We start from the raw sequence: 55,259 nt of genomic DNA, 5'->3' as shown, positions 1-55,259 counted from the left end.
CGCTCCTCCCCGGACTTCCGTGCGGCGAGTTCGCGGTACACGCGGGCCTCGGCGCGTTCGTCGGAGAGATAGGAGGCCCAGCGTCGCCGATCCCTCGGGGTGGCGTCGGGCAGCGGGGTCGCGTTCGTCGTGCTCATGTCCCCTTCACGGTAGTCACCGCGTCCGGCCGGGACCGCGCCGAAGCCGGAACTGCCAGCATTTCGGGGATCCGAAGGGGTCAGGAGTGGACGCGCCGTCGGAGGACGTCGATGCGCGCCTGCAGCTGCGCGACGGTCGCGCGCGCGACCTCGGGTCCCCCGCACACGCGACGCAGTTCGGCGTGCACGGCGCCGTGAGGTTCGCCGCTCTGCCGCGCGTAGAGCCCGACGAGGCTGTTGAGCAGCTGTCGCTGCTCGCGGAGGGTACGGTGCAACGCCGGCGGCAGGGTGTTCTCCGGCTCTCCCGTCTCCTCGCCGCGCGCCTTCTCCTGGGCTTCGCGGGCGTGACGGTGACGCGACTGCCGCGACTGCCGCTGCATGAGGAGTTCGTGCACGTGCTCGGGCTCCAGCAGGCCCGGGATGCCGAGGAACTCCTCCTCCTCGAGAGTGCCGGGGACGGCCAGCTGCCCGAACTCCTTGCCGTCGTAGAGCACCCGGTCGAAGTGCGCGGTCGAGCCGAGAGCCTGGTAGCTGCCCTCCTCGAGCAGCGAGTCCGACGCCTTGTCCTCGCGCTCGGCCTCCTCCAGCAGCGAGTCCTCGAGACCGTCGTCGTCCGTCTCCTCGCGGTCGAGGGCGTGGTCGCGCTCGCGCTCCATCTCGTTCGCGAGGGCGAGCAGCTGCGGCACGTTGGGGAGGAAGACGGATGCCGCTTCGCCGCGGCGCCGGGCCCGCACGAAGCGTCCGATGGCCTGAGCGAAGAAGAGCGGGGTCGAGGCGCTCGTCGCGTAGACGCCGACGGCGAGACGGGGGACGTCGACCCCCTCCGACACCATCCGCACCGCGACCATCCACCGCGTCGTGGACTGCGAGAAGGTCTCGATCCGCCCCGACGCGGCCTTGTCGTCGGAGAGGACGACCGTCGTCGGCTCCCCCGTGATGTCGCGGAGGATCGCGGCGTAGGCGCGGGCGGCCGTCTGATCGGTCGCGATGACGAGACCCCCGGCATCCGGGACGTCCTGGCGGACCTCGCTCAATCGGCGGTCCGCGGAGCGCAGCACGGCGGAGATCCACTCGCCCTCGGGGTTCAGCGCCGTCCGCCACGCCTGCGCGTTGATGTCCTTCGTGTTGTCCTGACCGAGGTGCGCCTCGTACTCGTCACCGGCCTTGGTGCGCCACTTCATCTGGCCCGCGTACACGTGGAAGAGCACCGGACGGACGACGCCGTCGGCGAGCGCGCGGCCGTAACCGTAGTTGTAGTCGGTCCGCGAGATGCGGATGCCCTTGTCGTTGGGGTGGTACTCGACGAACGGGATCGGTGCCGTGTCGCTGCGGAACGGCGTGCCCGACAGCAGCAGCCGTCGGGTCGCCCGCCCGTAGGCCTCGCGCAGCGCGTCGCCCCAGCTGAGGGCGTCGCCGCCGTGGTGGACCTCGTCGAGGATGACGAGGGCGCGCGAGTCGAGGACGAGACGCTCGTGCACGGCGGCCTTCACCGCGACCTGCGCGTAGGTGACGGCGACGCCGTGGTAGTGCCGCGCCGGTGAGTAGTGCTTGTTGCTGAACCGCGGGTCGAGCCGGATCGAGACGCGCGCCGCGGCATCCGCCCACTGCGTCTTCAGGTGCTCAGTCGGCGCCACCACGATGATGCGATCGATCACCCCGCGCCGCAGCAGCTCGCTCGCGAGCCGGAGCGCGAAGGTCGTCTTGCCGGCGCCGGGGGTGGCGGCGGCGAGGAAGTCGCGGGGTCCCCGTCCGACGCCGTCGGGCCCGTCGGCCTCGAAGTACTGCTCGAGGGCCTCGGCCTGCCAGGCACGCAGGTTCTGGGCCGTTCCCCACGGGGCGCGCTGCGGGAACGCGGGCGAGAGGTGCTCGGCGGCGAAACTCCCGAAGTGGGGCTCCTGCGAAGCCGCCCCCTCTTCGTTCATCGTCTCGCTCGTCACGTCGATCCACCCTAATCGTCCGGTCCGACACCGGGCGCCCCGGGTCGCTGCGCGCGGACGGGTAGCCTCGAGGCGGAGGTGCCATGCACGACATCGACTCCGGGCCCGACGAGAACCGTTCGCCCTACGTCCCCAACTCGACCGCCCACCCGTGGCGACGGATGGTGTCGATCGGTGACTCGTTCACCGAGGGGATCGGCGACCCCTACCCCGACCGCCGGGGTGAGCACCGCGGCTGGGCCGACCGCGTCGCTGCCGTGCTCTCGTCCCAGGTGGAGGACTTCGCCTACGCGAACCTCGCGATCCGGGGCAAACTCATCCGCCAGATCGTGGACGGGCAGGTCGAACCCGCGCTCGCGCTGAAGCCCGACCTCATCACGCTCTCCGCCGGCGGCAACGACGTCATCCGCCCGCAGGGTGATCCGGATGCGGTCGCCGAACTCTTCGAGGACGCCGTCGCCCGGTTGTCGTCGCAGGGCGCGACGCTGCTCGTGTTCACGGCCGTCGACACCGAGTTCACCCCGGTGTTCCGCGGCATCCGCGGGCGCGTGGCGATCTACAACGAGAACATCCGAGCCATCGCGGATCGGTACGACTGCATCGTCGCCGATCAGTGGGCGCTGAAGTCGGTGCAGGACATGCGCTTCTTCGACGACGACCGGCTGCACTACAACGCGCTCGGGCACCACGAGGTCGCACGGATGGTGCTGCGCGCCCTGAACGTGCCGAATGACCTGCAGCCGATGGCTCCCGAGGCGCTGCCGCCGACCACGTGGCGCGCCGCGCGCGCGAACGACCTCGTCTGGGCGCGGGAGCACTTCGTGCCCTGGGTCCTGCGGCGCCTGCGGCACCAGTCCTCGGGAGACAACGTCACCGCCAAGCGCCCCGAAGCGCTGCCGTTCTCGACCGACGCACCGCAGGGCTGATCCGACTCAGCGCAACGCCCAGAGCGCGACCGCGGCGGCCGACGCGACGTTGAGGGAGTCGACCCCGCCCGCCATCGGGATCGTGACGATCGTGTCGGCGGCGGCGAGGGCGGCGTCCGACAGCCCCTCGCCCTCAGACCCCATGAGCACGGCGAGCCGCTCCGGTCGCGCTGCGGCGAACGCGTCCAGGGGCACCGCGTCCTCGGCCAGCGCGAGAGCCGCCAGGTGGATGCCGGCGGCCGCGAACAGCGGCGACGCGGCATCCCATCCGGGCAACCGCGTCCACGGCACCTGGAAGACGGTGCCCATGCTCACCCGCACGCTCCGGCGGTACAGCGGATCGCCGCAGCGCGGGCTGACGAGCACGGCGTCCGCGCCGAGGGCGGCGGCGGCGCGGAACGCGGCCCCCACGTTCGTGTGGTCGACGATGTCCTCGAGGACCACGACCGTGCGCGCACCCTCGAGGAGCGCGGCGGGATCCGGGAGCGCGGGGCGATGCATGGCGGCGAGCGCACCCCGGTGGACGGCGAAGCCCGTGACCTGCTCGGCGACGGTGTCCGGCACGACGTAGACGGGGGCGTCGCCGGCGAGCGGGAGCGCGTCGTCGAGCCACTTCTCCTGCACGAGCAGGGAGCGGGGACGGTGCCCCGCCGCGACCGCACGGGAGATGACCTTCGCCGATTCGGCGATGTAGAGGCCCCCGGCGGGTTCGGCGACGCGCCGCAGCGCCGTGTCGGTGAGGTCGCGGTAGTCCGACAGGCGCGGATCGGCGGGATCGTCGATCCGGGTCGTCGTCATGCACCCATGCTGTCACGGGCGCCGCGGCGTGATCTGCGCGAAACCGCGACGGCGTAGGCTCGGAAACCGAGGAGGGCCATGAGCGTGCTGGACCTGGATGCCGCGACGAGCGCCGCCGTGGAACGCGCGGTCGACGCGCTCGCCGGGCGCCGCGTCGCCGTCCTCACCGGCGCCGGGGTCTCGACCGATTCGGGCATCCCCGATTACCGCGGCAAGGGCGCCCCCGTCCGCACCCCCATGACGGCGCAGGAGTTCCTCGCCGACGACGCCTCCCGGCGGCGGTACTGGGTGGGCAGTCACCTCGGCTGGCGCACCTTCGCCGCCGCCGCCCCCAACGACGGGCACCGCGCGCTCGCCGACCTCGAGCGGTCCGGGGTCGCGACCGGCGTCATCACGCAGAACGTCGACGGGCTCCACCTGCGCGCCGGCAGCCGCCGGGTCGTCGAGCTGCACGGCACGATGCGGCGGGTGAGCTGCCTGCACTGCGGTCAGGTCTTCGACCGGCGCGACCTCGCCGAGCGCATCGAACGCGACAACCCGTGGATCACCGTGCCCGACAGCGTCGAGCTCGGTCCCGACGGGGACGTCCTGCCGGGTCGCAGCGACGGCTTCGTCGTCCCGGACTGCTCGGTGTGCGGCGGGATGCTGAAGCCCGAAGTCGTCTTCTTCGGCGAGTACATCCCGCTGGAGAAGTTCCGCGAGGCCGAGCAGCTCGTGCGCGCCAGCACCGCCCTGCTGATCGCCGGCTCGTCGCTCGTCGTGAACTCCGGCATCCGGCTGCTCGACCGGGCGCGGCGCCGCAAGCTCCCGGTCGTCATCGTCAACCGCGGGCAGACCCGCGGTGACGCGCGGGCGACGGTGAAGATCGACGCCGGCACTTCCGAGGTGCTGACGGCGCTGAGCCGGGCCCTCTCGGCGGGCTGACACCGCGCCCCGCGTAGGCTCGTGGGGTGACGATCCTCACCCTCGTACGCCACGGCGAGACCGACTGGAACCGCGCCCGCCGCATCCAGGGCTCGACGGACATCCCGCTCAACGACACCGGCCGGATCCAGGCACGTGCCGCCGCCCATGACCTCGCCGAGCGCGTGACGCGCGCGAGCACGACCGTCGTGGTCTCGAGCGACTTGTCCCGCGCGCATGAGACCGCCCGCATCATCGCCGCGGAGCTGGGCTTGCCGGAGCCGACCACCCACATCGGCCTGCGGGAGCGCTCGTACGGCGAGGCCGAGGGCGTCACCGACGTGGAGTTCGCCGAGCGCTGGGGACCCTGGGACACGGCCGTCGTGCCAGGCGCCGAATCCCGCGATGCCGTGGCGGTCCGCGCGCTCGCCGCACTACAGGAGGTCGTCGAGCGCGCCCGGCGCGAGAACGATCCGCACGCCCCCGACCTCATCGTCGTCGCCCACGGCGCGCTCATCCGCGCCGTCATGGAGCACGTGACCGACGGCGTGCACCCCGGCCGAGGCCACAAGATCCTCAACGGGTCGGCTCACAGCTTCCGCGTCGAGCCGGAGGGTCTCATCCTGCTCGAGACCTCCGCCGTCCCCGTCTGACGATCAGGCGAGCCCGAGCGATCGGGCGATCAGGAGCAGCTGCACCTCGGTCGTCCCCTCCCCCACTTCGAGGATCTTCGAGTCGCGGAAGTGCCGGGCGACGGGGTACTCGTTCATGAACCCGTTGCCGCCGAAGATCTGCGTCGCATCGCGTGCGTTGTCCATCGCGGCGTCGCTCGAGGTGAGCTTGGCGATGGCGGCCTCGGTCTTGAACGGCAGGCCGGCGTCGCGCAGACGCGCCGCGTGCAGCCAGGCCAGCCGCGACACGTGCCCGCGCTGCTGCATGCGGGCCAGCATGAACTGGATCGCCTGCCTGCTGCCCAGCGACTCCCCGAACACGACACGGCTCTTCGCGTAGTCGACGGCCGCCTCGAGGCATCCCTCCGCGGCACCGGTGGCGAGCGCCGCAATCGCGATCCGACCCTCGTCGAGGATGTGCAGGAAGTTCGCGAAACCGCGGCCGCGCTCCCCCAGGAGGTTCCCCTCCGGGACGCGCGCGCCCGTGAAGACGAGCGGATGCGTGTCGCTCGCATGCCAGCCGACCTTGTCGTACGCCGGGCCGACCGTGAACCCCGGGGTGCCGCTCGGGACGATGATCGTCGAGATCTCCCGCGTCGCGGAACCCGGCTCCCCCGTGACGGCGGTGACGGTGACGAAGCGCGTGATCGGGGTGCCCGAGTTGGTGATGAACTGCTTGGCCCCGTCGATCACCCATTCGCCGCCGTCGAGACGCGCGGTCGTGCGGGTGGCCCCGGCATCCGATCCCGCCTCCGGCTCGGTCAGACCGAACCCGGCGAGCGCACGACCCGCCAGCAGGTCGGGCAGGTGCTCCTCGCGCTGCGCGTCGGTCCCGAAGCGGAAGATCGGCATCGCCCCGAGGCTGACACCGGCCTCCAGCGTGATGGCGATGGACTGATCGACGCGCGCGAGCGCCTCGATGGCGAGTCCGAGCGTGACGTAGTCGCCGCCCTGCCCGCCGACCTCCTCGGGGAACGGGAGGCCGAACAGTCCCATGTCGCCCATCTGGGCGACGACGTCCATCGGCAGGGTCTTCGTGCGATCCGCCTCGTACGACACCGGCGCGACCACCTCGTCGGCGAACGAGCGCACGAGACCGGCGAGCTCGACCTGTTCCTCGCTGAGACCGTATCCCGACATCGACAGGCTCATGCGAACACCATCGCCCGGGCCGGGTCGCGCAGGACGTCACCCACGTCGGTGAGGAACCGAGCCGCCTCGGCGCCGTCGACCAGCCGGTGGTCGAACGACAGGCTCAGCGTCATGACGTCGCGCAGCGCGACGCCGCCCTCGTGCTCCCAGGGCCGGCGCTGCACCGCTCCGAGACCGAGGATGCCGGCCTCCCCCGGCACGAGGATGGGTGTGCCGGCGTCGACGCCGAACACCCCGTAGTTGGTGATCGAGAAGGTGCCGCCCGACAGGTCCGCCGGAGTGGCCTTGCCCGCCCGTGCCGTGTCCGCGAGGGCGCGGATCGCGTCGGAGAGCTCGAGGAGCGGCATCCCGCCGGCATCCTTCACCGAAGGAACGACGAGTCCGCGCTCGGTCGCCGCGGCGATGCCGAGGTTGACCTTCGCGAAGCGGACGATCTCGCCCGCCGCGTCGTCCCACGTCGCGTTCAACTCCGGCGTGCGGCGCAGCGCGAGGCAGACCGCCTTCGCGGCGACCGCCAGGATCCCGACCCGGCGCTCCGCGTAGCGGGCGTCGGCCCGCAGACCCGCCACGAAGGCGACGGATGCCGTCACGTCGACGGTGAGGAAGGTCGCCGCGTGCGGGGCGGTGAACGCGGAGCGCACCATCGCGTCGGCCGTGTGCTTGCGCACCCCGCGGATCGGGATGCGCTCGTCGTCGGCCGCGCCGGCGACGGGTGCCGCGGTCGGCGGCACGGGCCCGCGCGGAGCCTCGGGGGTCGCCGGGGCCGTGCGGGCGGCGTAAGCCTCGACGTCGTCGCGCGTGATGAGACCGTCCACCCCGCTCGCGGCCACGAGGTCGAGGTCGACCCCGAGGTCGCGGGCCAGCTTGCGCACCGGCGGCGTGGACCGGGGGCGCTCGCGCGGCTCGCGCTCGGGGGCGCTCGGCGCGATCGCGTCGTGCGGCGCGGCCTCGCGGACGGCCAGGTCCACGGCGTCGCCCGCCGCCCCCGCCCGAGCCCGCCGCTGCGGGCGGGCGGTGCTGCGGGGCGCCGCCCCGTAGCCGACCAGGTTGGGCTCGCGCTTCTCCGCGGTCTCGGGGACCAGGGCATCCGATCCTTCGACGTCGAACGAGATGAGCACCTCGCCGACGGGGACGACGTCGCCCTCGGCGTGACGGATCGCCGAGACGGTGCCGGCGAAGGGGGACGGAAGTTCGACGACGGCCTTGGCCGTCTCGACCTCGGCGATCGTCTGATTCAGCGTGACCTCGTCACCCGCGGCGACGTGCCACTGCACGATTTCGGCCTCGACGAGGCCCTCCCCCAAGTCGGGAAGGCGGAAGTCGGTGATCACGCGGTCACCTCCGGCATCCCGGCACGCCCCATGACGCGGTCGACGGCGTCGAGGATCCGATCCAGGTCGGGCAGGTGGTGCTGCTCGAGCTTCGCCGGCGGGTACGGCACATCGTGCCCGGTCACCCGCAGCGGCGGCGCTTCGAGGTAGTGGAAGCACTTCTCCGTGATGCTCGCGATCACCTCGGCGGCGACGCCGGCCTCACGGGACGCCTCGTGCGTGACCACGACGCGACCCGTGCGCCGGACGGAGGCCGCCACGGTCCCGTAGTCGACCGGGGACAGCGACCGCAGGTCGATCACCTCGAGCGAGAGTCCCTCGTCCTCGGCGGCGAGCGCGGCATCCATCGCCGTCGTCACCTGCGAGCCGTAAGTGACGATCGTCACGTCGGTGCCCTCCCGGACGACGCGCGCGAGGCCGAGGGGCGGCGCGTCGGCGATGTCGCCGTCGAGATCGACCTCGCCCTTGGCGTGGTACAGCCGTTTCGGCTCGAAGAAGACGACCGGGTCGTCGCTCGCGATCGCCTGGCGGAGCATCGTGTACGCGTCCTGCGGATTCGACACGGCCACCACGCGCAGACCCGCGGTGTGGACGAAGTACGCCTCGGGCGATTCGGAGTGGTGCTCGGCGGCCCCCACGCCGCCGGCCCAGGGGATGCGGATCGTGATCGGCATCTTCACGCGTCCCTGCGTGCGGTAGTGCAGCTTCGCGACCTGACTGACGATCTGGTCGAAGGCGGGGTAGACGAACCCGTCGAACTGGATCTCGACGATCGGCCGGAAGCCCCGGAAGGCGAGACCGACGGCGGTGCCGACGATGCCGGACTCCGCGAGCGGGGTGTCGACCACACGGCGGGGTCCGAACTCGGCCTGCAGACCGTCGGTGATGCGGAACACGCCGCCGAGGCGTCCGATGTCCTCCCCCATCACGAGCACGCGGTCGTCATCGGTCATGGCGCGACGCATGGCGGCGGTGAGGGCCTTGCCCATCGTGAGCTCGGTCATCGCGCCCCTCCTTCGGCGAAGCCGTCGAGGTAGGCGGCGAACCCGGCGCGCTGCTCGTCGAGCCCGCTGTGGGGCTCCGCGTACACGTGGTCGAACACGCGCAGCGGCTCGGGGGCGGCGGCCCCCACGACGGCGCTGCGCATCGCCGCCGTGAAGCGGTCGGCATCCGCCGTCAACGCCTCGGCGAAGGCGTCGTCGAACGCACCGAGGGACCGCAGGTACGCCTCGACCCGGGCGAGGGGGTCGCGCGCCCGCCAATACGCCACCTCGTCCGCGTCGCGGTAGCGGGTGGGGTCGTCCGAGGTGGTGTGCGGTCCGACGCGGTAGGTGACGGCCTCGAGGTACGCGGGACCTCGGCCGCTGCGGGCGTGGTCGGCCGCCCAGCGCATCGCCGCGATGCACGCGAGGACGTCGTTGCCGTCGACGCGCAGGCTCGGGATGCCGAAGCCCGGCGCGCGGCCGGCGATCGGTGTCCGCGACTGAAGTCCGACGGGTTCGGAGATCGCCCACTGGTTGTTGGAGCAGACGAACACGACGGGCACCGCGAAGGCCGAGCCGAAGACCATCGCCTCGTTGACGTCGCCCTGGCTGGTCGCGCCGTCGCCGAAGTAGGCGACCGCGACCTGGTCGCCGCCGTCGCGCTGGATGCCCATGGCGTACCCGACGGCGTGGAGGCTCTGCGCGCCGATGATGATCTGCGGGTTCGCGACGTGGACGTCGGCGGGGTCCCAGCTGGCGTGCTCGGCGCCGTGCCACACCATGACGAAGTCGCGGGGCTTCACGCCGCGGACGACCTCGATGCCGATCTCGCGGTAGCTGGGGAAGAGGAAGTCGTCGTCGTGGCAGGCCCAGGCGGTGCCGACCTGCACGGCCTCCTGACCCTGCGCCGGCGCCCAGAGGCCCAAGTGGCCCTGGCGCTGCAGCGCGACGCCCTCGGCATCGAGGCGGCGGGTCAGGAACATGTCGCGGTAGACCTGTCGGAGCATCGCGGCGTCGACGTCGGCGGCCCACGGGTCGAGCCGCTCGTCGCGGACGCGGCGGCCCTCGTGGTCGAGAAGACGGGCCACGTCCTCGGTGTCGCTCGCCACCGACGCGGCGGGGGTCAGAGTATCGGTCATCATCGTCCCTCTCTGATCGCGGACACGCGTCTTGTGGACGGGTGACCGGCGCAGAACACCGGCTTCGTCGCCGGATGCTGCGAGAGTATGCCGACATCGCACCTCGCTCAAGCATCACGCGCAACATTGAGCAGGATGCGTAAGCGGCGCCGCGACCCCCCTGCTATGGTGTGGCACTATGAGCGCCCTCGACCACGTGGATCTCGAGCTTATGAACGCCCTCGCCGAGGACCACCGTGCCACCGTGGTCGCGCTCGCCGAGCGACTCGGGCTCTCCCGCAACACCGTCCAGGCCCGCATGGCCAAGCTCGAGCGATCGGGGGTCTTCCTCTCGTTCGAGCGCGCGATGTCGCCCGCCGCGCTGGGCTATGCGATCGACGCGATCCTGCACGTCCAGGTGCGCCAGGCGGATCTGCCGCGGATCACCGACGAACTGCAGGAGATCCCCGAAGTGGTCCAGTGCCACGGACTGAGCGGACCCGTCGACCTGCTCGTGCGGGTCGCGGCGCGCGACACGCAGCACCTGTTCGACATCGACGCGCGCATCCTCGCGATCGACGGCGTCGAGCGCACCGAGACCTCCCTCGCCATGGGCGAGGTCATCGGTTACCGGGTCCGACCTCTCCTGGCAGCGGCTCGGCGGGGGAACTGACATCGGCGGGCGCGCGTTCCTCGACACGGACGAGGACCACGCCCACCAGGATGAGCGCGCCACCCACGAACTGGACCGGCGCAGGCGCCTCCCCCAGCAGCAGCCACGCGAAGCTCAGCGCGAACAGCACCTCGGACAGCCCGACGAACGAGGCCAGCCGCGACCCGATCCTCGGGACCGCCATGACGCCGAACGCGTACCCCATCGCCGTGCAGAGCCCGACGAGCAGCAGCGGGACCAGCGGCGCAGCACTCATCCCGAGGAGCTCGACCGGCGCGCCCGACACGGTGAGTGGCAGGATGCCGACACCCGCCAGGGCCAGGATCGTCACCGTCCCGACGAGCAACCCTCCGGCCGCCAGGGCGAGCGGCGGCAGGTCGTCCCCGGTGCGCTCGCTCATGACGAAGTACACGCACGCGCACACCGCCGCCAGGAGGGCGAACGCCGTGCCGAGCAGATCGAAGCGCGCACCGGCGATGTCGACGACGAGGACGAGGCCGGCCATGGCGACGACCGACCCGATGAGGACGGTGCGCGACGGCGCGCGGCGCGTCCTCGCCCAGACGAAGAGGACGAGCATGACCGGCGCGAGGTACTGGATGAGCAGGGCGACGCCCACCGGCATCCGCTGCAGGGCCGAGAAGTAGAAGACCTGGCATCCCACCACCGGGATGAGCCCGAAGGCGACGAGCGAGAGCCAGTGCACCCGCAGGAAGTCCGGGCGGCGGCGGAGCGTGCGCACGAGCGCGGGCGAGAGGACGAGGCCCGCGACACCCATCCGGATCGCCAGCACGGCCGCGAGCGACCAGCCGCCCTCGAGGAGCGGCTTGGCGATCGGGCCGCTGATCGAGAACGTCAGCGCGCTCGTGACCGCCAGCAGCAGTCCGCTCGAGGGCGTGCGCCGCACGACGGGGGCGGGGTCGGCGGCGAGCCGGACGGGCGCGGTGTGCGTCATCGATCGTCCTCGGGGGTGCGGTCCGTGAGTCATGACCTAAGCGTCATTACACTGGTGACAGTAGCGATCCCCCGCGTCAGGAGTCAAGACCATGTTCATCCATGACACCGAGATCTCGCTGCGTGCCGCGACGGCGCTTGTGAACTCCCTCCCCGAGATCGACGGCGAGGGCGTCGACAGGCTGGCGACCCTCGACGACCTGAGCGCGTTCCTGCAGGAGTTCCCCTACAGCGGCGTGATCCGCCGGGACGACGTCGAACTGTCCGAGCTGCGTGCCGCACGCACGCGACTGCGGATGCTGTGGGCCGGCGACCGGGTGGCGGCGGTGCCCATCGTCAACGCGATGCTGCGCGAGGGGAAGGCGCTTCCCCAGCTCGTCATCCACGACTCCTACGACTGGCACATCCACGCGACCGACGACGCGGCGCCGCTCGCGACGCGCATCACCGTGGAGGTCGCGATGGCGTTCGTCGACGTCATCCGCTCGGACGAGTTCGACCGCGTGCGGGTATGCTCGGCCGACGACTGCGAGGCCGTCTACATCGACTATTCGAAGAACGGCTCGAAGCGCTACTGCGACACCGGCAACTGCGGCAACCGTATGAACGTCATGGCGTATCGGCGCCGGAAGGCCGAAGAAAGCGCGTGACGGCGGATGCCGCAGCCTGCGGCGTCTCGTAGTGGATGAGGTGCCCCACACCGGGGATCACGACGAGCTCCGCGTGCGGGAACAACTTCTGCAGCGCGTACTGCGCCGACAGCGGCGTGATGTCGTCGTTCTCCGCGGCGATGAGCAGCGTCGGCACCGCGATGTCGGGGGCCGCGGCCCGGACGTCGTTCGACACCGAGGTGACGAACGCCTCGGAGAGGGTGTCCCGATCGGCGAAGCGCGAGAAGTAGGTGTCGTGTTGGTCGTGGATGAACGCGCGGAGGTCCTTGTCGCGCGTCTTGGCCATTGCGATGCTCATGACCCGCACGATGAGCGGGTTCCGCAGCAGCGCGTCGCCCAGGCGGCGCGGCAGGCGCGCTCCGGCCCGGTAGTAGAAGATCGCGAGACGGGTGAGGATGCCGCGGGGCCCCTCGAGCGCCGGTGCGCCGATGGGGTTCACGAGGATCAGCCGCGGCGTCGGGAGCCCGCGGGCCACAGCGGCCGCCGAGACGATCGACCCGAACGAGTGCCCCAGGACGACGGCTCCCGGCGCCGCCGTGGCGGCGAAGGCCGTGAGCCAGTCGGCGTAGCCGGCCAGATCGTGCCGGCCGGGCAGCGCGGGGGTCTCGCCGAACCCCGGCAGGTCGGGTGAGACGACGCGCACGTCGTCGAGGAAGGCGACGACCGGCTCGAGGCCGTGGTGCTCCCCCCGGAATCCGTGGACGGCGAGGATCGTCGTGGCCGCGTCATCCGGTCCGTAGACCCAGTAGGCCGTCGGTACATCCGCGACGGTCACCTCGTGGCGCTGAACAGAGATCGCGCGCAAGCGGTCGGCGTACGGGCTGGCGACGGTCACTCCACGAGTCTACGAGCGCGGCGCGCCGCCCGAGGGATGTCGGAGGCTCGTCCTACGGTCGGAGCGTGGTGAGTTGGCAGTCGATCCCCCTGTGGGACGACGACGCGTGGGACGGGGACAACGGCCCCGACCACGACTCCGCGCCCGGGCTTGTCGCCGATGACCCGCCGGGCGTCGGCGCCCTCGGGGTGTTCGACCTCGAGACGACGGGGATCGACGTCCGCGAGGACCGCATCGTCACCGCGCACGTCGGGGTGCTGGACGCGAGCGGACGCGTCGTCTCCGCTCGGAACTGGCTCGCCGACCCGGGCGTCGAGATCCCGGCCGGCGCGACCGCCGTGCACGGGATCACGACGGACCACGCACGCGCTGCCGGCCGTTCTGCCGCGGAGGTCGTCGCCGAGGTGACGGCTGCCCTGCGCGAGCTCTTCGACCGCGGAATCCCGGTCGTCGCCTACAACGCGCCCTTCGACTTCTCGATGCTCAAGTACGAGGCGCTGCGCCACTCCGTGGAACCTATCGCCGCCCCGTCACCTGTCATCGACCCCCTCGTGGTGGACAAGACCTACGACCGCTATCGCCGCGGCAAGCGCACGCTCGAGGTTGTCGCAGCCCACTACGCGGTCCCGCTTGAGGGCGCTCACGACGCCGCGGCCGACGCCGTGGCGGCGGGCCGGGTCGCACAGGCCATCGCCGCCCGGTACGGGCTCGAGCTGGGGTCTGTCGAACTCCACACGCAGCAGGTGTCCTGGGCCAGGGCGCAGGCCGAGAGCCTCACGGAGTACTTCATCAGCATCGGCCGCCTCGACCCCGAGGACGCCCTCGACGGCAGCTGGCCGATCCGCTGATCGCACCGGGGTACGACGAAGGCCCCGCCGGAGCGGGGCCTTCGGTGACGGCTGCTTACTTGCTGCCGAAGTTCTTGAAGCGCTGGTTGAACTTCTCGACGCGGCCGGCCGAGTCCATGATGCGCTGCTTGCCCGTGTAGAACGGGTGCGAGGCGGACGAGATCTCGACGTCGATGACGGGGTAGGTCTCGCCGTCCAGCTCGATCGTCTTGTCGCTCGAGACCGTCGAACGGGTCAGGAAGGTCTCGCCGGAGCCGAGGTCGCGGAACACGACGGCGCGGTACTCGGGGTGGATGTCAGTCTTCATTGGGTTCCTCACGAAGTGCCCTGGATTTTGCCAGATGCGGGTGGAAGTCTGCGGCGCGAGCGCGCCAACGCAAGATTCTATCAGGATGCCGCGCGAGCGGCGAACCGGCCGTCCTCGGCCGTCAGCGTGATGGGCAGACCGAAGGTGGCCGTGAGGTTCTCCGCCGTCAGGGTCTCGGCGATCGGCCCCTGCGCGACCGCGGCTCCCTCGCGCAGCAGGAGGACGTGCGTGAAGCCGACGGGGATCTCCTCGACGTGGTGGGTGACCATGATCATGGCCGGCGTCGACTCCTCCCGGGCGTACCCGCCGAGGAGGGACAGCAGCTCCTCGCGGGCGCCGAGGTCGAGGCTGGCGGTCGGCTCGTCCAGCAGCAGCAGCTCGGGGTCGGTCATGACGGCACGGGCGATCTGCACCCGCTTCTGCTCACCGTCGGAGAGCGTCCCGAAGGTGCGGTCGGCGAGGTCCGCAAGACCCCACTCCCCCAGCACGCGACGCGCACGGCGCTCATCGATCGCCTCGTAGTCCTCGCGCCACCGGCCCAGGACCGAGTAGGCCGCCGTGAGGACGACGTCGAGCACCGTCTCGTCCTGGGGCACGCGCTTGGCCATCGCCGACGACGCGAAGCCGATCCGCGGGCGCAGGTCGAAGACGTCGGTGCGTCCGAGCCGCTCGTCGAGGACGGTGACGGCGCCGGAGGTGGGGTGGACGAGTGTCGCCGCGAGCTGCAGCACCGTCGTCTTGCCGGCGCCGTTGGGGCCGAGCACCACCCAGCGCTGGTCGGACTCGACCGTCCAGTCGATCCCGTCGACGATGTTGCGGGCGTTGCGGCGGACGACGACATCGGCGAGTTCGAGCACCTGAGGCATGGCCCCAGCCTATCGAGCGCCGGAGCCCTCCCGAGCGGCCGCGACGACCTCCCGGTAGAGCGCGGCGGTCTCGTCGGCGATCGCCTCCCAGCTGAAAGCGGATGCCGCGCGCTCCCGGCCCGCCCTGCCGTAGGCCCGTGCCCGCTCCGGGTCGGAGACGACCTCGGTCAGGGTCGCGGCGAGGTCGGCGACGAACTTCTCCGGATCGACGGGTGTCCCGGTGCCGTCCTCAACCTGTTCGATCTCGACGAGGCGACCGGTGACACCGTCGATGACGACTTCGGGGATGCCGCCGGTCGCCGTGCCGACGACGGCCGCGCCGCACGCCATCGCCTCGAGGTTGACGATGCCGAGCGGCTCGTAGACGGACGGGCAGACGAACGTCGTCGCGGAGGAGAGGATCGCGCACAGGTCCGGGCGCGGCAGGAACTCCTCGATCCAGACGACTCCCTCCCTGCTGCGCTGGAGCTGCTGGACGAGCCCCTGGACCTCGGCCATGATCTCCGGCGTGTCGGGGGCCCCGGCGCACAGGATGAGCTGCACCTCGGGCGGCAGGAGCTCGGCGGCGCGCAGGAAGTACGGCAGACCCTTCTGGCGGGTGATGCGCCCCACGAAGACGACCGACGGCCGGGACGGGTCGATGCCCCACCGCGACAGGAGCTCCGGGTCCTCGCGGGGCTGCCAGGCGTCGACGTCGATGCCGTTGTAGATGACCCGCACCTTGGCGGGGTCGAGGGCCGGATAGCTCCGGAGGATGTCGCGCCGCATCCCGTCGCTGACGGCGACCACCGCGGCGGCGTTCTCGTAGGCGGTCTTCTCGACGTAGCTCGAGAGCGCGTAGCCGCCGCCGAGCTGTTCGGCCTTCCACGGACGCAGCGGCTCGAGGGAGTGCGCGGTCACGACGTGCGGCACACCGTGGAGCATCGAGGCGAGGAACCCGGCGTAGTTGGCGTACCAGGTGTGACTGTGCACGACGTCCGCGCCTGCGACGTCGCCCACGATCTCGAGGTCGGTCCCGAGGGTCTGCAGCGCGGGGTTCGACGCCGACAGGCCGGCAGGGACGGCATAGGACGTGGTGTCGGCCTCGTCGCGCTCGGCGCCGAAGGCACGGACCTGGACCTCCATGCGGGAGCGGAGCGCCTTCACCAATTCGGTCACATGGACACCGGCCCCGCCGTAGATCTCGGGCGGGTATTCCTTCGTGACGATGTCGACGCGCATGGACCGAACTCTAGGGCACCGGGACACGGCGTTACAGTCCTAGTCGGACCCTCGGAAAGACACATAGTGTGAGCACATGCCAGCATCCCCGAAGGTTCTCGGTATCGTCCTCGCCGGCGGCGAGGGCAAGCGACTCATGCCGCTCACCCAGGACCGCGCGAAACCCGCCGTCCCCTTCGGCGGGCAGTACCGGTTGATCGACTTCGCGATCTCGAACCTCATCAACTCCGAGCTCCGCCAAATCGTCGTCCTGACGCAGTACAAGTCGCACAGCCTCGACCGTCACGTGTCGCAGACGTGGCGCATGTCGGCTCTGCTCGGGGCCTACGTCACCTCCGTGCCCGCACAGCAGCGGCTCGGCAAACGATGGTTCTCGGGGTCGGCCGACGCGATCCTCCAGTCCCTCAACCTGATCCACGACGAGAAGCCCGACATCGTCGCGGTCATCGGCGCCGATCACGTGTACCGCATGGACTTCCAGCAGATGATCGAGGCGCACATCGCCTCGGGCGCGCGCGCCTCGGTGGCCGGCATCCGTCAGCCCATCGGGCTGGCCAACCAGTTCGGCGTGATCGACGTGGACCCCGCCGACGGCGTCACGATCCGGGACTTCCTCGAGAAGCCGCAGAACCCCACCGGGCTGCCCGACAGCCCCGGCGAGGTGCTCGCCTCGATGGGCAACTACGTCTTCGACACCGACGCGCTGATCGAGGCCGTCGAGGCCGACGGTGAGCTGCCGACCTCGAACCACGACATGGGCGGCGACATCATCCCCTACTTCGTCTCCCGGGGCGAGGCCGCAGTCTACGACTTCAAGCGCAACGACGTGCCCGGCTCCACCGACCGCGACCGCGACTACTGGCGCGACGTGGGGACGATCGACTCGTTCTTCGACGCGCACATGGACCTCATCTCCGCGCTGCCGGTCTTCAACCTCTACAACATGGACTGGCCCATCCGGTCGCAGTCGGTGAACTCCCCGCCCGCGAAGTTCGTCCGCGACGGGATGGGGCGGATCGGGAACGCGATCGACTCGATCGTGTCGCTGGGCTGCGTGCTCTCGGGCACGCATCTCGAGCGGAGCGTGCTGGGTCCGTGGACGCTCTCGGGCGGCGGTGCGACCATCACCGACTCGGTCCTCTTCGATCACGTGAGCGTCGGTGCCGGCGCACGTGTGCACCGCGCGATCCTCGACAAGAACGTCGTGATCGACCCCGGTGCCACCGTGGGCGTCGACCGCGAGCTCGATCTGTCGCGCGGGTTCACCGTCACCGACAGCGGACTCACCGTCGTGGGGAAGAACATCCGCATCACCTCCTGAGCGCGGGGCCCGGCGATGGAGCCGCTAGCGTGGTCGGGTGCCTGACGCCCGATTCCTCGTCGTGTTCGACGCCGATTCCACGATCATCCGCAACGAGGTCATCGAGCTCATCGCCGATGAGGCCGGCCGCGGTGCGGAGGTCGCCGCCGCGACCGAGGCGGCGATGCGCGGTGAGGTCGATTTCGCGACGAGTCTGCGCTCCCGGGTGCAGCAGCTGACCGGCGTCCCGGTCGCCTCCTTCGCACGGGTGCTGTCGCGCGTCGAGCCGACGCCGGGCGTACACGAGCTGATCGCCGCGATCCACGACCGGGGCGGCGTCGCGGCCGTCGTGTCGGGGGGCTTCCACGAGATCCTCGACACCGTCGCCCCCTCGCTCGGCGTCGACGTCTGGCGAGCCAACCGGCTGGCGGTCTCGAGCGGCGCGCTCACCGGCGTCGTCGACGGTCCGATCGTCGATGCGGCCGGCAAAGCCGAGGCGCTGCGCGAGTGGGCGCAGACCTACGGGTTGGCGCCGGCGGCGACCATCGCGGTCGGCGACGGGGCGAACGACCTCCTGATGATGGATGCCGCCGGCCTGGGTGTCGCGTTCAACGCGAAACCCGCCGTCCGCCGTCGTGCCGACCTCGTCGTCGGTCCGGTCGATCTCGCCGCCCTCATCCCCCTCCTCCCCTGATCCGATACCGGGGTACCGCCGGATGTCGGCGACCGCGGGTAGCGTCGCCGCCATGGACATCATCCTCATCCCCGGACTCTGGTTGACGGCCGCGTCATGGGACGACGTCGTCCCCGCACTGCGCGACGCGGGCCACTCCCCGCATCCGCTCACGATGCCGGGCGTGGGCGCCCCGGCATCCGAGGTCCGTCTCACGGACTGGGTCGACGCGGTCGTCGACGAGATCGACCGCATCGACGGTCCGGTCGTGCTCGTCGGTCACAGCGGCGGCGGGAACGTCGCGTGGGGCGCCGCCGAACGCCGCGCCGACCGGGTGACGCGGGTGGTGTTCGTCGACACGACGCCTCCGCCTCCCGGCGCCGACATCTCGGAGTTCCCCCTCGTCGACGGCGTCGTCCCGTTCCCCGGCTGGGAGTTCTTCGATGCCGAGGACGTCGATGACCTCGACGACGCGACCCGTCGGCGGACGGCGCCGCTCACGGCATCCGTTCCCGGGCACGTCCCGACCGATCCGCTGTTGCTCGAGGGCACCGACCGTCACCGCGTCCCCGTCACCCTCCTCATGGGGTCCCTGGACGAGGCGGCGTTCCGAGAGGCGGTGACGGCCTGGGGCGCGTTCGCCGCGGAATTCGCCGCGATCGCGGAAGCCGAGGTGGTCCGGCTGGGGACCGGTCACTGGCCCCAGTTCTCTGCGCCGGACGAGCTGGCGCGGCGGATTATCGAAGCGGTGCGCTGATACCCGTCAGTGGCCCATGCCGAGGCCGCCGTCGACCGGGATGACGGCGCCCGAGATGTAAGCGGCGTCGTCGGAGGCGAGCCAGACGACGGCGGCGGCGACCTCGTCGGCTGCGCCGAAACGCGCCGCAGGGATGTTCTTCTTGTACTCCGCCTGCGTGTCCTCGGGAAGGGCTGCGGTCATGTCGGTCTCGATGAAACCGGGAGCGACGACGTTGGCCGTAATCCCCCGCGACCCGAGCTCGCGGGTCAGCGAGCGGGCGAAGCCGACGAGCGCACTCTTGGAGGACGAGTAGTTGATCTGCCCGGCCGAGCCGTAGAGGCCGACGACCGAGGAGATGAGGATGACGCGGCCCCACTTGGCCCGCAGCATCCCCTTGGCGGCGCGCTTGACGACGCGGAAGGCGCCGCCGAGGTTCGTCGAGACGACCGAGTCGAAGTCCTCCTCCGTCATGCGCAGCAGCAGCGTGTCCTTCGTGATCCCGGCGTTCGCGACGACCACCCCGACGGGGCCGAGCTGCTGCTCGACCTCGGTGTACGCGGCATCGAGGGAGGCGGCGTCGGTGACGTCGGCTCGGACCGTCAGCGTCCCCTCGGGACCCTCGCCCGATCGAGCGGTCACGGCGACCGTGTAGCCCTCCGAGACGAATCGCTCGGCGATCGCGCGGCCGATGCCGCGGTTGCCTCCGGTGACGAGGACGACGCGCTCGTGGGACATGTTTCTCCTTGCTCCGAGCCGGGTGAACCGCACCAGCCTAGCGGCGCGCACGGCGGGTAGGCTGGGGGTCACCTCGCCTGAAGGAGACGGACGTGACCGACGCCACGAACACCCCGCCGCAGCCCTCCGACGTGCCGCCGGCCCCGCCCGCCGCGGGCGCCGCGTACCCGCCCGCCCCGCCGTACGCGCCGCCCTCCGCGCAGGGACAGCCCGCCTACGGCGAGCAGCAGACCGGCACGCCGCAGCCCTACGCGCAGCCGACCTACGGCCAGCAGCCGTACGCCCAGCCCGCCTACGGGCAGCAGCCCTACGGACAGCCCGCCTACGGCTACGCCCCGCCCCGGCCCAACAACGTCCTCGCGATCATCTCGCTCGTCGCCTCGATCGCCGGAGTGACGTTCATCCCCCTCATCGGTTCGATCGCCGGTGTCATCACGGGCCACATGTCACTCAAGCAGCTCAAGACCTCCGGTGAGAACGGCCGCGGTATGGCCGTCGCCGGCACCATCATCGGCTGGATCGGCACGGGCTTCTGGCTGCTGCTGATCCTCATCTGGGTGATCGCGGCCATCGCGATCGCCGCCTCGATCCCGTCCATGGGCCAGATCTCCTAGGAGCCCTCCCACGTCCCGCCGCACCAAGTACGACTCGACACCGTCCGCGACCTCGCTCGCCACGGCGCCGGAGGTCGACGCACGCTCGCGCACCCGTCGCTACGTCATCATGATGACCGTCCGCGTGGTCTGCTTCATCCTGATGGTCACCGTCACTCCCTACGGCTGGCAGACCTGGATCTTCGCGGCCGGCGCTGCGGTCCTGCCCTACCTCGCCGTGGTCGTGGCCAACGTCGGCAACGGCGACGAGGTCGTCGTGGCCGATCGCCCGTCGCGCGAGATCGACGCGGCACCGACGGCATCCGCTCCCCCGCCGAAACCGGACGAGAACGTGATCAGGATCCAAGAGACCCGGCCCCGGGAGGAGCGATGACCAGCCCGCAGTGCTCGCGCGCGGGGTGCCACGCCGACGCGCAGTGGCAGGTCGTGTGGCGGAATCCCCGCATCCACTCGGCCGACCGGCGCAAGGTGTGGACCGCCTGCCCCGACCACGTCGGGTTCCTCCGCGACTACCTCGCGTCGCGGAGCTTCCCCGTCGAGGTCCTCGCGCTCGACACCGCACCCGCCTCGTGAACCGCGACACGGCGCTGCGCTGGAGCGGATACGTCGCCATGGCGATCGTGTTCGCGATCGCCTGCGCGTTCCTGTCCAACTGGCAGTTCTCGCGCAACGCGGAACGGGATGCCGAGCTCGCACTCGTCGCCGACAACTATTCGCGCGAGCCCGTCGCCCTGCGCGACCTCATCCCCGCCGGGCAGGACCTCGTCGCGAGCGACGAGTGGCGTCCCGTCGAGATCCGCGGTGAGTACCTCACGGAGCAGACGCTGCTCGTGCGCAACCGGCCTCACGGCGGCACGAGCGCGTTCGAGGTGCTCGTGCCGTTCCGGACGGACGACGGTCGCGTCGTCGTGATCGATCGGGGCTGGGTCCCGCCCGGCGACGACCAGCCGGAGCCCGACCGCGTCCCCGCGCCGCCGACGGGCGAGGTCACCGTCGTCGGCCGCCTGCAGCCCGGCGAGCCGCCAGTGCGCGAGGGTCGCTCCGCCCCCGAGGGGCAGGTCGCCAGGATCGATCTCACCCTCATCGCGCCGATGACGGGCCAGGCGGGCGACATGATCGACTCCGCCTACGTCCTGATGACCGAGGAGACTCCCGCGCCGGCGGAACGCCCGCAGCAGCTGGAGGATCCGTCGGCCGACCCCGGCCCGTACCTCTCGTACGCGATCCAGTGGATCCTCTTCGCCGTCATGGGCTTCGCCTTCATCTGGTACATGATCCGGACCGAGATCCGACACCGGCGCGAGGACGAGGAGGACGGCGGGCGCACGCGACCTTCCCGGCCGCAGCGACGACGCGACCGCGACATGGAGGCCGAGGACGAGCTCCTCGACGCCCGCTGACCGCCGCCGGCGGGCGTCCGTCAGGCCAGGGTGATGAGGTCGATGTAGTCGCGACCCCAGATGTCCTCGACCCCGTCGGGCAGGATCAGCACACGCTCGGGGTTCAGGGCCTCCACGGCGCCCTCGTCGTGCGAGACGAGCACGACCGCGCCCTCGTAGTGCGCGAGCGCCCCGAGGATCTCCTCACGGGAGGCCGGGTCGAGGTTGTTCGTGGGCTCGTCGAGCAGCAGCATGTTGGCCGACGAGACGACGAGCGTCGCCAGGGACAGTCGCGTCTTCTCGCCGCCGGAGAGCACCCCGGCCGGCTTCAGCACGTCGTCGCCGGTGAACAGGAAGGACCCCAGCACCTTGCGCGCCTCGGTGGCGGTGATGTCCGGCGCGGCCGACATCATGTTGTCGAGGACCGAGCGGCTGACGTCGAGGTTCTCGTGCTCCTGCGCGTAGTACCCGATCTTCAACCCGTGACCGGGCTCGATGATCCCGGTGTCCGCCTTGTCGACGCCCGCGAGGATGCGCAGCAGCGTCGTCTTGCCCGCGCCGTTGAGCCCGAGGACGACGACGCGCGACCCGCGGTCGATGGCGAGGTCGACGCCCGCGAAGATCTCGAGCGAGCCGTAGGACTTCGAGAGGTTCTTCGCCATGAGCGGTGTCTTGCCGCAGGGGGCGGGCTTCGGGAACCGCAGCTTCGCGACCCGGTCGTCCTGACGGACGTCGTCGAGACCGGCGAGCAGCTTCTCGGCGCGGGCCACCATCTGGTGCGCGGCGGCGGCCTTGCTCGCCTTCGCGCCGAAGCGCGCAGCCTGCTGCTGCAGCGCCGTCGCCTTCTTCTCGGCGTTCGCGCGCTCCTTGCGGCGCCGCTCCTCGTCCGCCGCACGCTGACGCAGGTAGTTCTTCCAGTTCATGTTGTAGACGTCGATGACCTGACGCATGGCGTCGAGGTAGAACACCCGGTTGACCGTCTCGCCGACGAGGTCGATGTCGTGGCTGATCACGATCAGCCCGCCCTTGTACCCCTTCAGGAATTCCCGCAGCCACACGACGCTGTCGGCGTCGAGGTGGTTCGTCGGCTCGTCGAGGATCATCGTCTGCGCGTCGGAGAAGAGGATGCGGGCGAGCTCGATGCGTCGCCGCTGTCCACCCGACAGCGTCTTCAACGGCTGATCGAGAATCCGGTCGGGCAGGGAGAGGTTGTGGGCGATCGACGCCGCCTCCGCCTCGGCCGCGTATCCCCCGAGCGCCTCGAAACGCTCCGTGAGCGAGGCGTACTTCCGCATGGCGCGGTCGGCGACGGCGGCATCCGTCGATGCCATCTGGTCGGCCGTCTCGCGCATGCCGACGACGAGCGAGCCGAGTCCCCGGGCGTCGAGGATGCGGGTGCGGGCGAGCATCTCGGGGTCGCCCGACCGCGGGTCCTGCGGCAGGTACCCGAGCTCGCCGCTGCGGTCGACCTTGCCGTCCGCGGGCAGCAGGTCGCCGGCGAGCACCTTGGTCAGGGTCGTCTTGCCGGCGCCGTTGCGCCCGACGAGACCGATCTTGTCGCCCGGCGAGACGCGGAAGGAGACATCGGACATGAGGGTGCGCGCACCGACGCGGATCTCGAGATCGTGCACGGCGAGCACAGCAGACGTCCGTTCTTCCTGGGGAGGCGGCCGAGTGGCCAAACCCCCAGTATACGGCGCGGATCAAGGACGATCAGGCCGGTCCCGGATGGGTTCCTCGGTTTCCGCCCGCCCCGGGTTCGTTGTAAGGTTAGGCGACCCTAATCACCTTCCCAGGAGACCTCCGTGCCTCGCATCCGCACTGCGTTCGCCCTCGCCGCAGCATCCGCCCTCCTCCTCACCGGCTGCGCCACCACGGCCGCTGCCCCCGCCGGGACTACGTCTTCGGACGGCGCCACCGCGTCGGGCGACGCGTTCCCCGTCACGATCACGCACGCGTTCGGCACGACGACGATCAAGAGCAAGCCCGAGCGGGTCGCGACGGTGTCCTGGGCCAATCAGGAGGCGGCGCTCGCCCTCGGTGTCGTCCCGGTCGGCATGCCCGCCGCCACCTGGGGCGACGACGACGGCGACGGCATCCTCCCCTGGGTCGAGGACAAGCTCGAGGAGATGGGCGCCGAGACCCCCGTGCTCTTCGACGAGGCCGACGGCTTCGACTACGAGGCGATCGCCGACACGGCGCCCGACGTCATCCTCGCCGCGTACTCCGGCATGACGAAAGAGGAGTACGAGACCCTCAGCAAGATCGCGCCGGTCGTCGCCTACCCCGACGTCGCGTGGGGCACCACCTGGCAGGAGCTCACCGTCATCAACGGCACCGCGCTGGGCCTGAAGGACGAGGCCGAGACCCTCGTCGACGACCTCACCACCCAGCTCGGCGACCTCACGGCGGGACAGCCCGACATCGCGGACAAGACCGTCATGTTCAGCACGTTCGACGCGACCAACCTCGCGGAGATCGGCTTCTACTCCGAGCAGGACCCGCGCCAGCTGTTCCTGCAGGACCTCGGCATGGAGCCCGCATCCACGGTCGTCGAGCAGTCCAAGGACACCGATCAGTTCTGGATCACCAACAGCACCGAGGAGATCGAGCGCTTCAGCGACCTCGACGTTCTGGTGACCTACGGCGACGACACGACGCTGGCGACGATGCAGGCCGACCCGCTGCTGTCGCGGATCCCTGCGGTCGCCGACGGTTCCGTGGTCATCCTCCCGCTGGCAAACGCGCCGCTTTCCGCCGCCGCCAACCCGAGCCCGCTGTCGATCCCGAACTCGCTGACGGCCGACTACGTCGACCTCATCGGCGAAGCGGCCGCCAAGGTCTCCGACTGATCCGGAACGGTTCGCCGCTCTCACGATGACCGCTCTCGCACCCGCGCCCGCCGCCGCCTCGACCGCGTCCCTCCGACGCCGGTCGGGGCGGCGGCGCGTGCTGTGGGTGCTGGTCCTCGCGGTCGCGGTGGCGGTCATCTGCGTGCTCTCGGTCACCTTCGGCAACCGGACGGTCGACGCATCGCAGATCATCGCCGGTCTGACGGGTGATCTGACGACGACGGATGCCGCTGCCGTCGCGCGCCGGGTGCCCCGCACCATCCTCGCCCTCCTGGTCGGAGCCTCGCTCGCGGTAGCCGGTGCCGTCATGCAGGGCGTCACCCGCAATCCCTTGGCCGACCCCCAGATCCTCGGCATCAACGGCGGCGCGTCGCTCGCCGTCGTGACCGGGCTCGCCTTCTTCGGCGTGACGAGCGCCCTGGGCTACATCTGGCTCGCGATGCTGGGCGCCGCGCTCGCGGCACTCTTCGTCTACACCATCGGGTCACTCGGCCGCGGCGGCGCGAGCCCCCTCAAACTCGCCCTCGCGGGTGCCGCGACCGCGGTCGCCTTCACCTCGCTCATCAGCGCGATCCTGCTCCCCCGGATCGACGTCATGAGCGTCTTCCGGTTCTGGCAGATCGGCGGCGTGGGCGGCGCGACGACGCAGAACATCCTCCTCGTCCTCCCCTTCCTCGCCGTCGGCATGGTCATCTGCGTCGCCTCGGCGGCGGCGTTGAACGCCCTCGCCCTCGGCGACGACCTCGCGACCGGCCTCGGCCAGAAGGTCCGGACGGCGCGACTGCTGTCGGCCCTCGGCGCGGTGATCCTCTGCGGCGCGGCCACCGCGGTCGCCGGACCCATCGGCTTCGTGGGACTCATCGTGCCCCACGTCTGTCGCCTGCTCGTCGGCCCCGACCACCGCTGGCTGCTCCCCGTCTCGGCCCTCGTCGGCGCAGGTCTGCTCACCGTCGCCGACGTCGTCGGACGCGTCATCGCGCGGCCGCAGGAGGTCGAGGTCGGCGTCGTCACCGCTTTGATCGGTGCTCCCTTCTTCATCGCCATCGTCCGCCGACAGAAGATGCGTGCCCTGTGACCGCCCTCGCCCCCGCGCCGACCACCCTGACCGCCGTCACGTCGGGGCGGGCGCGTCGTGCGCGCCGCCGCATCCTCGTCACCGGCGGACTCCTCGTCGCCGTGCTGGCGACGTATCTCGTCTCGCTGATGGTCGGACAGACCTTCTACACGCCCGCCGAGGTGTGGGCAGTGATGACCGGACAGACGGTGCCGGGTGCGTCCTTCACGGTCGGCGAGCTGCGATTGCCGCGATCGACCGTCGCCCTGCTGACGGGACTGTGCTTCGGCATGGGCGGTGCGGTCTTCCAGACGCTGCTGCGCAACCCGCTGGCCAGCCCCGACATCATCGGGATCAACGCGGGCGCGAGCGCGGCGGCCGTCGTGGGCATCGTCTTCCTGTCGCTCTCGGGGACCGCCGTCTCGGTGCTCGCGACCGTCGCCGCGGTGGGCACGGCGCTGACCATCTACCTCCTCGCGTTCAAGGACGGCGGCGCCGGGGCGCGCTTCATCCTCATCGGCATCGGTGTCGCCGCGATCTTCAACAGCGTCGTCGCCTACGTGCTCTCGCGCGCGGCCGAGTGGGATCTGCAGGCCGCGATGCGGTGGATCACCGGCAGCCTCAACAGCGCATCGTGGAACGAGGTCGTCCCGCTGGCAGGGGCGATGGTCATCGTCGTCCCCGTCCTGCTGTGGCTGACCCGCGACCTGGAGCTCATGCGGCTGGGCGACGAGGCGGCGGCCGCCCTCGGCGTTCCCGTCGAGCGGCGGCGCATCCTCCTCATCGTCGCAGCGGTCGTGCTGCTCGCCTTCGCGACGGCGGCCGTCGGCCCCATCTCCTTCGTCGCCTTCCTGTCGGGCCCCATCGCCGCGCGGATGCTGGGCCCCGTCGGCTCGCCCGTCCTGGTCGCGGGCCTGTTCGGCTCCTTCCTGGTGCTGATCGCCGACCTCACCGGGCAGTACCTGCTCGGGATGCGTCTGCCCGTGGGCGTCGTGACCGGTGTCCTCGGCGCGCCCTACCTGATCTTCCTTCTCATCCGCAGCAGCCGCTCGGGAGGCTCCCTATGACCGCGGAACGTACCCTCCACGCCTCCGGCCTGAAGCTGGCCTACGGCGACCGCCTCATCGTCGACGACCTCGACCTCGTCGTCCCGCCCGGGCGGATCACGGCGATCGTCGGCGCCAACGCGTGCGGCAAGTCGACCCTGCTCAAGTCGATGGCGCGACTGCTGGCCCCCCGCGCGGGGCAGGTGCTGCTGGACGGCAAGGACATCCACAAGCTGCCGACGAAGCAGGTGGCGCGCGAACTCGGCCTCCTCCCCCAGTCCCCGATCGCCCCCGAGGGCATCGCCGTCTCGGACCTCGTCGGCCGCGGGCGCACGCCCCACCACGGTCCGCTCTCCCGCTGGAGCCGTGCCGACGACGAGGCCGTGGCCGCGGCCCTCGACGCCACCGACACCGCCGCCCTCGCGGATCGCCCCGTCGACGAGCTGTCCGGCGGCCAGCGCCAGCGGGTCTGGATCGCGATGGCCCTCGCACAGCAGACGGACGTCCTGCTCCTCGACGAGCCGACGACCTTCCTCGACGTCAGCCACCAGGTCGACGTCCTCGACCTCCTCACCGACCTCAACCGCCGTCGGGGGACGACCATCGTCATGGTCCTCCACGACCTGAACCTCGCGGCCCGTTACGCCGACCACCTCGTCGCGATGGCCGGCGGGCGCCTGTACGCCGCCGGAGAACCGGGCGAGATCCTGACCGCCGAGACCGTCAAGGACGTCTTCGGCATGGACAGCCGCGTCATCCCCGATCCGCTCACCGGCCGCCCGATGGTCCTCCCCATCGGCCGCCATCACGTCCCCGCCGGCGTCTGACCGCACGAAAGCCGAGATCCCCATGTCCCTGAGCACGATGAACTTCTTCCGCGCCCCCGTGGCGGCGGTCACCGACCTCACGCCCAGCTTCCGGCGGTTCACGTTCCGCGACGAGGCGCTCGGCGCCTACGGCGACCCCGGATTCGACCAGCGGGTCAAGATCATGTTCCCGACGCCGACCGCCTCGCTGGAGGCGATGCCGACGGATGCCGACTGGTACGACCGCTGGCGCGCCATGCCCGAGGAGACGCGTCCCGCCATGCGGACTTACACGACGCGTGCGGTGCGGAGCTCCGCCGGCGAGGTCGACATCGACATGGTCGCGCACGACGTGATGGGCCCGGCGTCCGCGTGGATCGCCGACGCCAAGGCGGGCGACGAGGTCCTCATCCTGGCCCCGACCACCGAGCACACCGGCGTCAGCTATGGCATCGACTTCGTGCCGCCGGCCCGGACCGACGCCATCCTGCTCGCCGGCGACGAGACGGCGGCCCCCGCGATCGCGCGGATCCTGGAGCAGCTCCCCGCGGACGCGCGCGGTGTCGTCGTCCTCGAGCTCCCGCACCCGAGCGACGTCGCCTACGTGCCCTCGCACCCGGGCTTCGAGCTGATCATCGAGGCGCGCGGCGGGGAGGACCGTCGCCACGAGCACCTGATCTCCGCGGTGGCCGATGTCGCCCGTCGCCTCGCCCCCGGCGGGATCGGGGGCGAGGTCGAGGAGATCGACGTCGACCACGACATCCTCTGGGAGGTGCCCCGCACGGCGAAGGGCGGTGCCGCGCTGAAGAGCGCCCCTCTCTACGCGTGGCTCGCGGGTGAGGCATCCGCCATCAAGGCACTCCGTCGTCACCTCGTCAGCGAGGTCGGCGTCGACCGACGCGCCGTCGCCTTCATGGGGTACTGGCGCCTGGGGCGCTCGGAGAACTGACTCCGGCACGCGAGAGGGGCGGTGCGACGTGGTCGCACCGCCCCTCTCGCGGATTCGGTCAGATCGAGAAGCCGAGCGCGCGCATCATGTCGCGGCCGTCGTCGGTGATCCGCTCGGGGCCCCACGGCGGCATCCACACCCAGTTGATCCGGAAACGGTCGACGACGCCGTCCAGCGCCTGTCCGGTCTGCTCCTCGAGCACGTCCGTCAGCGGGCAGCCGGCGGAGGTCAGGGTCATGTGGATGACGAGGGCGTCGTTCTCGTCATCCCACCCGAGGTCGTAGATGAGCCCCAGATCGACGACGTTGACCCCGAGTTCGGGGTCCATGACGTCCTTGAGGGCCTCGGTGACCTCGTCGTACTTCTCGGGTGCGAGCGTCTCGGTCATGCGACGATCCTAGGCCTGCTCGCCCGCGACGGGGGCGAGGAAACGGTCGTACCCCTCATCCTCGAGGCGCGCGGCGAGCTCGGGGCCGCCCTCCTCCGCCACGCGGCCGTTCACGAGCACGTGGACGAAGTCGGGCTGGATGTAGCGGAGGATGCGGGTGTAGTGCGTGATCAGGAGCACACCCATGTCGGTCTGCTCCTTGGCACGGTTCACACCCTCGGACACGATCTTCAGCGCGTCGACGTCGAGGCCCGAGTCGGTCTCGTCGAGCACGGCGAGCTTCGGCTTGAGGAGCTCGAGCTGGAGGATCTCGTGACGCTTCTTCTCACCGCCGGAGAAGCCCTCGTTCACGTTGCGGGCGGCGAACTTCGGATCCATCCGCAGGTTCTGCATCGCCTGCTTGACGTCCTTGGTCCACGAACGGATCGACGGCGCCTCGCCGTCGACGGCCGTCTTCGCGGTGCGCAGGAAGTTGGTCACCGTCACACCGGGGATCTCGACCGGGTACTGCATCGCGAGGAACAGGCCGGCGCGGGCGCGCTCGTCGACCGACATCGCGAGGACGTCCTCGCCGTCGAGCATGATCGTGCCGCCGGTGACGGTGTACTTGGGGTGGCCCGCGATCGTGTAGGCGAGGGTCGACTTGCCGGAACCGTTGGGGCCCATGATGGCGTGGGTCTCGCCCGTGCGGACGGTGAGGGTCACGCCGTTCAGGATCGGGGTCTCGCCGGCTTCCGTCTCGACCGTCACGTGGAGGTCGCGGATCTCGAGGACAGACATGTCAGCTTCTTTCTTCAGTTCACGGCTTTGGTCACGGCGGGGTCGATGAGGATGTCGTCCCCGTCGATCGTGACCTCGTAGACGGGCACCGGCTCGTAGGCCGGCAGGTTCAGGGGGCGTCCGGTGCGCAGCGAGAACGCCGACCCGTGCGCCCAGCATTCGAGCGAGTCGCCTTCGACGAAACCGTCGGCCAGGGAGATGTCGCCGTGCGTGCAGGTGTCGCCGATGGCGTGCACCTCGCCCTGACCGTCCAGCACGACAGCGATAGCGACACCGTCGACCTCGACGCGCACGGCCGTGTCCTGCGTCAGGTCGCTCAGCTGCAGCACCTTCTGGGCGGTCATGCGTCGCTCCCGCCGGCCAGCTCCGCCTCGATCGCGGCGATGAACTCGTCCTCCAGCGAGGGGATGCCGATCTTCTGCACGATTTCGGCGAGGAAGCCGAGGACGACCAGGCGTCGGGCCTGCTCCTCGTCGATCCCGCGGGCCTGCAGGTAGAACAGCTGCTCGTCGTCGAAGCGTCCGGTCGCACTGGCGTGCCCGGCGCCGACGATGTCACCCGTCTCGATCTCGAGGTTCGGGATGGAGTCGGCGCGCGCACCGTCGGTGAGGACGAGGTTGCGGTTCGCCTCGTAGGAGTCGGTGCCCACGGCATCCGGTCCGATGAGGACGTCGCCGATCCAGACCGTGCGGGCCGACGCACCCTGCAGCGCACTCTTGTAGAGCACGTCACCGTTGGTGTGGGCGCCCTTGTGGTGCAGGTAGACCTGGCTCTCGAGGTGCTGACCGGCGTCGGCGAAGGACAGCCCGTAGAGGCGTCCCTGCGCGCCGGCACCGGCGAGCTCGACCGACGGGTTGACGCGGACGAGACCGCCGCCGAGGCTCACGACGATGTGCGTCAGCGACGCGTCGCGGTCGACGCGGGCCTGATGCGCCGCGAGGTGCACGGCGTCGTCGTCCCAGCGCTGCACCGAGACGACCGTCAGGGCCGCGCCGTCGCGCACGATGATCTCGACGTTCTGCGCCTGAGCCGCGGATCCCTCGTGCCGGAGCACGACCGTCCCGCGCGAGTTCGGCTGGGCCTCGATGACCACGTGCGCATGCGCGACGCCGCCGCGGCCGGTGAGGGTCACGACGACGGGCTCGTCGAGCTCGGCGTTCGCAGGGATGCGGATGAGCGGGGCCTCCGGCTCCTGCGACCACGCGATCGCGCTCACCACGTCCTCGGGACGGAAGACCTCGCCGCGGGGCGCCTCGTCCTTCTGCAGACGACGGTGCTCCACCGCATCCGGACCGGACACCTCGACGCCGATCACGTCGTGCGGGGCTTCCTCGTCCGCCAGCAGCGGCGCGACGCGGTCGAGCGGCGTGTGCTTCCAGTTGACCTCGCGGCCGGTGGGCGTACCGAAGTCGGCCGGGTCGAACGACCACGGCCGCTCCGACCGGGTCTGGACGGGGACGGTGGTCTCCGTCAGGGTCGCCGCAGGGTCGATGTGGCCCTTCGCATCGGATGCGGGGGCCTGAGTCGCTGTCGTCATCAGCCGACGGATCCTTCCATGCCCATCTCGATGAGCTTGTTCAGCTCGAGGGCGTACTCCATGGGCAGTTCGCGGGCGATCGGCTCGATGAAGCCGCGCACGATCATCGCCATCGCCTCGTCCTCGGGCATGCCGCGGCTCATGAGGTAGAACAGCTGCTCCTCGCTGACCTTCGAGACGGTCGCCTCGTGGCCGAGCTGGACGTCGTCGACGCGGATGTCGATGGCCGGGTAGGTGTCGGACCGCGAGATCGTGTCGACCAGCAGTGCGTCGCACCGGACGGTGTTGGCGGAGTGGTGCGCGTTCGCGTCCACCCGGACCTCGCCCCGGTAACCGGCACGACCGCCGCCGCGGGCGATCGACTTCGAGACGATCGAGGACTGCGTGTGCGGCGCCATGTGGATCATCTTCGCGCCGGCGTCTTGGTGCTGACCGGGACCGGCGAAGGCGACCGACAGCGTCTCGCCCTTGGCGTGCTCGCCCATCAGGTAGATCGACGGGTACTTCATCGTCACCTTCGAGCCGATGTTGCCGTCGACCCATTCCATGGTCGCGCCCTCATGGGCGACGGCGCGCTTGGTGACGAGGTTGTAGACGTTGTTCGACCAGTTCTGGATCGTCGTGTAGCGCACGCGGGCGTTCTTCTTCACGATGATCTCGACGACAGCCGAGTGCAGCGAGTCGCTCTTGTAGATCGGGGCGGTGCAGCCCTCGATGTAGTGGACGTAGCTGTCCTCATCCGCGATGATCAGCGTCCGCTCGAACTGGCCCATGTTCTCGGTGTTGATCCGGAAGTAGGCCTGCAGCGGGATCTCGACGTGCACGCCCTTCGGGACGTAGACGAACGAGCCGCCCGACCAGACGGCGGTGTTCAGCGCAGCGAACTTGTTGTCGCCGGCGGGGATGACGGTGCCGAAGTACTCCTCGAAGAACTCGGGGTGCTCGCGCAGCGCCGTGTCGGTGTCCATGAAGATGACACCCTGCTGCTCCAGGTCCTCGCGGATCTGGTGGTAGACGACCTCGGACTCGTACTGCGCCGCGACACCGGCGACGAGGCGCTGACGCTCCGCCTCGGGGATGCCGAGCTTCTCGTACGTGTTGCGGATCTCCTCGGGGAGGTCCTCCCACGTCTGCGCCTGCTTCTCGGTGGAGCGCACGAAGTACTTGATGTTGTCGAAGTCGATGCCGGACAGATCGGCACCCCACGTCGGCATGGGCTTGCGCCCGAACAGCTGATACCCCTTCAGACGGGTCTTCAGCATCCACTCCGGCTCGTTCTTCAGCGAGGAGATCCCGCGGACCACGTCCTCGTTGATACCCCGCTGGGCGACGGCACCGGCGGCATCGGCGTCGTGCCAGCCGAATTCGTACACCCCCAGCCCTTCGAGCTCGGGACGGTCGATGAGCACATCCGACATGACTTTCCTCCTCACGGGCGGCAACGGTGTCATCCGTTCCGGCATTCCCTCCCGCGAGAGGAGTGCACGAGGGGGATGCCGCTGCTGGCCGCTCTGACGACGCGATACCGCGCCTAGAATCGTTGTGCGGGCTGCGATGGGGATCGCGCTCGCCGACAGCTTCATTCTACAGGCACGGCCATCCCCCGCGGCGTGCCGGCCCTCGCCCGGAGGCGACCCCATGCTGATCACCGCGTCGACACCGACCGCCCCGCCCGCGACCCGGGTCCCGCGCCTGCTGCGCGTGGTCGCGTGGCTGTCGTTCCTCGCCGAGACCCTCATCATCGGGACCGGCGGCGCCGTGCGTCTGACCGGTTCGGGCCTCGGCTGCCCGACCTGGCCGACCTGCACCACGGACTCGCTCGTCGCGACCCCCGAGATGGGCATCCACGGCGTGATCGAGTTCGGCAACCGCACGCTGACGGGTCTCGTCGGCATCCTCGCCCTCGCCGTCGTTGTCCTCGTGTGGCGGATGCGCCGCACCCGCCGCGACCTCTTCGTCCTGGCGCTCATTGTGCTCGGCGGCGTCGTCGCCCAGGCGATCGTCGGCGGCATCACTGTCCTCACGGGCCTCAACCCGTTCATCGTGGGGTTCCACTACGTCGTGTCGCTCATCCTCGTCTGCGTGTGCGCCGCGTTCCTCGTCCGCCTCGACGAGCCCGGCGGCGCACGGGTGCGCGTCGTCCCCACCTGGTACGCGAGGCTGACGCACCTCACCACCGGCGTGCTGGCCCTGACCATCGCGTTCGGGGTGCTCACGACCGGAGCGGGTCCCCACTCCGGTGACGCCGCCGCCGGCCGCAACGGATTCAACGCCGAGATCCTCGAGCACGTGCACGCGTGGCCCGGGTACGCGCTGCTCGCGCTCACGGTGACCCTCGCCGTGGTGGCGTGGCGCCGGGGGCTCTCGACCCGGACGTGGGTGGGCGTCCTGCTGGCCGCCGAAGCCGTGCAGATCCTCGTCGGCCTCTACCAGGCGCGCAACGGCCTGCCCGAGCTCGCCGTCGGCGTGCACATGGTGCTCGCCGCCCTCACCGCCGCGGCGATGACCGTCGTCGTCCTGCGGCTGAAGGCGCCGGCGCACACCGAAACCTCATAGGCGGCGCATCGGTTCCGTCAGGGTGGGCCGGGAACAGTGGCACGGGTCGCCCGAGAGCGGGCGACCTCGACCCGGAGGAGAATCGATGAACACCCGCCCCCGCCTGACCCGCAGCATCCCGTTCTGGCTGCTCGTGGCCGGCTCGCTCGCATCAGGAGCCGCCGGCGGCGTCGTCCTCATGGACAAGCTCGCGAAGATGGAGACGGCCCTGACCGCCGGCACCGCGACCGGAGTGGACGTCTACGTCGGCCAGATCTGGGCGGTCCTCGGCGCGATCCTCGTGGGCGTCGGCGCCATCGGCCTGCTGCTCGCCTTCACGCTGGGAGCGCTCCGCGCCTTCGCCGTCGCGCCGCGCGCACAGCGGGCCGCGGACGACGAACCCGCGACGACGCAGGATGCAGCAGCGACGGAGGACGCTCCGGCGTCCGCCGCAGCCCAGGACGCGTCCGACCCGACGCCGCAGCCCGTGCTCGACAGCGCCGGACGCTGATCGCCTCGATCGGCCCGCTGCGTCAGAAGGGCAGCAGCGGGTCGATCGCGATCGCGACGAACAGCAGGGTCAGGTACGTGATCGACGCGTGGAACACGCGCATCGGACGGACCTTCTCGCCGCGGACGGCGCGCGCGTACAGCACGTGGGACTCGTAGATGAACCAGCCGCCCAGCACGAGAGCCGACGCGGTGTAGACGAGGCCCATCGGCGCGACGGGGATCAACAGGAGCGAGCTCGCCACCGTCGCCCACGCGTAGAGGATGACCTGAAGTCCCACCTGCGTGCCGTTGCGCGTCGCGCCCAGCATCGGGACGTCCACCTCGGCGTAGTCGCCCTTGTACTTCATCGAGAGCGGCCAGTAGTGCGGCGGCGTCCAGAGGAACACCAGGAGGAAGAGGATGAACGGGGTCCACGTGAGCGACTCGGTGACGGCCGACCAGCCGATGATGACCGGGAAGCATCCGGCGATCCCGCCCCACACGATGTTCTGCTCGGTGCGACGCTTGAGCAGGATCGTGTAGATCACGACGTAGAAGAAGATCGCGCCGGCGCTGAGGGCCGCCGCGACCCAGTTCGTGAAGACCCAGAGCCAGACGGTCGAGACGACGGCGAGCGTCCACGAGAAGACGAGCGCGCCGCGCGGCGTGACCTCGCCCGTCACGAGCGGACGGTTCTCGGTCCGCTTCATGTGCGCGTCGATGTCGCGGTCCAGATACATGTTGAAGGATGCCGCCGACCCGGCACTCATGGCACCGCCGACGACGGTGGCCAGGATCAGCCAGAGATCGGGCAGCCCGTCCGCCGCGAGGAACATGACCGGGATGGTCGTGACCAGCAGCAGCTCCAGGACGCGCGGCTTCGTCAACTGGACGTACGCGCGGACGGTGCGGCCGAACGACTGTCGAGCGGGCGCGGATACGCGCGCGCCGGTGTCCGTGAGTGCCATCGCCCCTGCCGTGTAGATCGTCCGATCGAGTCTACGCCATCCCCCGGACGGGGTCCCTCCGCGCCCGCTCCCCGGCTTCGCTCACAGCGCACGTCACACAGCGTCGACCAGGCCTCGTCGAGGGGCTCGGATGGATATGCTGAAAATCCCGGCGTCAGGCGTTCCCTCCTTCTTCCTGAGAAGCGGACGCCCGCGCGGACTCACCGACGAAAGGCTTCCAGGTGTCAGAGCTGGTTTGGGACGAGATCGATCGGCGCGCGGTGGACACCGCGCGCGTGCTGGCGGCGGACGCCGTCGAGAAGGTCGGTAACGGCCACCCCGGAACGGCCATGAGCCTCGCCCCGGCCGCGTACCTGCTGTACCAGCGGGTGCTGCGCCACGACCCGACCGACACCCACTGGCTCGGACGCGACCGCTTCATCCTCTCCGCGGGCCACTCCTCGCTGACGCAGTACGTCCAGCTGTACCTCGGCGGCTTCGGGCTCGAGCTCGACGACCTCAAGGCGCTGCGTACATGGGGCTCGCTGACCCCGGGACACCCCGAGTACGGACACACCAAGGGCGTCGAGATCACGACCGGCCCGCTGGGTCAGGGCCTGGCCTCGGCCGTCGGCTTCGCGTACGCCGCCCGCTACGAGCGCGGACTCTTCGACCCCGAGGCGGAGGCCGGCACGTCGCCCTTCGACCACCACGTGTTCGTCATCGCCGGCGACGGCGACCTGCAGGAGGGTGTGACGGCCGAGGCCGGTTCGCTCGCCGGTCACCAGCAGCTCGGCAACCTCATCGCGATCTACGACTCCAACCAGATCTCGATCGAGGACGACACGAACGTCGCCTTCACCGAAGACGTGCAGAAGCGCTACGAGGCGTACGGCTGGCAGGTCCAGACGGTCGACTGGAAGAAGACGGGTGAGTACGTCGAGGACGTCGCCGCCCTCTACGACGCGATCGAGGCGGCCAAGGCCGAGACGTCGAAGCCCTCGCTCATCATCCTCAAGACGATCATCGGATGGCCCGCCCCGGGCAAGCAGAACACCGGCAAGATCCACGGTTCCGCGCTCGGCGCGGACGAACTCGCCGCGACGAAGAAGGTGCTCGGCTTCGACCCCGAGGAGAGCTTCGCCGTCGCCGACGACGTGATCGCGCACACGCGCGCCCTCGCCGAGCGCGGTGCCGCCGACCGTGCCGCCTGGCAGGAGTCCTTCGACGCCTGGGCCGCCGCGAACCCCGAGCGCAAGGCGCTGCTCGACCGCCTCGAAGCGGCCACGCTGCCCGAGGGCATCGAGGACGCGCTCCCCGTGTTCGAGCCCGGCAAGGACGTCTCCACGCGCGCCGCATCCGGACTCGTCATCAACGCCCTCGCCGCCGAGCTGCCCGAGCTGTGGGGCGGCTCCGCGGACCTCGCGGAGTCCAACCTCACGACGATCAAGGACGCCAAGAGCTTCATCCCGGCCGAGTGGTCGACGCACGAGTGGTCGGGCGACCCGTACGGGCGCGTGCTGCACTTCGGCATCCGCGAGCACGCCATGGGCGCCATCGTCAACGGCATCAAGCTGCACGGTCCGACCCGCCCCTTCGGCGGTACGTTCCTGATCTTCAGCGACTACATGCGTCCCGCCGTGCGCCTCGCCGCCCTCATGGACATCCCCTCGGTGTTCGTCTGGACCCACGACTCGGTCGCCCTCGGTGAGGACGGCCCGACGCACCAGCCGATCGAGCAGCTGGCGACCCTGCGGCTCATCCCGAACTTCACGGTCGTCCGTCCCGCCGACGCCAACGAGACCGCTGCGGCGTGGCTCGAGATCCTGCGCCGCCAGGGCGGTCCGACCGGCATCGCGCTGACGCGTCAGAACATCGCGGTCTTCCCGCGCGGCGAGAACGGTTTCGCCACGACCGAGGGAGTCGCGAAGGGTGCGTACACCCTGCTCGAGGCGCCCGAGGGCGAGCCCGACGTGATCCTCATCGCGACCGGCTCCGAGGTCCAGCTGGCCGTCGCCGCCCGCGAGACGCTCGCCGCCGAAGGGATCGGCGCGCGCGTCGTGTCGGCTCCGAGCCTCGAGTGGTTCGCGGAGCAGGATGCCGCCTACCGCGAGTCCGTGCTCCCGGCATCCGTCACGGCGCGTGTCTCGGTCGAGGCCGGCGCAACCGGCCTGTGGCGCGGCATCGTCGGCGACAGCGGACGCACCGTCGGCATCGACCACTTCGGCGCCTCCGCCGACTACAAGACCCTGTTCGAGAAGTTCGGCGTCACCGCCGATGCGGTCGTCGAAGCGGCCCGCGCAACCGTCAAGGAGAACGCATGAGCACCCCCACCGAGGACCTGTCCGGCGCCGGCGTCAGCATCTGGCTCGACGACCTGTCGCGATCGCGGATCGACACCGGCAACCTGGCGCAGCTGATCGAGACGCGTGACGTCGTCGGCGTCACCACCAACCCGTCGATCTTCCAGGCCGCCATCGGCAACACGGAGGACGACTCGTACGACGCGCCGCTCCAGGCCCTCGCGGCCCAGGGCGCCGACGTCGACACCGCGATCTTCGAGATCACGACCACCGACGTCCGCGACGCGGCCGACATCTTCCGTCCGGTCTTCGACCGCACGAACGGCGTCGACGGCCGGGTCTCGATCGAGGTCTCCCCCGACCTCGCTCACGACACCGACGCGACGGTGGCGCAGGCGAAGGAACTGTGGGCGAAGGTCGACCGGCCGAACACGCTCATCAAGATCCCCGCGACGCTCGCCGGTCTCCCGGCGATCAGCGCCGTCCTGGCAGAGGGCATCTCGGTCAACGTCACTCTGATCTTCAGCCTCGAGCGGTACGCGGCGGTCATCGACGCCTACCTCGAGGGCGTGCGCCGGGCGAAGGAGAACGGGCACGACATCGCGACCATCCACTCCGTGGCGTCGTTCTTCGTCTCGCGCGTGGACACCGAGGTCGACAAGCGTCTCGAGGCCATCGGCACGGACGCGGCGGCATCCCTCAAGGGCAAGGCCGGGATCGCGAACGCCCGACTGGCCTACGAGCTCTTCGAGAAGCGGTTCGCCGAGCCGGCCGCCCTCGAGCTCATCGCGGCGGGCGCGAACGTCCAGCGCCCCCTGTGGGCGTCGACGGGCGTCAAGGATCCGGCGCTCCCCGACACCCTCTACGTCACCGAGCTCGTCGCTCCCGGCACCGTCAACACGATGCCCGAGAAGACGCTCGAGGCGACCTTCGACCACGGGAAGATCACCGGCGACACCGTGACCGGGTCGTACGAGGACGCCCACCGGGTCTTCGATCAGCTCGCCGAGGCGGGCATCGATCTGGTGGACGTCACCCAGGTCCTCGAGGACGAGGGTGTCGAGAAGTTCATCGTCTCGTGGCACGACCTGCAGGGCACGGTGCGCACGGCCCTCGACAGCGCACGCTGACCGATGGCTGCGGAGATCTCGCGGGGGAACAACCCCCTCCGCGATCCGGCTGATCGGCGCCTCAACCGCATCGCGGGACCCAGCGCGCTCGTGATCTTCGGCGTGACGGGCGACCTGTCGCGCAAGAAGCTCATGCCCGCGGTGTACGACCTCGCGAACCGGGGCCTGCTTCCCCCGGGGTTCGCGCTGGTCGGTTTCGCCCGACGCGACTGGGAGGACCAGGACTTCGCGAAGGTCGTCTACGACGCGGTGCGGCAGCACGCGCGCACGCCCTTCCGCGAGGAGACGTGGAACCAGCTCCTGCAGGGCATCCGCTTCGTGCAGGGCGAGTTCGACGACGCGGCATCCTTCGCCCGGCTCCGCGAGACGGTGGAGCGTCTCGACGCCGAGCGCGGCACCATGGGAAACCACGCGTACTACCTCTCGATTCCGCCGAAGGACTTCCCGGTCGTCGCGCGACAGCTGCGCGACTCCGGCCTCGTCGACGAGACGGCGGACGGGGACACCTGGCGACGCGTCGTCATCGAGAAGCCGTTCGGCAGCGATCTGCAGACCGCCCGCGAGCTGAACGAAGCCCTCGAGGTCGCCTTCCCGGCCGACGCCATCTTCCGGATCGACCACTATCTCGGCAAGGAGACGGTCCAGAACATCCTGGCGCTGCGCTTCGCGAACGAGCTGTACGAGCCGCTCTGGAACGCGAACTACGTCGACCACGTGCAGATCACGATGGCCGAGGACATCGGCGTCGGCGGTCGCGCGGGGTACTACGACGGCATCGGCGCGGCGCGCGACGTCATCCAGAACCACCTCCTGCAGCTGCTCGCGCTGACCGCGATGGAGGAGCCCATCTCGCTCGACGCGGAGCACCTCCGCGCCGAGAAGGAGAAGGTCCTCGCCGCGGTCAAGCTCCCCGACGACCTGTCCACCGCCACCGCGCGCGGACAGTACGCGGGCGGCTGGCAGGGCGGCGAAGAGGTCACCGGCTTCCTCGACGAGGACGGTATGGACCCGCAGTCCCGGACCGAGACGTACGCCGCCATCAAGCTCGAGATCGCCACCCGACGCTGGAACGGTGTGCCGTTCTACCTGCGCACGGGCAAGCGCCTCGGCCGCCGGGTCACGGAGATCGCCGTGGTCTTCAAGCACACGCCGCCGCTGCTGTTCCTGCGCTCGCAGGCGCTGCAGCTCGGGCAGAACGCCCTCGTCATCCGCATCCAGCCCGACGAGGGCGTGACCCTCCGCTTCGGGTCCAAGGTCCCGGGCGCGGGCAACGAGGTGCGCGACGTCACGATGGACTTCGGCTACGGCCACGCGTTCACCGAGTCGAGCCCCGAGGCCTACGAACGCCTCATCCTCGACGTCCTCCTGGGCGACCCGCCGCTGTTCCCCCGTCACGAGGAGGTCGAGCTGTCCTGGCGCATCCTCGACCCCGTCGAGCAGCACTGGGCGGAGCAGGACGAGCCGCTCGAGCAGTACTCCCCCGGATCCTGGGGTCCCCCGTCCGCCGATGAGCTCCTGGCCCGCGACGGCCGCGTCTGGAGGCGCCCATGATCGTCGACCTGCCCGACACCACGGTGTCCACGATCGCGAAGAAGCTCGTGAGCGTGCGCGAGGAGGGCGGCGCCGTCGCCCTCGGGCGCGTGCTGACCCTCGTCATCGTCTCCACGGGGGGCTTCGACGAGGAGGCCATCGACGCCGCGAACGCCGCCTCGCGCGAGCACCCGATGCGCGTCATCGTCCTGGTCGTCCAACCCGACGCCCCGACCGGGCTCGACGCGCAGATCCGCGTCGGCGGCGACGCCGGTGCCAGCGAGGTGGTCGTCCTCCGCGCCCGGGGTGCGGCGGCCGGCAACCAGGAGAGCCTCGTCAACGGCCTCCTGCTCCCCGACGCTCCCGTCGTCGCCTGGTGGCCCGACGACCCGCCCACCGACCCCGCGCACTCCGCGATCGGTCGCATGGCGCAGCGGCGGATCACGGATGCCTCGACGAAGCCGTTCGCCAAGGACCGGCTCGCGCAGCTCGGCTCCGTCTACGCGCCTGGTGACACGGATCTGGCGTGGACGAGGCTCACCCACTGGCGCGAGCAGCTCGCCGCCGTCCTCGACCAGCCGCCGTACGAGTCCGTCACGGCCGTGACGGTCGTCGGTGCGGGCAGCTCGCCCTCCACCGGGCTGCTGGCCGCGTGGCTGCGGATGAAGCTCGATGTTCCAGTCGAATGGCACTACACGGACGAGCACGAGTGGGCCCACGGCATCCGCTCTGTCACGCTCTCGCGGGACTCCGGTGACATCGTCCTCGAACGCTCGAGCGCCACGGACGCGACCCTCACTCAGCCCGGCCAGCCGACGCACGACATCGTGCTGCCGCGGCGATCCCTGCGCGAGTGCCTCGCGGAGGAACTGCGCCGTCTCGATCCCGACCTCTTGTATGGTCGAGTCATCACCGAAGGGTGGGAGCTCCTCGACCCTCCCACGAGGTAGGAGTCGCATGTCGGAGTTCCGCGCGGAGAAGCGCGTCGTCGTCCGTCCTGACGCGCAGACGTTGGCCCGAGGGGTCGCGAAGCGCTTTTTCCAGCGGGTCTCCGCACGCGCCGCCGAGGGAAAGACGACGCACATCCTGCTGACCGGGGGCACCGCCGGAACGGCCGTGCTGCACGCGGCGGGCGAGAGCGATCGCCGGCGGGAGGTGGACTGGTCGAAGGTCCACTTCTGGTGGGGGGACGAGCGTTTCATCCCGGCGGGCGATCCGGAGCGGAACGAGACGGCGGCACGTGCCGCGTTCCTCGACCACATCGACGTCCCGGCGGCGAACATCCACCCCATCGCCGCCTCCGACGCCGGGCGCAGCCATGACGAAGCGGCCGCCGACTACGCGGCGGAGCTGGCCTCGTTCGCCGCCGAGGACCAGCCCTGGCCACGGTTCACCCTGGCGTTCCTGGGCGTCGGACCCGACGGACACATCGCATCCCTGTTCCCGGATCGCAGCGAGATCTCCGACACCGAGCACGCCGTCCTCCCGGTGCGTCACTCCCCCGTGCCGCCGTCCGAGCGGATCACCCTGACCCGTCCGGTGATCAACTCGTCCCGGCGCGTGTGGTTGGTCCTCCCCGGCACCGACAAAGCGTCTGCGCTGGGCTTGGCGCTCGCCGGCGCGAGCTACCACTCCGTTCCCGCCGCCGGGGCGAAGGGGCGCAAGCAGACGGTGTTCTTCGTCGACGAGGCCGCCGCGCAGGGTGTGCCCGAAGAACTGATCGACCCCGAGTTCTGAGCGAACCCGGGGTCGTATCGGTGTGTAAGGCGGCGATCAGTCCTGACCGCGGCGCTCCCGAAGCTGCTTGAGGGCGTCGTCCAGGATCGACTCCGCCTCCTCGTCCGTGCGACGCTCCTTCACGTAAGCGAGGTGCGTCTTGTAGGGCTCGGTCTTGGCCAGCGCGGGCGGGTTCGCCTTGTCACGACCGGCCGGGAGGCCCGAGTGCGGCGAGTCGATCGTCTCGGGGATCTCCTCCTCCGAGATGCCGGCCGCGAAGTAGCGCACCGTCTCGTTACCGAGTGCGTCCCAGTACGAGACGGCCACACGGTCGGCGTGGTGACCGTGGTCCTGCTCCCCCATCGGTCCGGCACCGACGCGGGTGCCCCGGATCGCGTTGCCCCCGGTCGCCATCAGATGCTCTGGAACTTCGTGATGAGGCCCAGCGTGACGATCGCAACGAACCAGACGAGTGCGAGCACGACCGTGAAGCGGTTGAGGTTGCGCTCGGCGAGGCCCGAGGACCCCATCGCCGAGCTCATGCCGCCGCCGAACATGTCGGAGAGGCCGCCGCCGCGCCCCTTGTGCAGGAGGATCAGGAGAGTAAGCAGGAGGCTGGTGAGTCCCAGCAGCACCTGCAGCACAAGCTGGAGGATGTCCACAGTCGTTGAAAGCCTTTCGGGTCGCCGAGTCGCTCAGCGCTCGCACGAGTATACCGGCTGAGCGGTGCGACGCCGCGAGGCGCCGCACCGCTCAGGATCACACGCCGACGTGCTTCTGGTAGCGGATGATGGCGGCGAACTCGTCGGCGAGGAGGCTCGCTCCTCCGACGAGGGCGCCGTCGACATCGGGTTCGCGCATGAAGCTCGCGATGTTGCCGGACTTCACCGATCCGCCATAGAGGATGCGGGTGCGCTCGGCCGCGGCATCCCCGAGGCTCTCGGAGAGCACCGTACGCAGCGCGGCGCACACTTCCTGCGCCTGCTCGGGCGAGGCGACCTGTCCGGTCCCGATCGCCCAGACCGGCTCGTAGGCGACCACGACGTCCGCGTCCGAGGGCACACCCTCGAGCGCGGCGCGGAGCTGAGCGACCGACACGGCGGTCGGGCCGGACTCCTCGCGCTGCTCGAGCGTCTCGCCCACGCAGATCACCGGCACGAGCCCGTGACGCAGCGCGGCCTGCACCTTCGCGGCGACGACCTCGTCGGTCTCGCCGTGGTACTCGCGTCGCTCGGAGTGACCGATGATCACGTAGTCGACGTCGAGCTTCTTCAGGAACGCTCCGGAGACCTCACCCGTGTAGGCGCCCGAGTCCTTCGTCGACACGTCCTGCGCACCGAGGGCGAAGGGGATCTTGTCGGCGTCGATGAGCGTCTGCACCGTGCGGATGTCGGTGAACGGCGGGAACACCGCGACCTCGACCGAGTCGGTCTCGTGCGCGGCATCCTTCAGCGTCCAGTGCAGCTTCTGGACGAACGCGACCGCCTGCAGGTGGTCGAGGTTCATCTTCCAGTTGCCGGCGATGAGGGGCTTGCGGGTCACGCTTCCCATCCGAGGATCTCCAATCCGGGCAGCTTCTTGCCCTCGAGGAATTCGAGGCTGGCCCCACCACCGGTGGAGATGTGGCCGAACTGGTCGTCGTCGAATCCGAGCTGACGGACGGCGGCCGCGGAGTCGCCGCCGCCGACGACCGACAGGCCGTCGACCTCGGTCAGCGCCTGGGCGACCGTCTTGGTCCCTTCGGCGAACGCCGCCATCTCGAACACGCCCATCGGGCCGTTCCAGAACACGGTCTTCGCGCCGCGGATCGCGTCGGCGAACAGCTCCGCCGTCTTCGGTCCGATGTCGAGGCCCATGCCGTCTGCACCGAAGGGGGTGTCCTCCAGCGCATCGGCGGATGCCACGACGTGATCGGCGTCGGCGGCGAAACCGGCGGCCATCACGGCGTCGACGGGGAGCACGAGCTCCACCCCGCGCTCGCGCGCCGTCTCCATGTATCCGCGGACCGTCTCGAGCTGATCGACCTCGAGGAGACTCTTGCCGACCTTGTGCCCCTGTGCCGCGAGGAAGGTGAACAGCATCCCGCCACCCACGAGGATCTTGTCTACGCGGGGCAGGAGGTGCTCGATCACGCCCAGCTTGTCGCTGACCTTCGAGCCGCCCAGGACGACCGCGTACGGACGCTCCGGACGCTCGGTCAGGCGGTCGAGGACGTCGACCTCCTTCTCGATGAGGAGGCCGGCAGCGGAGGGCAGCAGCTCGGCGAGGTCGTAGACCGACGCCTGCTTGCGGTGCACGACACCGAACCCGTCGGAGACGAGGGCGTCGCCGAACGACGCGAGCTGCTCGGCGAACGCGCGACGGGTCGCGTCGTCCTTCGCGGTCTCCCCCGCGTTGAAGCGGAGGTTCTCGAGGACGGCGACCTGCCCGTCCGCGAGGCCCGCCACGGTGTCGCGAGCGGAGTCGCCGACCGTGTCGGTCGCGAAGGCGACGTCCGCGCCGAGGAGCTCCGACAGCCGCGTGGCGACGGGGGCGAGGCTGTACTTCGCGTCCGGGGCGCCGTCGGGCCGGCCGAGGTGGGAGACCGCGATGACGCGAGCTCCCTGCTCGACCAGCGCCGACAGCGTCGGCAGAGCCGCACGCACGCGGCCATCGTCCGTGATGACGCCGTCCTTCAGGGGGACGTTGAAGTCGACACGGACGATGACGCGCTTGCCTGCGAGCGAACCCAGCGAATCGAGGGTGCGCAGAGCCATCGTCAGAGCTTGCTGGCGACGAGCTCGGTGAGGTCGACGAGGCGGTTCGAGTAGCCCCACTCGTTGTCGTACCAGGACGAGATCTTCACGAGGTTGCCCGACACGTTGGTCTGGCCGGCGTCGAAGACCGAGGAGTGCGGGTCGAGCTGGATGTCGCTCGAAACGATCGCATCGGTGTTGTACTTCAGGTACCCGACGAGCTCGCCCTCGGCAGCGGCCTTCTCGAAGGCGGCGTTGATGACCTCGGCGGTCAGGCCCTCGGTCGGGGTGACGACCGTCAGGTCGACGATCGAGCCGGTGGGGACCGGAACGCGGTACGACGAGCCGCTCAGCTTGCCGTTGAGCTCGGGCAGCACGAGACCGATGGCCTTGGCGGCGCCGGTGGCGGCGGGGACGATGTTGATCGCCGCAGCGCGCGCACGGTGCAGGTCGCCGTGGGGGCCGTCCTGCAGGTTCTGGTCGGCGGTGTAGGCGTGGGCCGTCATCATGAAGCCGCGCTCGATGCCGAAGTTGTCGTTGAAGACCTTGGCGATCGGGGCGAGGCAGTTCGTGGTGCAGGACGCGTTCGAGATGACGTGCATCGTCTCGGAGTCGTAGGTGCCGTCGTTGACACCCATGACGAAGGTGCCGTCGACGTCGGTGCCCGGCGCCGAGATGATGACCTTCTTCGCACCGCCGTCGATGTGCTTCTTGGCGTCCGCAGCCTTGGTGAAGCGGCCGGTCGACTCGATGACGATGTCGACGCCCAGTTCGCCCCAGGGGAGGTTGGCGGGGTCGCGCTCTTCGAAGACCTTGATGGTCTTGCCGTTGACCGTGATCGAGTCCTCGGTGTACGAGACCTCGGCGTCGAGGCGACCGCCGACGGAGTCGTACTTCAGGAGGTGAGCGAGGCTCTTGTTGTCGGTGAGGTCGTTCACCGCCACGATCTCCAGGTCAGCTCCCTGCGCGAGAGCCGCGCGGAGGAAGTTGCGTCCGATTCGGCCGAAGCCGTTGATGCCGATCTTGACAGACACGTTGTCTCCCGTTTCTCGTCGCGTACGCCCCTCGAACGGGGTCGACTCGCGATGTGCTGGAAAAGAGAGAGGATGCCGGGGCTTCGCCCCCGTTGCCGGGAGGAGCCCGGCATCCTCACCTGTGAACGACCCTACTACTAGAGCAGGCCCGCCGTCTTGTCACGGGCGGCGTCGAGACGCTGCGCGACGTTCTGCCAGTTGGCGATGTTCCAGGCCGCCTTGACGTAGTCGGCCTTGACGTTGAGGTAGTCGAGGTAGAAGGCGTGCTCCCACATGTCGAGCTGGAAGATCGGGATGGTCCCCTGCGCCGTGTTCGACTGCTGGTCGAACAGCTGCTGGATGATCAACTGCTGGCCGATCGGGTCCCAGCTGAGGACGGCCCACCCGGAGCCCTGGATGCCGGTGGCAGCGGCCGTGAAGTGCGCCTGGAACTTGTCGAAGCCGCCGAAGAACTCGTCGATCGCCGCGCGCAGCTCGCCCTCGGGCTCGCCGCCGCCGCCCTGCGAGGCGGGGGCCAGGTTGGTCCAGAAGATGGAGTGGTTGACGTGTCCGCCGAGGTTGAACGCGAGGTCCTTCTCGAGCTTGTTGACGTTCGCGAGGTTGCCGGTCTCCCGCGCCTCCGCGAGCTGCTCGAGGGCGGTGTTCGCTCCGGTGACGTACGCCTGGTGGTGCTTCGAGTGGTGAAGCTCCATGATCTTGCCGCTGATGCTCGGCTCGAGCGCGGAGTAGTCGTACGGGAGCTCAGGCAGCGTGTACTTCGCCATGTCCTCTTCCTTCTGTCGGTGCCGCGCGCACGGCGCGGCCGGTCGGATTCATCCTATTGAGGGCCAACCCGCCGGACACCCGGTTGCTTCCCGCGAAGAGGGGATGTATCCCGTCAGTCCTCGAGACCGGCGGGGACGGCGGACTCGGTGTCGGGGATGCCGTCCTGCGCGGCCTTCTTGTCGGCCATCGCCAGGAGACGGCGGATGCGGCCCGCCACGGCATCCTTCGTCAGAGGCGGATCGGCGTGGTGGCCGAGCTCGTCGAGGCTCGCGTCGCGGTGCGCGAGGCGGAGGTCGCCGGCCTGCCTCAGGTGCGGCGGGACGGTGTCGCCGAGGATCTCGAGCGCACGCTCGACACGGGCGCAGGCGGCGACCGCCGCCTGCGCGGAACGACGGAGGTTGGCGTCGTCGAAGTTGACCAGGCGGTTCACGCCGGCGCGGACCTCACGGCGCTGCCGCATCTCCTCCCACGCGGCGGCGGTCTTCTGCGCACCCATCATGAGGAGGGTCGCGCGGATCGCCTCGCCGTCGCGGATGACGACGCGCGGCACGCCGCGGACCTCGCGCGCCTTGGCGGCGATCCCGAGACGGTGCGCCGCACCGACGAGCGCCATGGCCGCCTCGCCCGAGGGGCAGGCGACCTCGAGCGCCGCCGAACGGCCCGGATCGGACAGGGTGCCGGTCGCGAGGAAGGCGCCGCGCCACACGGCCGCGAGGTCGGGGCGTGCGCCGGTGGTCAGCTTGTTCGGGAGTCCGCGGACCGGTCGCCGACGGTTGTCGAGCAGACCCGTCTGGCGGGCCAGGGTCTCGCCGCCCTCGATGACGCGCACCGCGACGAGGTTCGCCGTCCGTCCGCCGGAGGACTGCACGTGCGCGAGTTCGGGCCGGACGCCGTAGATCTCGACGAGGTCGCGGGCCACGCGTCGGGCCAGGATGTCGGTCTCGACCTCCGCCTCGACGGCCACCCGGCCGGCGATCGAGTGGAGTCCGCCCGAGAAGCGCAGGATCGTGGTGAGTTCTGCGACGCGGGCCGTCGGCCGCGGATCACGCACCGAGGTGAGTTCCGTCTTCACGTCAGCAGTCAGCGGCACGGCGATCCTTCGGTGGGGGCGAGGGGGACAAAGGATCAGCTTACTCGCGCACGGGTCATTCGCGACCCAGGTCCCGGTGCGTGACCCGTACGGCCACGCCCGGTTCGGCGCCCAGACGCTCGGCGAGCTCGAACGACGTCACGACGGAGCGGTGCTTGCCCCCGGTGCATCCGATGGCGATCACGGAGTGACGTTTGTTCTCGCGCTGATACCCCTGGAGCACGGGGTGGAGGGCCGCCGCATACGCGTCGATGAACTCGCGTGCGCCCTCCTGACCGAGCACGAACTCGCGGACCGCCTCGTCCTCCCCCGTGAGGGCGCGCAGCGAGGGCTCCCAGTACGGGTTGGGGAGGAAGCGCATGTCCGCGACGAGGTCGACGTCCGGCGGCAACCCGTACTTGAAGCCGAAGCTCATGACGGTGACGGTGTGCCGTGCGTCGCCGTCCGCGCTGAACAGGTCGACGATGCGGTTCGCCAGCTGATGGATGTTGAGGGCGCTGGTGTCGACGATGACATCGGCGGCCTCACGGATGGCAGCGACGCGCTCGCGCTCACGGCGGATGCCGTCGAGGATCGTCCCCTCCCCCTGCAGCGGGTGGGGCCGACGGACGGCTTCGAACCGGCGGACGAGCACCTCGTCGGAGGCGTCGAGGAACAGCACCCGCAACTGACGGCCGTCGCGGAGCGAATGGGTCACGGACGGCAGCTCGCCGAAGAGCTGGCGCCCGCGGACGTCGACCACCGCGGCGACACGCGGAAGCGCATCGGCTGCGAGTGCCGTGAGATCCAGCAGATGCGACAGCATCTGGGGCGGCAGGTTGTCGACGACGTACCAGTCGAGGTCCTCGAGGGCGTTCGCCGCGGTCGTGCGCCCGGCTCCGGACATGCCCGTGACGATCAGGACCTCGCCCGCCGTCTGGCCGTCCATCCGTACCCCGCCTTCCACGCGTGTCATCTCAGCCTAACCACCCGAGGGCACGGCATCCGACCCGGCCGCCAGGTGCGCGTGGATCGTGGCCGCGAGCCGCGGGCCGATCCCGGGCAGCTCCTGGATCTCCTCGGGTGTCGCCTGCTTCAGGCGGCTCACCGATCCGAAGTGACGCAGGAGCGCCTTGATCCGCGTCGCGCCGAGACCGGGCACCTCCGCCAGCACCGTCGTGATGTCCCGACCGCGCTTCTTGCGCTGGTGGGTGATCGCGAAGCGATGCGCCTCGTCACGGAGCCGCTGCAGCAGGTAGAGCGCCTCGGAGGAGCGCGGCAGGATCACCGGGAAGTCGTCGTCGGGGAGCCACACCTCCTCGAGACGCTTCGCGATGCCGCACAGGGCGATCTCCTCGTGGCCGGCGTCGCGCAGGGCACGCGCCGCGGCCTGCACCTGCGGCTGGCCGCCGTCGACGAGCAGCAGCTGAGGCCGGTAGGCGAAGCGCGGGCGCTTGCGCGTGGCATCCACCTCACCGTCCGCCATCGGGTCGATCTTCTCCTGCTCGGCTTCGTCGCGGTCGATGTGCGCGAGCCGTCGGGTGAGCACCTGATACATCGAGTCGGTGTCGTCGGTGGTCTCGGCGACGGAGAACGACCGATACTGGTCCTTGCGCGGCAGACCGTCCTCGAACACCACCATCGACCCGACGACCCCCGTGCCGCCGAGGTGCGAGATGTCGAAGCACTCGATGCGCAGCGGGGCCTCGGTCATCCCGAGCGCCTCCTGCAGATCCGTCAGCGCCTTGGTGCGAGCCGTATAGTCGCTCGTCCGCCGCGTCTTGTGCAGCATGAGCGCCTGCTGGGCGTTGAGCGTCGCCGTCCGCATGAGGTCGGCCTTCTGACCGCGCTGCGCGATCTGCACCGTCACCTTCTTGCCGCGCCGCGACTGCAGCCACTGCTCGAGCTCGGCCGAGTCGTCGGGAAGGGTCGGCACGAGGACCTGGCGCGGGATGTCCTCGGCAGAGGCGGCCCCGTAGGCGCGCTGCAGGATCTGATCCACGAGGTCGGGCCCGGAGATGTCGAGCTCCTTGTCGATCGTCGTCGCGCGGACGCCGCGCACACGTCCGCCGCGGACGACGAAGTGCTGGACGGCCGCGGACAGCTCGTCCTCGGCCACGCCGAACAGGTCGGCGTCGGTGTCCTCGCTCAGCACGAGCGCACTGCGGTTGAGGACGGCGTCGAGGGCCTGCAGCTTGTCGCGGTACGACGCCGCGGCCTCGTAGTCCATCGCGGCCGCCGCTTCGCGCATCCGCGCTTCGAGCCGCTTCGTGAACCGCTTGTCGCTCCCGGACATGAACGAGACGAAGTCGTCGACGATGGCGCGGTGCTCCTCGATCGTGACCTTCATCGAGCAGGGACCGCCGCACCGGCCGATCTGCCCGGGGAAGCACGGCCGCCCCGAGGCCATCGCCTTCTTGTACGACGAGTCGCTGCAGGTGCGGATCGGGAACACCTTGATGAGCTGATCGATCGTGTCGTGGACCGCCCAGACCTTCGGGTACGGGCCGAAGTACTTGGCCCCGCGGATGCGGCGGTTGCGGGTCACGATGACCCGCGGCGCCTCGTCGGCGAGGGTCACCGCCATGTACGGATAGGACTTGTCGTCCTTGTACCGGACGTTGAAGGGCGGCGAGTACTCCTGGATCCAGGTGTACTCGAGCTGGAGCGAGTCGATGTCGGTCTTCACGACGGTCCACTCGACCTTCGCGGCCGTCGTCACCATGCGCCGTGTGCGCTCGTGGAGCGTGTGGAGCGGCGCGAAGTAGTTGGACAACCGGGCGCGGAGGTTCTTGGCCTTGCCGACGTAGAGGATCCGACCGTCGGCATCCAGGAACCGGTAGACGCCGGGGTCGGTGGGGATCTCCCCCGGCTTCGGCTTGTACGGCAGAGCGGATGCCACGTCAGCCCGCCTTGCGCGCGGGAGCCACTTCCAGGATCTCGGCGAGGAACTGCCCGGTGTGGCTCTCGGGTACGGTCGCGACCTGCTCCGGGGTCCCCGTCGCCACGATCGTGCCGCCGCCCGAGCCCCCCTCGGGGCCGAGGTCGATGACCCAGTCGGCGGACTTGATCACGTCGAGGTTGTGCTCGATGACGAGCACCGAGTTGCCCTTGTCGACGAGGCTGTTCAGGACCTCGAGCAGGCGCTGCACGTCTTCGAAGTGCAGACCCGTCGTCGGCTCGTCGAGCACGTAGATGGTGCGCCCGTTGGAGCGACGCTGGAGTTCGGTGGCGAGCTTCACGCGCTGCGCCTCACCGCCGGAGAGCGTCGTGGCCGACTGCCCCAGCCGGACGTAGCCGAGCCCCACGTCGACGAGGGTCTTCAGGTACCGGTGGATCGCCTGGATCGGCTCGAAGAAGTCGGCTGCCTCCGAGATCGGCATGTCGAGGACCTCGGCGATGTTCTTGCCCTTGTAGTGCACCGCGAGGGTGTCGCGGTTGTAGCGCTGGCCGTGGCAGACCTCGCAGTCGACGTACACGTCGGGCAGGAAGTTCATCTCGATCTTGATCGTGCCGTCACCCGAGCACGCCTCGCACCGGCCGCCCTTGACGTTGAAGCTGAAACGACCCGGTTGGTAGCCGCGCGCCTTCGCCTCGGTCGTCTCGGCGAACAGCGAGCGGATGCGGTCGAAGACGCCCGTGTAGGTGGCCGGGTTCGACCGGGGCGTGCGACCGATGGGGGCCTGGTCGACGTGGACGACCTTGTCGAGGTGCTCGAGTCCGGTGACCCGGGTGTGCTTGCCGGCGACGCGACGCGCACCGTTGAGCTTGGTCGCGAGGACTTCGTAGAGGATGCCGTTCACGAGCGACGACTTGCCGGAACCGCTCACGCCGGTGACGGCGGTGAGCACGCCGAGCGGGAAGTCGACGGTGACGTTCTGGAGGTTGTTCTCCCGCGCCCCGACGACGCGCAGCTGGCGCCCCTTGTCGATCTTCCGACGCTTCTTCGGCATCCGGATGGCGCGTCGTCCGCTGAGGTAGGCGCCGGTGATGGACTCCTGGTCCGTCAGGAGCTGCTCGACCGGTCCCGAGTGGACGACGTTGCCTCCCTCGACGCCGGCGCGCGGTCCGATGTCGACGATCCAGTCGGCGGCGTGGATGGTCTCCTCGTCGTGCTCGACGACGACCAGCGTGTTGCCGAGGCTCTTCAGACGCACGAGCGTCTCGATGAGTCGGCGGTTGTCGCGCTGGTGGAGTCCGATGGAGGGCTCGTCGAGGACGTACAGCACACCCGTGAGCCCCGAGCCGATCTGCGTCGCGAGACGGATGCGCTGCGCCTCGCCGCCCGAGAGCGAGCCCGCCGCACGGCTGAGACTGAGGTAGTTGAGGCCGACCTGGATGAGGAAGTCGAGTCGGGCCCGGATCTCGCGCAAGACCGCGGCCGCGATGGTCGCCTCGCGGTCGGTCAGCGAGAGCTGCGCGAAGAACTGCTGCGCCTCGCCGAGGCTGAGCCGCGAGGCATCCGCGATCGAGTGCCCGTGGACGAGGACCGACAGCACCTCGGGCTTCAGACGGTCGCCGTTGCAGACCGGGCAGGGCACCTCGCGGAGGAACTCGGCCCAGCGCTGACGCTGCGTGTCGGTCTCGGCCTGCGTGAACTGGCGCTCGATGTACGGGATGACGCCCTCGAAGCCCGACGCGTACCGCATCTCGCGGCCGTAGCGGTTCTTCCACTTGACGGTGACCTTGTAGTTCTCGCCGCTCAGCACGGCGTCCTGCACGTCGGCCGGAAGGTCCTTCCAGGGCGTGTCGAGCGAGAACCCGAGGTCGTCCGCGAGTCCCACGAGCAGCCGCTCGTAGTACTGGAACAGTCCCTTGCCCTGCGTCGTCCAGGGGACGATGACACCTTCGGCGATGGAGAGCTCCTCGTCGCCCAGCAGCAGTTCGGTGTCGACCGACATGCGGGTGCCCAGACCCGAGCAGGCCGGGCAGGCGCCGAACGGCGCGTTGAAGGAGAACGTCCGCGGCTCGATCTCGGTCAGGGTCAGCGCGTGCCCATTGGGACAGGCCAGCTTCTCGCTGTAGCTCTGCCAGGCGTCGTCGCCCTCTTCGTCGACGAAGTTGACCTGCAGGATGCCGCCTGCGAGACCCAGGGCCGTCTCGACCGAGTCGGTGACGCGGCTGAGGATGTCGGGGCTCGCCACCAGACGGTCGACGACCACGGCGATGTCGTGCTTGTAGCTCTTCTTGAGCGTCGGCGCCTCGGCGAGCTGCACCGTCTCACCGTCGACGATCGCACGGGCGTAACCCTTCGCCGACAGCTCCTTGAAGAGGTCGACGAACTCGCCCTTCTTCTGCGACACGACGGGGGCGACGATCTGGTACCGCGTGCGCTCGGGGAGCTCCATGAGCTGGTCGGCGATCTGCTGCACCGTCTGCCGCTGGATGCGCTCACCGCACTCGGGGCAGTGCGGGATGCCGACGCGCGCCCACAGCAGACGCATGTAGTCGTTGATCTCGGTGATGGTGCCCACCGTCGAGCGCGGGTTGCGGTTCGTCGACTTCTGATCGATCGACACCGCAGGGCTGAGACCCTCGATGAAGTCGACGTCGGGACGGTCGACCTGTCCGAGGAACTGGCGTGCGTACGAGCTGAGCGACTCGATGTACCGGCGCTGACCCTCGGCGAAGATCGTGTCGAACGCGAGGCTCGACTTCCCCGACCCGGACAGGCCGGTGAACACGACGAGCGAGTCCCGCGGGATCTCGAGGTCGACGTTCTTCAGGTTGTGGACGCGTGCGCCGCGGACACTGAGTTTGGAGGCGTGGGGAACGGGGACGATGGGCACCGGTCAATCCTAGGTTGGGCCACCGACACGGGCTCCGTGCTTCGCTCCCGGCGATCAGTCCTCGGTGGTCGGTCGGCGTCCGGCGAAGGGTTGCAGGCCGTCCCTCAACCGCTCGACGTCGGCGACGCCGAGTCCGACGCGCGCCATGATCTGCCTCGGCACGTCCAGCGCCTGCTCGCGCAGGGCCGCTCCCTCGTCGGTCAACGCGATGTCGAGGACGCGTTCGTCCGCCGCGCGCCGGCGCCGGACAACGCGGCCCTGCGCCTCGAGACGCTTGATGGTCGGCGACAGGCTGGCGGGCTCGACCGCGAGGGCGGTCGCCAGCTCGGAGAGTGACTGCGGCGCACGCTCCCACAGGGCGAGCATCACGAGGTACTGCGGGTGCGTCAGACCGAGGGGCTCGAGGACCGGCCGGTAGATCGAGACGACGTTCCGGGCGGCCGTGACGATGGCGAAGCACAGCTGACTCTCCAGCTTGAGTGCGTCCTCGTCCATTCCGATCCCCTTCCACTAATAGTTAGTACACTAATCAATATGGACGACGAACGCGAACAACGGCCCCCGCTGCGGGAACGGATCCGTGCGGCGGGCGGGTTCTACCGCTGGTGGAACAGTCGCCTCATCCGCTACGCGGGCCCGGCCTCGGTCGGCCCCTACGAGACCGAGCCCGAACCGGTCCGGACCGAACGCGCGTGCCCCCTGTGCGGTCAGCCGATGTCGGCGCACACCTTCGACCGCTCGGGGGAACGCCCCCTCATGCACTGCCCCTGAGCACGCTCAGGCGTGCCCGGCGCGTTCCATCGCGCGCAGCTCCTTCTTCAGGTCCTGCACCTCGTCGCGCAGACGCCCCGCGAGCTCGAACTTGAGCTCGTCGGCCGCCGCCAGCATCTGGCGCGTGAGATCCTCGATCGTCGCCTCGAGCTGGTTCGCACCTTCGGCGGCGATGCCCTCGCGCCGCAGCTGCGGGGTCGGACTCTTGCCCTTGCCGGACTTCGTCTTGCCCTTGCCACGACCGTCCATCATGTCGCGCGTGTCGCTGGCCTCACGGGCGAGCGCATCGGTGATGTCCGCGATCTTCTTGCGCAGCGGCTGCGGATCGATCCCGTTCTCGAGGTTGTACGCGATCTGCTTCTCGCGCCGACGTTCGGTCTCCTCGATGGCCGCCGCCATCGAGTCCGTGATCTTGTCGGCGTACATGTGCACCTGGCCCGACACGTTGCGCGCCGCGCGACCGATTGTCTGGATGAGGGATGTCCCCGACCGCAGGAAGCCCTCTTTGTCGGCATCCAGGATCGCGACGAGCGACACCTCGGGCAGGTCGAGGCCCTCGCGCAGCAGGTTGATGCCCACGAGGACGTCGTACACGCCCTGCCGCAGCTCGGTCAGCAGCTCGACGCGACGCAGCGTGTCGACGTCGGAGTGCAGGTAGCGCACGCGCACGCCGTGCTCACCGAGGAAGTCGGTCAACTCCTCCGCCATCTTCTTGGTCAACGTCGTGACGAGGACGCGCTCATCACGCTCGACGCGCAGCCGGATCTCCTCCAGCAGATCGTCGATCTGACCCTTCGAGGGCTTCACGATGATCTCCGGGTCGATGAGACCGGTCGGACGGATGATCTGCTCGACGACGCCGTCGGCGATGCCCATCTCGTACCGTCCGGGGGTCGCCGACAGGTACACGGTCTGCCCGATCCGCTGCTTGAACTCGTCGAAGCGCAACGGCCGGTTGTCCATCGCGCTCGGCAGCCGGAACCCGTGGTCGACGAGCGTGCGCTTGCGGGAGGCATCCCCCTCGTACATCGCACCGATCTGCGGGACCGTCACGTGGGACTCGTCGATGACGAGCAGGAAATCGTCGGGGAAGAAGTCGAGCAGGGTGTGCGGCGCTTCACCGGGCATGCGCCCGTCGAGGTGCCGCGAGTAGTTCTCGATGCCGGAGCAGAAGCCGAGCTGCTGCAGCATCTCGAGGTCGAACGTCGTGCGCATGCGTAGACGCTGGGCTTCGAGCAGCTTGCCCTGCGACTCGAACTC

General features: G+C 70.1%; 58 protein-coding genes (2 of these 58 only partly in view). 26 read left to right on the top strand and 32 right to left on the bottom strand.

Annotated elements, in window-relative coordinates:
- Positions 1–137: the 5' end (the start) of a VIT1/CCC1 transporter family protein gene (locus ACPEH2_RS10465; RefSeq protein ID WP_253034914.1), read on the bottom strand. It extends 967 nt beyond the left edge of the window; only the first 137 of its 1,104 coding nucleotides appear in the window; it begins with the start codon at positions 135–137; its stop codon lies off the left edge, out of view.
- Positions 138–217: 80 nt separating this feature from the next.
- On the bottom strand, positions 218–2,059 hold the full coding sequence (locus tag ACPEH2_RS10460) for a DEAD/DEAH box helicase (RefSeq protein WP_366213399.1): 1,842 nt from the start codon (positions 2,057–2,059) through the stop codon (positions 218–220).
- A gap of 98 nt (positions 2,060–2,157) precedes the next feature.
- On the opposite strand from ACPEH2_RS10460, the gene ACPEH2_RS10455 reads away from it, so the two are divergent.
- Positions 2,158–3,000 carry an SGNH/GDSL hydrolase family protein gene (locus tag ACPEH2_RS10455; RefSeq protein ID WP_423718642.1) on the top strand — a complete coding sequence of 281 codons (843 nt, stop codon included), beginning with the start codon at positions 2,158–2,160 and terminating at the stop codon, positions 2,998–3,000.
- A 6-nt stretch (positions 3,001–3,006) separates the two neighbouring features.
- Here ACPEH2_RS10455 and ACPEH2_RS10450 read toward each other — a convergent pair whose 3' ends face one another.
- Positions 3,007–3,798 carry a TrmH family RNA methyltransferase gene (locus ACPEH2_RS10450; protein ID WP_359919307.1) on the bottom strand — a complete coding sequence of 264 codons (792 nt, stop codon included), beginning with the start codon at positions 3,796–3,798 and terminating at the stop codon, positions 3,007–3,009.
- A 78-nt stretch (positions 3,799–3,876) separates the two neighbouring features.
- Here ACPEH2_RS10450 and ACPEH2_RS10445 point away from each other — a divergent pair, with 78 nt between their 5' ends.
- A complete protein-coding gene (locus tag ACPEH2_RS10445) occupies positions 3,877–4,722 on the top strand; it encodes a Sir2 family NAD-dependent protein deacetylase (RefSeq protein ID WP_359919305.1) in 846 nt (281 codons plus the stop codon).
- Positions 4,723–4,748: 26 nt separating this feature from the next.
- Positions 4,749–5,354, top strand: a complete 606-nt coding sequence (locus tag ACPEH2_RS10440) for a histidine phosphatase family protein (RefSeq protein WP_217531521.1) — start codon at positions 4,749–4,751, stop codon at positions 5,352–5,354.
- Between the two features lie 3 nt (positions 5,355–5,357).
- Here ACPEH2_RS10440 and ACPEH2_RS10435 read toward each other — a convergent pair whose 3' ends face one another.
- From ACPEH2_RS10435 to pdhA, 4 genes are read right to left on the bottom strand one after another with little or no spacing between them, the layout of a single operon-like run.
- Positions 5,358–6,512 carry an acyl-CoA dehydrogenase family protein gene (locus tag ACPEH2_RS10435; RefSeq protein WP_359919360.1) on the bottom strand — a complete coding sequence of 385 codons (1,155 nt, stop codon included), beginning with the start codon at positions 6,510–6,512 and terminating at the stop codon, positions 5,358–5,360.
- 8 nt (positions 6,513–6,520) lie between these two features.
- Positions 6,521–7,855, bottom strand: coding sequence for a dihydrolipoamide acetyltransferase family protein (locus ACPEH2_RS10430; RefSeq protein ID WP_359919303.1), 1,335 nt, complete (start codon positions 7,853–7,855; stop codon positions 6,521–6,523).
- Positions 7,852–8,859, bottom strand: coding sequence for an alpha-ketoacid dehydrogenase subunit beta (locus tag ACPEH2_RS10425; protein ID WP_253036080.1), 1,008 nt, complete (start codon positions 8,857–8,859; stop codon positions 7,852–7,854). Before ACPEH2_RS10425 ends, ACPEH2_RS10430 begins: the two co-directional genes overlap by 4 nt.
- The gene (gene pdhA / locus ACPEH2_RS10420; protein ID WP_359919301.1) at positions 8,856–9,977 is read right to left on the bottom strand and encodes a pyruvate dehydrogenase (acetyl-transferring) E1 component subunit alpha; all 1,122 of its coding nucleotides are present in this window, start codon (positions 9,975–9,977) and stop codon (positions 8,856–8,858) included. Before pdhA ends, ACPEH2_RS10425 begins: the two co-directional genes overlap by 4 nt.
- 178 nt (positions 9,978–10,155) lie before the next feature.
- Between pdhA and ACPEH2_RS10415 the strand changes: the two genes are divergently transcribed.
- The gene (locus ACPEH2_RS10415; protein WP_359919299.1) at positions 10,156–10,629 is read left to right on the top strand and encodes an Lrp/AsnC family transcriptional regulator; all 474 of its coding nucleotides are present in this window, start codon (positions 10,156–10,158) and stop codon (positions 10,627–10,629) included.
- Here the strand turns inward: ACPEH2_RS10415 and ACPEH2_RS10410 are convergent.
- Entirely contained in the window at positions 10,577–11,584 is a 1,008-nt protein-coding gene (locus ACPEH2_RS10410) for an EamA family transporter (RefSeq protein WP_359919297.1), read from the bottom strand. The genes ACPEH2_RS10415 and ACPEH2_RS10410 overlap by 53 nt on opposite strands.
- Before the next feature lie 91 nt (positions 11,585–11,675).
- Here ACPEH2_RS10410 and ACPEH2_RS10405 point away from each other — a divergent pair, with 91 nt between their 5' ends.
- A complete protein-coding gene (locus ACPEH2_RS10405) occupies positions 11,676–12,233 on the top strand; it encodes a CGNR zinc finger domain-containing protein (RefSeq protein WP_064002260.1) in 558 nt (185 codons plus the stop codon).
- On the opposite strand, the gene ACPEH2_RS10400 is transcribed toward ACPEH2_RS10405, so the two are convergent.
- A complete protein-coding gene (locus tag ACPEH2_RS10400) occupies positions 12,193–13,089 on the bottom strand; it encodes an alpha/beta fold hydrolase (RefSeq protein WP_359919295.1) in 897 nt (298 codons plus the stop codon). The genes ACPEH2_RS10405 and ACPEH2_RS10400 overlap by 41 nt on opposite strands.
- 65 nt (positions 13,090–13,154) lie before the next feature.
- Here ACPEH2_RS10400 and ACPEH2_RS10395 point away from each other — a divergent pair, with 65 nt between their 5' ends.
- The gene (locus tag ACPEH2_RS10395; RefSeq protein WP_217531528.1) at positions 13,155–13,937 is read left to right on the top strand and encodes an exonuclease domain-containing protein; all 783 of its coding nucleotides are present in this window, start codon (positions 13,155–13,157) and stop codon (positions 13,935–13,937) included.
- A 55-nt stretch (positions 13,938–13,992) separates the two neighbouring features.
- Here the strand turns inward: ACPEH2_RS10395 and ACPEH2_RS10390 are convergent, their stop codons facing one another.
- The 3 genes from ACPEH2_RS10390 to glgA all read right to left on the bottom strand — a co-directional run bounded on the left by ACPEH2_RS10390 (position 13,993) and on the right by glgA (position 16,331).
- Entirely contained in the window at positions 13,993–14,244 is a 252-nt protein-coding gene (locus ACPEH2_RS10390; RefSeq protein WP_018186539.1) for a type B 50S ribosomal protein L31, read from the bottom strand.
- 80 nt (positions 14,245–14,324) lie between these two features.
- Entirely contained in the window at positions 14,325–15,110 is a 786-nt protein-coding gene (locus tag ACPEH2_RS10385; RefSeq protein ID WP_064002264.1) for an ABC transporter ATP-binding protein, read from the bottom strand.
- A 9-nt stretch (positions 15,111–15,119) separates the two neighbouring features.
- Positions 15,120–16,331 (bottom strand): glycogen synthase, encoded by a 1,212-nt coding sequence (gene glgA, locus ACPEH2_RS10380; protein WP_359919293.1) that lies wholly within the window; start codon positions 16,329–16,331, stop codon positions 15,120–15,122.
- A 76-nt stretch (positions 16,332–16,407) separates the two neighbouring features.
- Between glgA and glgC the strand changes: the two genes are divergently transcribed.
- Genes glgC through ACPEH2_RS10365 form a run of 3 tightly spaced genes read left to right on the top strand, consistent with a single transcriptional unit; the run spans position 16,408 to position 19,061 of the window.
- Positions 16,408–17,652, top strand: a complete 1,245-nt coding sequence (gene glgC / locus ACPEH2_RS10375; protein ID WP_253036087.1) for a glucose-1-phosphate adenylyltransferase — start codon at positions 16,408–16,410, stop codon at positions 17,650–17,652.
- Positions 17,653–17,689: 37 nt separating this feature from the next.
- The gene (gene serB / locus ACPEH2_RS10370; protein WP_359919291.1) at positions 17,690–18,325 is read left to right on the top strand and encodes a phosphoserine phosphatase SerB; all 636 of its coding nucleotides are present in this window, start codon (positions 17,690–17,692) and stop codon (positions 18,323–18,325) included.
- 52 nt (positions 18,326–18,377) lie between these two features.
- Complete coding sequence (locus tag ACPEH2_RS10365; RefSeq protein WP_359919289.1) at positions 18,378–19,061, top strand: alpha/beta fold hydrolase; 684 nt, start codon at positions 18,378–18,380, stop codon at positions 19,059–19,061.
- Positions 19,062–19,067: 6 nt separating this feature from the next.
- Here the strand turns inward: ACPEH2_RS10365 and fabG are convergent, their stop codons facing one another.
- On the bottom strand, positions 19,068–19,778 hold the full coding sequence (gene fabG / locus ACPEH2_RS10360) for a 3-oxoacyl-ACP reductase FabG (protein ID WP_064002268.1): 711 nt from the start codon (positions 19,776–19,778) through the stop codon (positions 19,068–19,070).
- A 92-nt stretch (positions 19,779–19,870) separates the two neighbouring features.
- Here fabG and ACPEH2_RS10355 point away from each other — a divergent pair, with 92 nt between their 5' ends.
- The 4 genes from ACPEH2_RS10355 to ACPEH2_RS10340 all read left to right on the top strand — a co-directional run bounded on the left by ACPEH2_RS10355 (position 19,871) and on the right by ACPEH2_RS10340 (position 21,792).
- A complete protein-coding gene (locus ACPEH2_RS10355; protein WP_217531532.1) occupies positions 19,871–20,392 on the top strand; it encodes a DUF4190 domain-containing protein in 522 nt (173 codons plus the stop codon).
- Between the two features lie 109 nt (positions 20,393–20,501).
- A complete protein-coding gene (locus ACPEH2_RS10350; protein WP_423718641.1) occupies positions 20,502–20,765 on the top strand; it encodes a DUF3099 domain-containing protein in 264 nt (87 codons plus the stop codon).
- The gene (locus ACPEH2_RS10345) at positions 20,762–20,965 is read left to right on the top strand and encodes a hypothetical protein (RefSeq protein ID WP_217531534.1); all 204 of its coding nucleotides are present in this window, start codon (positions 20,762–20,764) and stop codon (positions 20,963–20,965) included. Before ACPEH2_RS10350 ends, ACPEH2_RS10345 begins: the two co-directional genes overlap by 4 nt.
- Entirely contained in the window at positions 20,962–21,792 is an 831-nt protein-coding gene (locus ACPEH2_RS10340; protein ID WP_253034458.1) for an SURF1 family protein, read from the top strand. Before ACPEH2_RS10345 ends, ACPEH2_RS10340 begins: the two co-directional genes overlap by 4 nt.
- A gap of 20 nt (positions 21,793–21,812) precedes the next feature.
- On the opposite strand, the gene ACPEH2_RS10335 is transcribed toward ACPEH2_RS10340, so the two are convergent.
- Complete coding sequence (locus ACPEH2_RS10335; protein WP_217531547.1) at positions 21,813–23,411, bottom strand: ABC-F family ATP-binding cassette domain-containing protein; 1,599 nt, start codon at positions 23,409–23,411, stop codon at positions 21,813–21,815.
- A 165-nt stretch (positions 23,412–23,576) separates the two neighbouring features.
- On the opposite strand from ACPEH2_RS10335, the gene ACPEH2_RS10330 reads away from it, so the two are divergent.
- From ACPEH2_RS10330 to ACPEH2_RS10310, 5 genes are read left to right on the top strand one after another with little or no spacing between them, the layout of a single operon-like run.
- Positions 23,577–24,623, top strand: coding sequence for an iron-siderophore ABC transporter substrate-binding protein (locus tag ACPEH2_RS10330; RefSeq protein ID WP_423718640.1), 1,047 nt, complete (start codon positions 23,577–23,579; stop codon positions 24,621–24,623).
- A 25-nt stretch (positions 24,624–24,648) separates the two neighbouring features.
- Positions 24,649–25,698, top strand: coding sequence for a FecCD family ABC transporter permease (locus tag ACPEH2_RS10325; RefSeq protein WP_359919285.1), 1,050 nt, complete (start codon positions 24,649–24,651; stop codon positions 25,696–25,698).
- Positions 25,695–26,744 (top strand): FecCD family ABC transporter permease, encoded by a 1,050-nt coding sequence (locus tag ACPEH2_RS10320; protein WP_217531537.1) that lies wholly within the window; start codon positions 25,695–25,697, stop codon positions 26,742–26,744. The genes ACPEH2_RS10325 and ACPEH2_RS10320 overlap by 4 nt, the downstream gene beginning before the upstream one ends.
- The gene (locus ACPEH2_RS10315; protein ID WP_359919283.1) at positions 26,741–27,550 is read left to right on the top strand and encodes an ABC transporter ATP-binding protein; all 810 of its coding nucleotides are present in this window, start codon (positions 26,741–26,743) and stop codon (positions 27,548–27,550) included. The genes ACPEH2_RS10320 and ACPEH2_RS10315 overlap by 4 nt, the downstream gene beginning before the upstream one ends.
- Before the next feature lie 22 nt (positions 27,551–27,572).
- Positions 27,573–28,478, top strand: a complete 906-nt coding sequence (locus tag ACPEH2_RS10310) for a siderophore-interacting protein (protein ID WP_359919281.1) — start codon at positions 27,573–27,575, stop codon at positions 28,476–28,478.
- Positions 28,479–28,536: 58 nt separating this feature from the next.
- On the opposite strand, the gene ACPEH2_RS10305 is transcribed toward ACPEH2_RS10310, so the two are convergent.
- From ACPEH2_RS10305 to sufB, 5 genes are read right to left on the bottom strand one after another with little or no spacing between them, the layout of a single operon-like run.
- Complete coding sequence (locus tag ACPEH2_RS10305; RefSeq protein WP_064002279.1) at positions 28,537–28,866, bottom strand: metal-sulfur cluster assembly factor; 330 nt, start codon at positions 28,864–28,866, stop codon at positions 28,537–28,539.
- 9 nt (positions 28,867–28,875) lie between these two features.
- Positions 28,876–29,646 (bottom strand): Fe-S cluster assembly ATPase SufC, encoded by a 771-nt coding sequence (sufC, locus tag ACPEH2_RS10300; RefSeq protein ID WP_217531329.1) that lies wholly within the window; start codon positions 29,644–29,646, stop codon positions 28,876–28,878.
- Between the two features lie 14 nt (positions 29,647–29,660).
- Positions 29,661–29,990, bottom strand: a complete 330-nt coding sequence (locus ACPEH2_RS10295) for a non-heme iron oxygenase ferredoxin subunit (protein WP_064002281.1) — start codon at positions 29,988–29,990, stop codon at positions 29,661–29,663.
- Positions 29,987–31,183, bottom strand: coding sequence for a Fe-S cluster assembly protein SufD (gene sufD, locus ACPEH2_RS10290; RefSeq protein WP_253034465.1), 1,197 nt, complete (start codon positions 31,181–31,183; stop codon positions 29,987–29,989). The genes ACPEH2_RS10295 and sufD overlap by 4 nt, the downstream gene beginning before the upstream one ends.
- Positions 31,183–32,601 carry a Fe-S cluster assembly protein SufB gene (sufB, locus tag ACPEH2_RS10285; protein ID WP_064002283.1) on the bottom strand — a complete coding sequence of 473 codons (1,419 nt, stop codon included), beginning with the start codon at positions 32,599–32,601 and terminating at the stop codon, positions 31,183–31,185. The genes sufD and sufB overlap by 1 nt, the downstream gene beginning before the upstream one ends.
- Positions 32,602–32,821: 220 nt before the next feature.
- Between sufB and ACPEH2_RS10280 the strand changes: the two genes are divergently transcribed.
- The gene (locus ACPEH2_RS10280) at positions 32,822–33,739 is read left to right on the top strand and encodes a COX15/CtaA family protein (protein ID WP_359919278.1); all 918 of its coding nucleotides are present in this window, start codon (positions 32,822–32,824) and stop codon (positions 33,737–33,739) included.
- Between the two features lie 85 nt (positions 33,740–33,824).
- Positions 33,825–34,229, top strand: a complete 405-nt coding sequence (locus ACPEH2_RS10275) for a dinucleotide-utilizing enzyme (protein WP_359919277.1) — start codon at positions 33,825–33,827, stop codon at positions 34,227–34,229.
- Between the two features lie 22 nt (positions 34,230–34,251).
- Here the strand turns inward: ACPEH2_RS10275 and ACPEH2_RS10270 are convergent, their stop codons facing one another.
- Entirely contained in the window at positions 34,252–35,178 is a 927-nt protein-coding gene (locus ACPEH2_RS10270) for a heme o synthase (protein WP_359919275.1), read from the bottom strand.
- A gap of 221 nt (positions 35,179–35,399) precedes the next feature.
- Between ACPEH2_RS10270 and tkt the strand changes: the two genes are divergently transcribed.
- The 5 genes from tkt to pgl are packed head-to-tail and all read left to right on the top strand — an operon-like array spanning position 35,400 to position 41,857.
- On the top strand, positions 35,400–37,481 hold the full coding sequence (gene tkt / locus ACPEH2_RS10265) for a transketolase (RefSeq protein ID WP_253034469.1): 2,082 nt from the start codon (positions 35,400–35,402) through the stop codon (positions 37,479–37,481).
- The gene (gene tal, locus ACPEH2_RS10260; RefSeq protein ID WP_064002288.1) at positions 37,478–38,590 is read left to right on the top strand and encodes a transaldolase; all 1,113 of its coding nucleotides are present in this window, start codon (positions 37,478–37,480) and stop codon (positions 38,588–38,590) included. Before tkt ends, tal begins: the two co-directional genes overlap by 4 nt.
- A 3-nt stretch (positions 38,591–38,593) precedes the next feature.
- The gene (zwf, locus tag ACPEH2_RS10255) at positions 38,594–40,141 is read left to right on the top strand and encodes a glucose-6-phosphate dehydrogenase (protein WP_359919273.1); all 1,548 of its coding nucleotides are present in this window, start codon (positions 38,594–38,596) and stop codon (positions 40,139–40,141) included.
- The gene (locus ACPEH2_RS10250; protein WP_217531322.1) at positions 40,138–41,070 is read left to right on the top strand and encodes a glucose-6-phosphate dehydrogenase assembly protein OpcA; all 933 of its coding nucleotides are present in this window, start codon (positions 40,138–40,140) and stop codon (positions 41,068–41,070) included. Before zwf ends, ACPEH2_RS10250 begins: the two co-directional genes overlap by 4 nt.
- 7 nt (positions 41,071–41,077) lie before the next feature.
- Positions 41,078–41,857, top strand: coding sequence for a 6-phosphogluconolactonase (pgl, locus tag ACPEH2_RS10245; RefSeq protein WP_217531321.1), 780 nt, complete (start codon positions 41,078–41,080; stop codon positions 41,855–41,857).
- 36 nt (positions 41,858–41,893) lie between these two features.
- Here the strand turns inward: pgl and ACPEH2_RS10240 are convergent, their stop codons facing one another.
- The 11 genes from ACPEH2_RS10240 to ACPEH2_RS10190 all read right to left on the bottom strand — a co-directional run bounded on the left by ACPEH2_RS10240 (position 41,894) and on the right by ACPEH2_RS10190 (position 53,723).
- A complete protein-coding gene (locus ACPEH2_RS10240; RefSeq protein ID WP_064002292.1) occupies positions 41,894–42,250 on the bottom strand; it encodes an RNA polymerase-binding protein RbpA in 357 nt (118 codons plus the stop codon).
- Complete coding sequence (secG, locus tag ACPEH2_RS10235; RefSeq protein ID WP_423718639.1) at positions 42,250–42,498, bottom strand: preprotein translocase subunit SecG; 249 nt, start codon at positions 42,496–42,498, stop codon at positions 42,250–42,252. The genes ACPEH2_RS10240 and secG overlap by 1 nt, the downstream gene beginning before the upstream one ends.
- Before the next feature lie 97 nt (positions 42,499–42,595).
- On the bottom strand, positions 42,596–43,387 hold the full coding sequence (gene tpiA / locus ACPEH2_RS10230; protein WP_217531320.1) for a triose-phosphate isomerase: 792 nt from the start codon (positions 43,385–43,387) through the stop codon (positions 42,596–42,598).
- Positions 43,375–44,592, bottom strand: coding sequence for a phosphoglycerate kinase (locus ACPEH2_RS10225; protein WP_253034473.1), 1,218 nt, complete (start codon positions 44,590–44,592; stop codon positions 43,375–43,377). Before ACPEH2_RS10225 ends, tpiA begins: the two co-directional genes overlap by 13 nt.
- A 2-nt stretch (positions 44,593–44,594) precedes the next feature.
- Positions 44,595–45,605 carry a type I glyceraldehyde-3-phosphate dehydrogenase gene (gene gap, locus ACPEH2_RS10220; RefSeq protein WP_064002296.1) on the bottom strand — a complete coding sequence of 337 codons (1,011 nt, stop codon included), beginning with the start codon at positions 45,603–45,605 and terminating at the stop codon, positions 44,595–44,597.
- Between the two features lie 137 nt (positions 45,606–45,742).
- Positions 45,743–46,369, bottom strand: coding sequence for a superoxide dismutase (locus ACPEH2_RS10215; protein ID WP_064002297.1), 627 nt, complete (start codon positions 46,367–46,369; stop codon positions 45,743–45,745).
- Between the two features lie 113 nt (positions 46,370–46,482).
- Positions 46,483–47,460, bottom strand: coding sequence for a DNA-binding protein WhiA (whiA, locus tag ACPEH2_RS10210; RefSeq protein WP_366212932.1), 978 nt, complete (start codon positions 47,458–47,460; stop codon positions 46,483–46,485).
- A 55-nt stretch (positions 47,461–47,515) separates the two neighbouring features.
- Positions 47,516–48,388 carry an RNase adapter RapZ gene (rapZ, locus tag ACPEH2_RS10205; protein WP_217531341.1) on the bottom strand — a complete coding sequence of 291 codons (873 nt, stop codon included), beginning with the start codon at positions 48,386–48,388 and terminating at the stop codon, positions 47,516–47,518.
- A 33-nt stretch (positions 48,389–48,421) separates the two neighbouring features.
- Complete coding sequence (gene uvrC, locus ACPEH2_RS10200) at positions 48,422–50,341, bottom strand: excinuclease ABC subunit UvrC (protein ID WP_366212931.1); 1,920 nt, start codon at positions 50,339–50,341, stop codon at positions 48,422–48,424.
- A gap of 1 nt (position 50,342) precedes the next feature.
- The gene (uvrA, locus tag ACPEH2_RS10195; RefSeq protein WP_217531316.1) at positions 50,343–53,228 is read right to left on the bottom strand and encodes an excinuclease ABC subunit UvrA; all 2,886 of its coding nucleotides are present in this window, start codon (positions 53,226–53,228) and stop codon (positions 50,343–50,345) included.
- Between the two features lie 54 nt (positions 53,229–53,282).
- Entirely contained in the window at positions 53,283–53,723 is a 441-nt protein-coding gene (locus ACPEH2_RS10190; protein WP_217531315.1) for a MarR family winged helix-turn-helix transcriptional regulator, read from the bottom strand.
- Between the two features lie 39 nt (positions 53,724–53,762).
- On the opposite strand from ACPEH2_RS10190, the gene ACPEH2_RS10185 reads away from it, so the two are divergent.
- Positions 53,763–53,999, top strand: a complete 237-nt coding sequence (locus ACPEH2_RS10185) for a hypothetical protein (RefSeq protein WP_217531314.1) — start codon at positions 53,763–53,765, stop codon at positions 53,997–53,999.
- A 6-nt stretch (positions 54,000–54,005) separates the two neighbouring features.
- Here ACPEH2_RS10185 and uvrB read toward each other — a convergent pair whose 3' ends face one another.
- Positions 54,006–55,259: the 3' portion of an excinuclease ABC subunit UvrB gene (gene uvrB, locus ACPEH2_RS10180; RefSeq protein ID WP_253034476.1), read on the bottom strand. It continues 828 nt past the right edge of the window; 1,254 of the gene's 2,082 nt are visible here — the last part of the coding sequence; its start codon lies off the right edge, out of view; the stop codon is at positions 54,006–54,008.

Source organism: Microbacterium sp. NPDC064942 (assembly GCF_049545525.1).
Taxonomy (GTDB): Bacteria; Actinomycetota; Actinomycetes; order Actinomycetales; family Microbacteriaceae; genus Microbacterium; species Microbacterium gawkjiense.
The sequence above is the reverse complement of the archived record's forward strand: the minus strand, read 5'-3'. Positions and strand labels throughout refer to the sequence as shown.

Coding starts and splice junctions, on each gene's coding strand:
- ACPEH2_RS10460 (WP_366213399.1), bottom strand. CDS start 2,059: ATGAACGAAGAGGGGGCGGCTTCGCAGGAGCCCCACTTCGGGAGTTTC.
- ACPEH2_RS10455 (WP_423718642.1), top strand. CDS start 2,158: ATGCACGACATCGACTCCGGGCCCGACGAGAACCGTTCGCCCTACGTC.
- ACPEH2_RS10450 (WP_359919307.1), bottom strand. CDS start 3,798: ATGACGACGACCCGGATCGACGATCCCGCCGATCCGCGCCTGTCGGAC.
- ACPEH2_RS10445 (WP_359919305.1), top strand. CDS start 3,877: ATGAGCGTGCTGGACCTGGATGCCGCGACGAGCGCCGCCGTGGAACGC.
- ACPEH2_RS10435 (WP_359919360.1), bottom strand. CDS start 6,512: ATGTCGGGATACGGTCTCAGCGAGGAACAGGTCGAGCTCGCCGGTCTC.
- ACPEH2_RS10425 (WP_253036080.1), bottom strand. CDS start 8,859: ATGACCGAGCTCACGATGGGCAAGGCCCTCACCGCCGCCATGCGTCGC.
- pdhA (WP_359919301.1), bottom strand. CDS start 9,977: ATGACCGATACTCTGACCCCCGCCGCGTCGGTGGCGAGCGACACCGAG.
- ACPEH2_RS10415 (WP_359919299.1), top strand. CDS start 10,156: ATGAGCGCCCTCGACCACGTGGATCTCGAGCTTATGAACGCCCTCGCC.
- ACPEH2_RS10410 (WP_359919297.1), bottom strand. CDS start 11,584: ATGACGCACACCGCGCCCGTCCGGCTCGCCGCCGACCCCGCCCCCGTC.
- ACPEH2_RS10405 (WP_064002260.1), top strand. CDS start 11,676: ATGTTCATCCATGACACCGAGATCTCGCTGCGTGCCGCGACGGCGCTT.
- ACPEH2_RS10390 (WP_018186539.1), bottom strand. CDS start 14,244: ATGAAGACTGACATCCACCCCGAGTACCGCGCCGTCGTGTTCCGCGAC.
- ACPEH2_RS10385 (WP_064002264.1), bottom strand. CDS start 15,110: ATGCCTCAGGTGCTCGAACTCGCCGATGTCGTCGTCCGCCGCAACGCC.
- glgA (WP_359919293.1), bottom strand. CDS start 16,331: ATGCGCGTCGACATCGTCACGAAGGAATACCCGCCCGAGATCTACGGC.
- glgC (WP_253036087.1), top strand. CDS start 16,408: ATGCCAGCATCCCCGAAGGTTCTCGGTATCGTCCTCGCCGGCGGCGAG.
- ACPEH2_RS10365 (WP_359919289.1), top strand. CDS start 18,378: ATGGACATCATCCTCATCCCCGGACTCTGGTTGACGGCCGCGTCATGG.
- fabG (WP_064002268.1), bottom strand. CDS start 19,778: ATGTCCCACGAGCGCGTCGTCCTCGTCACCGGAGGCAACCGCGGCATC.
- ACPEH2_RS10350 (WP_423718641.1), top strand. CDS start 20,502: ATGATGACCGTCCGCGTGGTCTGCTTCATCCTGATGGTCACCGTCACT.
- ACPEH2_RS10345 (WP_217531534.1), top strand. CDS start 20,762: ATGACCAGCCCGCAGTGCTCGCGCGCGGGGTGCCACGCCGACGCGCAG.
- ACPEH2_RS10325 (WP_359919285.1), top strand. CDS start 24,649: ATGACCGCTCTCGCACCCGCGCCCGCCGCCGCCTCGACCGCGTCCCTC.
- ACPEH2_RS10315 (WP_359919283.1), top strand. CDS start 26,741: ATGACCGCGGAACGTACCCTCCACGCCTCCGGCCTGAAGCTGGCCTAC.
- ACPEH2_RS10310 (WP_359919281.1), top strand. CDS start 27,573: ATGTCCCTGAGCACGATGAACTTCTTCCGCGCCCCCGTGGCGGCGGTC.
- ACPEH2_RS10305 (WP_064002279.1), bottom strand. CDS start 28,866: ATGACCGAGACGCTCGCACCCGAGAAGTACGACGAGGTCACCGAGGCC.
- sufC (WP_217531329.1), bottom strand. CDS start 29,646: ATGTCTGTCCTCGAGATCCGCGACCTCCACGTGACGGTCGAGACGGAA.
- ACPEH2_RS10295 (WP_064002281.1), bottom strand. CDS start 29,990: ATGACCGCCCAGAAGGTGCTGCAGCTGAGCGACCTGACGCAGGACACG.
- sufD (WP_253034465.1), bottom strand. CDS start 31,183: ATGACGACAGCGACTCAGGCCCCCGCATCCGATGCGAAGGGCCACATC.
- sufB (WP_064002283.1), bottom strand. CDS start 32,601: ATGTCGGATGTGCTCATCGACCGTCCCGAGCTCGAAGGGCTGGGGGTG.
- ACPEH2_RS10280 (WP_359919278.1), top strand. CDS start 32,822: ATGCTGATCACCGCGTCGACACCGACCGCCCCGCCCGCGACCCGGGTC.
- ACPEH2_RS10275 (WP_359919277.1), top strand. CDS start 33,825: ATGAACACCCGCCCCCGCCTGACCCGCAGCATCCCGTTCTGGCTGCTC.
- ACPEH2_RS10270 (WP_359919275.1), bottom strand. CDS start 35,178: ATGGCACTCACGGACACCGGCGCGCGCGTATCCGCGCCCGCTCGACAG.
- tal (WP_064002288.1), top strand. CDS start 37,478: ATGAGCACCCCCACCGAGGACCTGTCCGGCGCCGGCGTCAGCATCTGG.
- zwf (WP_359919273.1), top strand. CDS start 38,594: ATGGCTGCGGAGATCTCGCGGGGGAACAACCCCCTCCGCGATCCGGCT.
- ACPEH2_RS10250 (WP_217531322.1), top strand. CDS start 40,138: ATGATCGTCGACCTGCCCGACACCACGGTGTCCACGATCGCGAAGAAG.
- pgl (WP_217531321.1), top strand. CDS start 41,078: ATGTCGGAGTTCCGCGCGGAGAAGCGCGTCGTCGTCCGTCCTGACGCG.
- ACPEH2_RS10240 (WP_064002292.1), bottom strand. CDS start 42,250: ATGGCGACCGGGGGCAACGCGATCCGGGGCACCCGCGTCGGTGCCGGA.
- tpiA (WP_217531320.1), bottom strand. CDS start 43,387: ATGGGAAGCGTGACCCGCAAGCCCCTCATCGCCGGCAACTGGAAGATG.
- ACPEH2_RS10225 (WP_253034473.1), bottom strand. CDS start 44,592: ATGGCTCTGCGCACCCTCGATTCGCTGGGTTCGCTCGCAGGCAAGCGC.
- ACPEH2_RS10215 (WP_064002297.1), bottom strand. CDS start 46,369: ATGGCGAAGTACACGCTGCCTGAGCTCCCGTACGACTACTCCGCGCTC.
- rapZ (WP_217531341.1), bottom strand. CDS start 48,388: ATGGACGGCCAGACGGCGGGCGAGGTCCTGATCGTCACGGGCATGTCC.
- ACPEH2_RS10190 (WP_217531315.1), bottom strand. CDS start 53,723: ATGGACGAGGACGCACTCAAGCTGGAGAGTCAGCTGTGCTTCGCCATC.
- ACPEH2_RS10185 (WP_217531314.1), top strand. CDS start 53,763: ATGGACGACGAACGCGAACAACGGCCCCCGCTGCGGGAACGGATCCGT.